This is a genomic window from Flavobacterium sp. RSSB_23, assembly GCF_051547145.1.
Lineage (GTDB): Bacteria > Bacteroidota > Bacteroidia > Flavobacteriales > Flavobacteriaceae > Flavobacterium.
In genome coordinates this window covers 57672-115342 of sequence record NZ_JBPTTO010000003.1, presented here as the reverse complement: position 1 = coordinate 115342, position 57671 = coordinate 57672, and the positions used below count along the sequence as shown (strand labels likewise).

General features: G+C 33.7%; 51 protein-coding genes and 2 tRNA genes (2 of these 53 cut by a window edge). 39 read left to right on the top strand and 14 right to left on the bottom strand.

Annotation, left to right across the window (positions count from 1 at the left end):
* Both ACSVH9_RS07260 and ACSVH9_RS07255 read left to right on the top strand, forming a co-directional pair.
* A protein-coding gene (locus ACSVH9_RS07260) for a sensor histidine kinase (protein ID WP_438063133.1) crosses the window boundary here: on the top strand, positions 1 to 149 show its 3' end. It extends 520 nt beyond the left edge of the window; only the last 149 of its 669 coding nucleotides appear in the window; its start codon lies beyond the left edge, outside the window; it ends in the stop codon at positions 147 to 149.
* The gene (locus ACSVH9_RS07255) at positions 133 to 777 is read left to right on the top strand and encodes a response regulator (RefSeq protein ID WP_438063132.1); all 645 of its coding nucleotides are present in this window, start codon (positions 133 to 135) and stop codon (positions 775 to 777) included. Before ACSVH9_RS07260 ends, ACSVH9_RS07255 begins: the two co-directional genes overlap by 17 nt.
* A 134-nt stretch (positions 778 to 911) precedes the next feature.
* Here the strand turns inward: ACSVH9_RS07255 and ACSVH9_RS07250 are convergent, their stop codons facing one another.
* Positions 912 to 1463 carry a fasciclin domain-containing protein gene (locus tag ACSVH9_RS07250; protein WP_438063131.1) on the bottom strand — a complete coding sequence of 184 codons (552 nt, stop codon included), beginning with the start codon at positions 1461 to 1463 and terminating at the stop codon, positions 912 to 914.
* A gap of 154 nt (positions 1464 to 1617) precedes the next feature.
* The gene (rpsA, locus tag ACSVH9_RS07245) at positions 1618 to 3393 is read right to left on the bottom strand and encodes a 30S ribosomal protein S1 (protein ID WP_159685152.1); all 1776 of its coding nucleotides are present in this window, start codon (positions 3391 to 3393) and stop codon (positions 1618 to 1620) included.
* Between the two features lie 399 nt (positions 3394 to 3792).
* Between rpsA and ACSVH9_RS07240 the strand changes: the two genes are divergently transcribed.
* Complete coding sequence (locus ACSVH9_RS07240) at positions 3793 to 4050, top strand: hypothetical protein (protein ID WP_438063130.1); 258 nt, start codon at positions 3793 to 3795, stop codon at positions 4048 to 4050.
* Between the two features lie 86 nt (positions 4051 to 4136).
* On the opposite strand, the gene ACSVH9_RS07235 is transcribed toward ACSVH9_RS07240, so the two are convergent.
* Positions 4137 to 4967, bottom strand: a complete 831-nt coding sequence (locus ACSVH9_RS07235) for a M57 family metalloprotease (RefSeq protein ID WP_438063129.1) — start codon at positions 4965 to 4967, stop codon at positions 4137 to 4139.
* A gap of 539 nt (positions 4968 to 5506) precedes the next feature.
* Between ACSVH9_RS07235 and ACSVH9_RS07230 the strand changes: the two genes are divergently transcribed.
* The 8 genes from ACSVH9_RS07230 (at position 5507) to ACSVH9_RS07195 (ending at position 13299) form a co-directional block, all read left to right on the top strand.
* On the top strand, positions 5507 to 8221 hold the full coding sequence (locus ACSVH9_RS07230) for a S8 family serine peptidase (RefSeq protein ID WP_438063128.1): 2715 nt from the start codon (positions 5507 to 5509) through the stop codon (positions 8219 to 8221).
* 272 nt (positions 8222 to 8493) lie between these two features.
* Positions 8494 to 9366, top strand: a complete 873-nt coding sequence (locus tag ACSVH9_RS07225) for a DUF808 domain-containing protein (RefSeq protein ID WP_438063127.1) — start codon at positions 8494 to 8496, stop codon at positions 9364 to 9366.
* A 93-nt stretch (positions 9367 to 9459) separates the two neighbouring features.
* A complete protein-coding gene (locus ACSVH9_RS07220) occupies positions 9460 to 9879 on the top strand; it encodes a DUF1801 domain-containing protein (RefSeq protein ID WP_438063126.1) in 420 nt (139 codons plus the stop codon).
* 117 nt (positions 9880 to 9996) lie between these two features.
* Positions 9997 to 10848, top strand: coding sequence for an HAEPLYID family protein (locus ACSVH9_RS07215; RefSeq protein WP_438063125.1), 852 nt, complete (start codon positions 9997 to 9999; stop codon positions 10846 to 10848).
* 11 nt (positions 10849 to 10859) lie between these two features.
* A complete protein-coding gene (locus tag ACSVH9_RS07210; RefSeq protein ID WP_438063124.1) occupies positions 10860 to 11228 on the top strand; it encodes a glyoxalase in 369 nt (122 codons plus the stop codon).
* Between the two features lie 100 nt (positions 11229 to 11328).
* Positions 11329 to 11829 (top strand): type II RES/Xre toxin-antitoxin system antitoxin, encoded by a 501-nt coding sequence (parS, locus tag ACSVH9_RS07205; RefSeq protein WP_438063123.1) that lies wholly within the window; start codon positions 11329 to 11331, stop codon positions 11827 to 11829.
* A gap of 2 nt (positions 11830 to 11831) precedes the next feature.
* Positions 11832 to 12302 (top strand): RES family NAD+ phosphorylase, encoded by a 471-nt coding sequence (locus ACSVH9_RS07200; RefSeq protein ID WP_438063122.1) that lies wholly within the window; start codon positions 11832 to 11834, stop codon positions 12300 to 12302.
* 109 nt (positions 12303 to 12411) lie between these two features.
* Positions 12412 to 13299, top strand: a complete 888-nt coding sequence (locus tag ACSVH9_RS07195; RefSeq protein ID WP_024980785.1) for a carbon-nitrogen hydrolase — start codon at positions 12412 to 12414, stop codon at positions 13297 to 13299.
* A 92-nt stretch (positions 13300 to 13391) separates the two neighbouring features.
* On the opposite strand, the gene ACSVH9_RS07190 is transcribed toward ACSVH9_RS07195, so the two are convergent.
* A complete protein-coding gene (locus ACSVH9_RS07190; RefSeq protein ID WP_438063121.1) occupies positions 13392 to 14918 on the bottom strand; it encodes a choice-of-anchor I family protein in 1527 nt (508 codons plus the stop codon).
* Positions 14919 to 15103: 185 nt separating this feature from the next.
* Here ACSVH9_RS07190 and ACSVH9_RS07185 point away from each other — a divergent pair, with 185 nt between their 5' ends.
* Positions 15104 to 16144 (top strand): agmatine deiminase family protein, encoded by a 1041-nt coding sequence (locus tag ACSVH9_RS07185; protein ID WP_438063120.1) that lies wholly within the window; start codon positions 15104 to 15106, stop codon positions 16142 to 16144.
* Positions 16145 to 16218: 74 nt separating this feature from the next.
* Here ACSVH9_RS07185 and ACSVH9_RS07180 read toward each other — a convergent pair whose 3' ends face one another.
* On the bottom strand, positions 16219 to 18480 hold the full coding sequence (locus tag ACSVH9_RS07180) for a M1 family metallopeptidase (RefSeq protein ID WP_438063119.1): 2262 nt from the start codon (positions 18478 to 18480) through the stop codon (positions 16219 to 16221).
* 165 nt (positions 18481 to 18645) lie between these two features.
* On the opposite strand from ACSVH9_RS07180, the gene ACSVH9_RS07175 reads away from it, so the two are divergent.
* The 4 genes from ACSVH9_RS07175 to ACSVH9_RS07160 all read left to right on the top strand — a co-directional run bounded on the left by ACSVH9_RS07175 (position 18646) and on the right by ACSVH9_RS07160 (position 22931).
* Positions 18646 to 19500, top strand: coding sequence for an aldose 1-epimerase family protein (locus ACSVH9_RS07175; protein WP_438063118.1), 855 nt, complete (start codon positions 18646 to 18648; stop codon positions 19498 to 19500).
* 10 nt (positions 19501 to 19510) lie between these two features.
* The gene (locus ACSVH9_RS07170) at positions 19511 to 20059 is read left to right on the top strand and encodes a GNAT family N-acetyltransferase (protein ID WP_438063117.1); all 549 of its coding nucleotides are present in this window, start codon (positions 19511 to 19513) and stop codon (positions 20057 to 20059) included.
* Positions 20060 to 20062: 3 nt separating this feature from the next.
* Positions 20063 to 22261: a TonB-dependent receptor plug domain-containing protein gene (locus tag ACSVH9_RS07165; protein ID WP_438063116.1), complete on the top strand. Its 2199-nt coding sequence runs from the start codon at positions 20063 to 20065 to the stop codon at positions 22259 to 22261.
* 112 nt (positions 22262 to 22373) lie between these two features.
* Positions 22374 to 22931 (top strand): DUF3575 domain-containing protein, encoded by a 558-nt coding sequence (locus ACSVH9_RS07160; RefSeq protein WP_438063304.1) that lies wholly within the window; start codon positions 22374 to 22376, stop codon positions 22929 to 22931.
* Here the strand turns inward: ACSVH9_RS07160 and ACSVH9_RS07155 are convergent.
* On the bottom strand, positions 22928 to 23149 hold the full coding sequence (locus ACSVH9_RS07155; RefSeq protein WP_438063115.1) for a VF530 family DNA-binding protein: 222 nt from the start codon (positions 23147 to 23149) through the stop codon (positions 22928 to 22930). The two genes, ACSVH9_RS07160 and ACSVH9_RS07155, sit on opposite strands and share 4 nt — an antisense overlap.
* A gap of 385 nt (positions 23150 to 23534) precedes the next feature.
* Here ACSVH9_RS07155 and smpB point away from each other — a divergent pair, with 385 nt between their 5' ends.
* The gene (gene smpB / locus ACSVH9_RS07150) at positions 23535 to 23987 is read left to right on the top strand and encodes an SsrA-binding protein SmpB (protein WP_159685110.1); all 453 of its coding nucleotides are present in this window, start codon (positions 23535 to 23537) and stop codon (positions 23985 to 23987) included.
* 62 nt (positions 23988 to 24049) lie between these two features.
* Positions 24050 to 24688 carry a hypothetical protein gene (locus ACSVH9_RS07145; RefSeq protein WP_438063114.1) on the top strand — a complete coding sequence of 213 codons (639 nt, stop codon included), beginning with the start codon at positions 24050 to 24052 and terminating at the stop codon, positions 24686 to 24688.
* A 54-nt stretch (positions 24689 to 24742) separates the two neighbouring features.
* Here ACSVH9_RS07145 and ACSVH9_RS07140 read toward each other — a convergent pair whose 3' ends face one another.
* Complete coding sequence (locus ACSVH9_RS07140; protein WP_438063113.1) at positions 24743 to 25384, bottom strand: protein-L-isoaspartate(D-aspartate) O-methyltransferase; 642 nt, start codon at positions 25382 to 25384, stop codon at positions 24743 to 24745.
* Between the two features lie 166 nt (positions 25385 to 25550).
* Between ACSVH9_RS07140 and ACSVH9_RS07135 the strand changes: the two genes are divergently transcribed.
* Positions 25551 to 26516 (top strand): Gfo/Idh/MocA family protein, encoded by a 966-nt coding sequence (locus ACSVH9_RS07135; protein ID WP_438063112.1) that lies wholly within the window; start codon positions 25551 to 25553, stop codon positions 26514 to 26516.
* 80 nt (positions 26517 to 26596) lie between these two features.
* Positions 26597 to 27484 carry a 3-hydroxyacyl-CoA dehydrogenase family protein gene (locus ACSVH9_RS07130; protein ID WP_438063111.1) on the top strand — a complete coding sequence of 296 codons (888 nt, stop codon included), beginning with the start codon at positions 26597 to 26599 and terminating at the stop codon, positions 27482 to 27484.
* A 76-nt stretch (positions 27485 to 27560) separates the two neighbouring features.
* Here the strand turns inward: ACSVH9_RS07130 and gpmI are convergent, their stop codons facing one another.
* The 3 genes from gpmI to ACSVH9_RS07115 all read right to left on the bottom strand — a co-directional run bounded on the left by gpmI (position 27561) and on the right by ACSVH9_RS07115 (position 34169).
* Positions 27561 to 29078, bottom strand: a complete 1518-nt coding sequence (gene gpmI / locus ACSVH9_RS07125; protein ID WP_438063110.1) for a 2,3-bisphosphoglycerate-independent phosphoglycerate mutase — start codon at positions 29076 to 29078, stop codon at positions 27561 to 27563.
* Between the two features lie 120 nt (positions 29079 to 29198).
* Positions 29199 to 31625: a DUF5916 domain-containing protein gene (locus ACSVH9_RS07120; protein ID WP_438063109.1), complete on the bottom strand. Its 2427-nt coding sequence runs from the start codon at positions 31623 to 31625 to the stop codon at positions 29199 to 29201.
* Between the two features lie 150 nt (positions 31626 to 31775).
* Positions 31776 to 34169: a DUF5916 domain-containing protein gene (locus ACSVH9_RS07115; RefSeq protein WP_438063108.1), complete on the bottom strand. Its 2394-nt coding sequence runs from the start codon at positions 34167 to 34169 to the stop codon at positions 31776 to 31778.
* A 200-nt stretch (positions 34170 to 34369) separates the two neighbouring features.
* On the opposite strand from ACSVH9_RS07115, the gene ACSVH9_RS07110 reads away from it, so the two are divergent.
* On the top strand, positions 34370 to 35101 hold the full coding sequence (locus tag ACSVH9_RS07110) for a murein L,D-transpeptidase catalytic domain family protein (RefSeq protein ID WP_438063107.1): 732 nt from the start codon (positions 34370 to 34372) through the stop codon (positions 35099 to 35101).
* Here the strand turns inward: ACSVH9_RS07110 and ACSVH9_RS07105 are convergent.
* Entirely contained in the window at positions 35090 to 36679 is a 1590-nt protein-coding gene (locus ACSVH9_RS07105) for a L,D-transpeptidase family protein (protein WP_438063106.1), read from the bottom strand. The two genes, ACSVH9_RS07110 and ACSVH9_RS07105, sit on opposite strands and share 12 nt — an antisense overlap.
* 439 nt (positions 36680 to 37118) lie before the next feature.
* Here ACSVH9_RS07105 and ACSVH9_RS07100 point away from each other — a divergent pair.
* A tRNA-Gly gene (locus ACSVH9_RS07100) sits at positions 37119 to 37191 on the top strand.
* A gap of 93 nt (positions 37192 to 37284) precedes the next feature.
* A tRNA-Gly gene (locus ACSVH9_RS07095) sits at positions 37285 to 37357 on the top strand.
* Between the two features lie 33 nt (positions 37358 to 37390).
* Here the strand turns inward: ACSVH9_RS07095 and pepE are convergent.
* Positions 37391 to 38098: a dipeptidase PepE gene (gene pepE, locus ACSVH9_RS07090; protein WP_438063105.1), complete on the bottom strand. Its 708-nt coding sequence runs from the start codon at positions 38096 to 38098 to the stop codon at positions 37391 to 37393.
* Between the two features lie 61 nt (positions 38099 to 38159).
* Here pepE and ACSVH9_RS07085 point away from each other — a divergent pair, with 61 nt between their 5' ends.
* The 6 genes from ACSVH9_RS07085 (at position 38160) to ACSVH9_RS07060 (ending at position 43949) form a co-directional block, all read left to right on the top strand.
* Positions 38160 to 38984, top strand: coding sequence for a carboxypeptidase-like regulatory domain-containing protein (locus ACSVH9_RS07085; RefSeq protein ID WP_438063104.1), 825 nt, complete (start codon positions 38160 to 38162; stop codon positions 38982 to 38984).
* Entirely contained in the window at positions 38974 to 39696 is a 723-nt protein-coding gene (locus ACSVH9_RS07080; protein WP_438063103.1) for a hypothetical protein, read from the top strand. Before ACSVH9_RS07085 ends, ACSVH9_RS07080 begins: the two co-directional genes overlap by 11 nt.
* Positions 39683 to 40411 carry a hypothetical protein gene (locus ACSVH9_RS07075; protein ID WP_438063102.1) on the top strand — a complete coding sequence of 243 codons (729 nt, stop codon included), beginning with the start codon at positions 39683 to 39685 and terminating at the stop codon, positions 40409 to 40411. The genes ACSVH9_RS07080 and ACSVH9_RS07075 overlap by 14 nt, the downstream gene beginning before the upstream one ends.
* Positions 40395 to 41144 (top strand): hypothetical protein, encoded by a 750-nt coding sequence (locus ACSVH9_RS07070; RefSeq protein ID WP_438063101.1) that lies wholly within the window; start codon positions 40395 to 40397, stop codon positions 41142 to 41144. Before ACSVH9_RS07075 ends, ACSVH9_RS07070 begins: the two co-directional genes overlap by 17 nt.
* Complete coding sequence (locus ACSVH9_RS07065; protein ID WP_300977264.1) at positions 41141 to 41644, top strand: DUF6702 family protein; 504 nt, start codon at positions 41141 to 41143, stop codon at positions 41642 to 41644. Before ACSVH9_RS07070 ends, ACSVH9_RS07065 begins: the two co-directional genes overlap by 4 nt.
* 61 nt (positions 41645 to 41705) lie before the next feature.
* Positions 41706 to 43949 carry a M1 family metallopeptidase gene (locus ACSVH9_RS07060; RefSeq protein ID WP_438063100.1) on the top strand — a complete coding sequence of 748 codons (2244 nt, stop codon included), beginning with the start codon at positions 41706 to 41708 and terminating at the stop codon, positions 43947 to 43949.
* 115 nt (positions 43950 to 44064) lie between these two features.
* Here the strand turns inward: ACSVH9_RS07060 and ACSVH9_RS07055 are convergent, their stop codons facing one another.
* Positions 44065 to 45219: an OmpA family protein gene (locus ACSVH9_RS07055; RefSeq protein WP_438063099.1), complete on the bottom strand. Its 1155-nt coding sequence runs from the start codon at positions 45217 to 45219 to the stop codon at positions 44065 to 44067.
* Positions 45220 to 45526: 307 nt separating this feature from the next.
* On the opposite strand from ACSVH9_RS07055, the gene ACSVH9_RS07050 reads away from it, so the two are divergent.
* From ACSVH9_RS07050 to ACSVH9_RS07015, 8 genes are all read left to right on the top strand, one after another.
* Complete coding sequence (locus ACSVH9_RS07050; protein WP_438063098.1) at positions 45527 to 46186, top strand: YggS family pyridoxal phosphate-dependent enzyme; 660 nt, start codon at positions 45527 to 45529, stop codon at positions 46184 to 46186.
* Between the two features lie 102 nt (positions 46187 to 46288).
* Positions 46289 to 47650, top strand: a complete 1362-nt coding sequence (locus tag ACSVH9_RS07045) for an exonuclease domain-containing protein (protein WP_438063097.1) — start codon at positions 46289 to 46291, stop codon at positions 47648 to 47650.
* Between the two features lie 152 nt (positions 47651 to 47802).
* Positions 47803 to 48738 (top strand): tRNA (adenosine(37)-N6)-dimethylallyltransferase MiaA, encoded by a 936-nt coding sequence (gene miaA, locus ACSVH9_RS07040; RefSeq protein WP_438063096.1) that lies wholly within the window; start codon positions 47803 to 47805, stop codon positions 48736 to 48738.
* 25 nt (positions 48739 to 48763) lie between these two features.
* Complete coding sequence (locus ACSVH9_RS07035; protein WP_438063095.1) at positions 48764 to 49690, top strand: geranylgeranylglycerol-phosphate geranylgeranyltransferase; 927 nt, start codon at positions 48764 to 48766, stop codon at positions 49688 to 49690.
* On the top strand, positions 49683 to 50264 hold the full coding sequence (locus ACSVH9_RS07030; protein ID WP_438063094.1) for a Maf-like protein: 582 nt from the start codon (positions 49683 to 49685) through the stop codon (positions 50262 to 50264). The genes ACSVH9_RS07035 and ACSVH9_RS07030 overlap by 8 nt, the downstream gene beginning before the upstream one ends.
* 10 nt (positions 50265 to 50274) lie before the next feature.
* A complete protein-coding gene (locus tag ACSVH9_RS07025; RefSeq protein ID WP_438063093.1) occupies positions 50275 to 50811 on the top strand; it encodes a mechanosensitive ion channel domain-containing protein in 537 nt (178 codons plus the stop codon).
* 32 nt (positions 50812 to 50843) lie between these two features.
* On the top strand, positions 50844 to 51335 hold the full coding sequence (locus ACSVH9_RS07020; RefSeq protein ID WP_438063092.1) for a hypothetical protein: 492 nt from the start codon (positions 50844 to 50846) through the stop codon (positions 51333 to 51335).
* Positions 51336 to 51383: 48 nt separating this feature from the next.
* The gene (locus ACSVH9_RS07015; RefSeq protein WP_438063091.1) at positions 51384 to 53216 is read left to right on the top strand and encodes a hypothetical protein; all 1833 of its coding nucleotides are present in this window, start codon (positions 51384 to 51386) and stop codon (positions 53214 to 53216) included.
* A 2-nt stretch (positions 53217 to 53218) separates the two neighbouring features.
* Here the strand turns inward: ACSVH9_RS07015 and ACSVH9_RS07010 are convergent, their stop codons facing one another.
* Positions 53219 to 54178 (bottom strand): alpha/beta hydrolase, encoded by a 960-nt coding sequence (locus ACSVH9_RS07010; protein WP_438063090.1) that lies wholly within the window; start codon positions 54176 to 54178, stop codon positions 53219 to 53221.
* Between the two features lie 166 nt (positions 54179 to 54344).
* Here ACSVH9_RS07010 and ACSVH9_RS07005 point away from each other — a divergent pair, with 166 nt between their 5' ends.
* Entirely contained in the window at positions 54345 to 56876 is a 2532-nt protein-coding gene (locus tag ACSVH9_RS07005) for a PIG-L family deacetylase (protein ID WP_438063089.1), read from the top strand.
* Positions 56877 to 56996: 120 nt separating this feature from the next.
* Positions 56997 to 57671, top strand: the 5' end (the start) of a protein-coding gene (locus ACSVH9_RS07000) for a sodium:solute symporter (RefSeq protein WP_438063088.1). 1053 nt of this gene lie beyond the right edge of the window; only the first 675 of its 1728 coding nucleotides appear in the window; it begins with the start codon at positions 56997 to 56999; its stop codon lies beyond the right edge, outside the window.

Genomic DNA, 57671 nt, shown 5'->3' with positions numbered 1-57671 from the left:
CCAATGAATTATCTACCGGTTCTGGATTGAACAACATGAAACTAAGAGCTCAGCTTATTGGTGCATCAATAGATATAAATTCTAACAATAAGGGCACCTCAATTAAGTTAATTTATCCTTTAAGCACAAACCATGAAGACTACCAATAAAATAATTATTGTAGATGATCATCTACTGTTTTCCCAGTCACTAAAACTATTAATAAACAGTTTTGAAGATTTTGAAGTGGTAAACAGCTTCGAAAATGGTAAAGAATTTATTAATCATCTTCAAGAAAACCCCGACACTGTAGTCGATTTGGTGCTTTTGGATGTGAATATGCCTATTTTAGACGGATTAAGCACCATAAAATGGATAAAGGAAAACCAACCCAACTTGAACGTTATAGCGCTCTCAGTAAACAATGACGATGAAACCATCATAAAAATGATTACCAATGGAGCCAAAGGATATTTGCTCAAAGACACTACACCAAAAATTTTTCATGAAGCAATCATTGCGGTAATTGAGAAAGGTTTTTATTTTACTGAGCTAGTCTCTTCAATCCTAATTAATCGAATTGATAGTGATAGTAAAAAAATCATCTTAAAAGAAAAAGAACTCATTTTCTTAAAACTAGCTTGTAGTGAAAAAACATATAAGGAAATTGCAGACGAAATGTGCCTTAGTCCAAAAACAATCGATGGCTACAGAGAATCCCTATTCGAAAAATTAGAAATCAAAACTAGAATTGGATTAGTATTGTATGCCATAAAAAATAAAATTGTTTTCATATAGAGGAAATCAAAAAATTTAGCGAAAAGTTTAAATACAAAATCCCAATTCATTTAAAACGAATTGGGATTTTTTTGCACTTTATTTGAATAAAGTACAACTAAACAAAACAACTAACTATAAAAAACTAAAAATTATTATTTGGGCAAAACTACAGTATCAACAACGTGTATAACCCCGTTTGACTGATTTACGTCAGCGATGGTTACTTTTGATTTGGTGCCATTTTCATCTGATAAGTACAGAGCACTACCTTCCATCCATGCAGTTAAGGTTCCGCCACTAACTGTTTTTAGCATTGCTTTTCCATTCCCCAATTGAATCGCTTTGGCTATATCAGCAGCATTCATTTTGCCAGCAACTACATGGTAGGTTAAGATAGTTTGTAGCATTTTTAAATTTTCAGGTTTTACTAATGTTTCTACTGTGCCTTTGGGCAATTTATCAAAGGCTGCATTTGTTGGAGCAAAAACGGTAAAAGATCCTTTACTTTGCAAAGTTTCTACAAGACCTGCGGCTTTAACAGCTGCAACTAAAGTAGTATGGTCTTTAGAATTAACTGCATTTTCAACAATATTTTTGGATGGATACATTGGCGCTCCACCCACCATTACTGTCTTTTGAGCAAAAGAGGTAACAGAAACGGCTACTGTAAAAAATGCAACTGATAAAAAATTTCTAGTTTTCATAATATCTATATTTTAAGTTATATAGACATTTACGAAGTAAAGTAGAATATGGTTTTAAAAGAAGCGTTTTTTTTGAAAAAAAATAAAACACTAGAAATAGGTCAAAAAAAAGCCTCGCTAATTGCGAGGCTTTGTTATTTAGAAAATCTAGAAATTATTTTTTCTCTGATTTTTCCATTTTAGCTTTCAATGCAGCTAATACATCATTGTTATCTCCTAAAGTTGCAGCTGGTGCATTAGTAGAAGCAGATGAAGTATTTTCAGTTGCAGCTTTCACATTTTTTTCTTCTTCTTCACGGAAGATAGCAGTATGAGAAGCAACTACTCTTTTGAATTCTTTGTTGAATTCAATTACTTTGAAATCTGCAGATTCGCCTTTTTTCAATTTCTTACCGTCTTCTTTTTCAAGGTGACGAGTAGGAATGAAAGCAACGATATCATCTCCAAATTCTACAGTAGCTCCTTTGTCAACGATTTCAGAAATTTCACCATTGTGGATAGTTCCTACAGCGAATGAATCTTCGTATTGATCCCAAGGATTAGCAGTAGTTTGTTTGTGACCTAAAGATAATTTACGTCCGTCAACATCTAATTCTAATACAACTACGTCTAATTTTTCACCAACATTTACAAATTCAGATGGGTGTTTGATTTTCTTAGTCCAAGATAAGTCAGAGATGTAGATTAATCCATCAATTCCTTCTTCTAATTCTACGAAAATACCAAAGTTTGTAAAGTTTCTAACGATACCTGTATGTTTGGAACCTACTGGGTATTTAGAAGTAATGTCAGTCCAAGGATCTTGAGTCAATTGTTTGATACCTAATGACATTTTACGGTCATCTCTATCCAAAGTTAAAATAACTCCTTCAACGATATCTCCTACTTTCACGAAATCTTGTGCAGAACGTAAGTGAGTAGACCATGACATTTCAGAAACGTGGATTAAACCTTCAACACCTTCAGCTACTTCAATAAAAGCACCGTAGTCAGCGATAACTACTACTTTACCTTTCACTTTGTCACCAACAGTTAAGTTAGCATCTAAAGCATCCCATGGGTGAGCGTTTAATTGTTTCAATCCTAATTGAATTCTTGTTTTCTCATCATCGAAATCAAGGATTACAACGTTTAATTTTTGGTCTAATTCAAGAACTTCACTTGGGTGGTTGATTCTACTCCAAGAAAGATCAGTAATGTGAATTAATCCATCAACACCACCTAAGTCAATAAACACACCATAAGAAGTAATGTTTTTAACAACACCTTCTAATACTTGTCCTTTTTGTAATTGACCGATGATTTCTTTTTTCTGTACTTCAATATCCGCTTCAATAAGCGCTTTGTGAGATACTACAACGTTTTTGAATTCGTGGTTGATTTTTACCACTTTGAATTCCATGTTTTTGTTTACATATACATCGTAATCTCTAATTGGTTTAACATCAATTTGAGATCCTGGTAAGAATGCTTCAATTCCGAAAACATCAACGATCATACCACCTTTAGTTCTGCATTTTACAAAACCAGTAACGATTTCACCTGTTTCATTTGCAGCAATAACTCTATCCCATGATTTAATAGTACGAGCTTTTCTGTGAGATAATACCAATTGACCAGTTTTGTCCTCACGGATGTCAATTAATACTTCTACTTTGTCTCCAACTTTTAAATTTGGGTTGTAACGGAATTCATTTAATGAAATAACACCTTCCGATTTAGCATTGATATCAACGATAACGTCTCTATCTGTAATTCTAACAACTACTCCTTCAACAACTTCTTCTTGATCTGTAGCGATGAAAGTTTTTGATACTAGTTCTTCGAATTCTAATAAGTTTTTCTCATCTACTGCATCGATACCTTCTTCGAAGTTATGCCAGTTAAAATTTGCTAAAAACTCTTCTTGTGATTTTAATTGTTCAGACATGCTGATAAAAAATTTGTATTCTGTTTTTCTTGAGTTTCTTAAAGCGAGAGAAAAAACAGAAGTTGTTTTACATAAATAGTTGATACCTAAAGGAAACTCTTATCCACCAAAAGGTGCGCAAAAGTAAAACATTTAATCAATATGGCAAAATATTTAACCTTAGATATTTAGTACAATTTAGAAAAGGATTTTAACATCGAGAAAGAAAGTAAAACATAAAAACTGCTTTATAAATTAATTTGCTCAAAAACTACAATAAAATCATAAAAATCAAACAATTACATATGCAAATTTAAAACAATCGGAAAACGAGCCACATTAAAAAATCACATTACCAGCAATTTTATAGTATTGATAAACTGATTTTATTTAGTTTTGCTTTAGGCAAAATTAGTAAACATGGACATCGTTAAATTCAAAATCACCCCAAAAACCATAAAAGTAGAAGTACGTAACTCCAACAATTACGTATTTAATTTTAATAGTGCGGTGGAAATCGATAAACAAGACCGAGACGTTTTATTAAAATTATACAATGCGCTAGACCTACTTTTCAAGAAAGAACCTACTAGTGAACCTAAAAATTACATTTCTCCTAATCAAACCAACATCTTAGATCAAATTAAGGAAGTTGGTGCTACTGATGAACAATTGTAATCTTATTTAGATATTCAAATAAAAAAAGGCTGTCTCAAGAATACGAGACAGCCTTTATTAATTTTGATAAAGCCCCCAATCAATCTCTAATATAAATAGTTAAGAGCAGTTATATCGTTACTGTTGAACGCACCTGTCTCGCTTCCGCTAAAACAAGCTCTCATATAAGATGTAGCATCATAACCAGAAGGAGTTCCAGGAATTAAGACGGCACCAACACCTGCTGTTCCTTCACTTTGATTAGATCCACAACTTTGGCGGCTAAACCAATCGGTATGACGCAAACCTATACAATGCCCGATTTCGTGTGCAGATACGTGTGCATTCACACCAGTAGAATAGCTATCCAATCCTGAATACAATGTTACAGTGTTAAAAGGCAACCCTCCAGAAGGGAAACCAGCTACACCACCTGCGGAACCTGTTTGTCTTCTTACCACAATATTAGCCCCAGTAGTACTTGAACTAAAAGTAAGTGTAAAAGTAAGTGACAACCCTAGACTGTTGTATCTATTAATTGCAGCTTGTAATCCACTACGCATTCTGCTAGATAAAGCACTAGTACCTGTACCTGTAAGACCAACAACTCTTATAGTTCTTGGTGCAGACACTAAATTATTCGTACGATACTGTTCTGTAGTTATCCCACCGTGTAGTTCCATTTTGTCCAATTGTTCTTTGGTCATAAGGATACATCCTTCAATCAAAAAGGCATCTTCGGTAGTACCATCTAATTTGGTGTTTTTAACCACTTTTACGTCTTTATTGTTCAGTGAAAGTGAGCTAATTTTTCCTAAAATTTCAGGGGTAATTTTAGTAGCTTCTTGGTTTAATGAATTAGTATCATCTTCTTTGTTGCAAGAGAATAGTGTCAATAGAATTAATGACACTGCGAAAATTGTTTTTAATTTTCTCATTTGTTAATTTTTTAGGTTAGTTAATAGGTTGATTTTGAGGGGGCTCTACCAAAATATTATACTCAAAACTAAATATTATTAGTATTATAAAACTGATAAAAACGAATAATTTAACAAAACATTATGATTTAGTTAAGTAAATGTTTATCAGTATTTTAGCAAAACATCAGTAAAATCAACAATTGAGAGTAAATAAATCAAAATCAAGCCATTAAACACCTAAAAAGAAATTATAAGGATACCATCCACTAAAAACATATTTTTATAAAACAGAAAAATAAAAAGTAAATCGAATAATCATTTTCTTCCATAAAATAAAATAACTCTAAGGAACTTGTAGCTGAGTATTGAAATAAAATTCAATAAGTATATTGTTACAAATATTTTAATAACTTTGGTTCAAACACAAATGATAACTAATTAATTAAGAATGCAATAAAATTCATTTAGTTCATTTTGTTTAGTTTAAAACGTAAGTCCCCAACTCTTACTTTTAGTTTTCATTAGATTTAATAAAAATGTAATATGTCCTAACATTTATGAAAACACGAATCACCTACCTACTACTCTTTTTAATTACAACTCTATGCTTTTCTCAAAATTTCGATAAATGGAAGCAGTACTTAGAAAAAAACAATGAAAAAAGAAGTGAAAATTATTATTTAACAACGCTACAAAATGCCTACCATCATAAATACAAAGTCGTAAAAAAACTAGACGATAGTTTTTGCATCATCGAAAACAAAGATTCAGCCACCGATAGATTATCTAAGGAAACGCTCCCAACAAATAATCTTTGGAAATTACCTGCTGAGTTTTCTAGGCACCATCAAGAGGAACAATATATTATTGCTACTGATGATATGCAATCATTATTGACCGATTTGAAATCTATTTCTCTTGTACCAATAGAGTTGATAAACAATAAATTAGTAAGCATAAGAAGCAATACTGATAAAATAATGCAAATTATAACTTTCAATAGTGTTGTATCTGTAAATCAAGAATCATTTCAACCTAAAGTAGAAAGTAAAATAGTAGATCAAAATTTCACTATCAACAATGTTACCAAAGCTAATACCTACTTCCCACTGATAACTGGTGACAACCAAATTGTATCTATCAAAGATGATTTCTTCGATTTGGCTGATATTGATTTATTGAACAAACATATTCCTTCAACTACGCAGTCCGCAACTGTATCAAGTCACGCAAGCGCAATGGCAACAATAGTTTCTGGTATAGGGAACAGCTCAGTTTTAGGAAAAGGAGTTGCTCCAAAGTCAAAAATACAATCCTCTGATTACTTAAAAATATTTCCTGATGATATCAATACTTTTAAAGGCTCGACCACACAGAATCATTCATATGGTACCTTCATTGAAAACTTTTATGGTTCCTTGGCCAATGCGTATGATGAGCAACTCTTTCTCAACCCCAATTTGACTCATTGCTTTTCATCAGGAAACAAAGGAATCGAAGGTTATAAATCTATTACTGGAAATTTTAAACAATCTAAAAATAGTATTGTCATAGGTTGTATAGACCAAAATGAAACAATCTTGTCCTTTTCTTCCAAAGGTCCAGCATACGACGGGCGAGTAAAACCTGAAGTAGTAGCCTATAGTACGCAAGGCACATCTAACGCTACAGCACTAGTAACTGGCGTAATAACGCTTATGAAGCAACATTATCAATCTGTAAACAATGTCGCTTTGACCAATGCACAAACTAAGGCTATTTTAATAAATAGTGCCAAAGATGTAGGAAATATTGGCCCTGACTTTAATTATGGTTACGGAAATGTTGACGCTTATAAAGCCTTAAAAACTATTAGTGATAATAGAATACTTAACGGAACTTCGACTTCAAATCAAACCAATTCACATACTTTAACAGTTCCTACTAACACCAAAAGCCTCAAAGTAACGATAGTTTGGAACGATTTACCTGCAGCAATCAACAGCAACATTAGTCTGATAAATGACCTTGATTTAGAACTTATTGCTCCAAACAACACAACTTATTTACCTTGGGTACTTAACCCTGAAGCCCCACAACAACCCGCAACAAGAGGAAAAGATAAAATCAACAACATAGAACAAATTGTTGTTGAAAATCCTACTGCGGGAACGTACACCATTCAAATCAGTAGTAAAACTCTTGCCTCAGTTTCTCAAGATTATAGCATTGCTTATGAATATGAAGCAAACAACCATTTTGAGTGGAATTATCCTTTGCAAAACGATAATTTCCCCTACGATGGAAGAACGATATCTCCTTTCAAATGGACTTCCTCATTTACGGGAACTACTGGGCAATTATCTATTAGTTACGACGACGGACAAACTTGGGAAATCATTGACAATACTATCGCTCTGGATAATAAACAATTTACATTTACTCCATCTGAGCAAAAATTTAGTAAAGCAAAATTAAAAATGAGAATCGCATCCGTCGATTACCTCTCTGAAACGTTTACTATTTCTTATGATTTAAACATTAATACCACTTTGGTTTGTGATGGTACAACCGAAATTACTTGGGAAAAACCTAAAAATGTAGTGGCTTTTAACCTTTATGAATTAATTGGGGATAAAATGCAATTCAAAACCCAAACCACCAATACTTCCTATACTTTTAGCAATGAAAAAACGTTTACTGTAACTCCTCTTTTCGGCAATAACGAAGGGATAAAAAGTGAAGCCACTTTACAATTTCCAGCAAATTCAAATTGTTACTTTGAATTCTCTTTTGCCGAAATTTTTGAAGAAGATAAAATCAAAATAAAAGCAAGTCTTTTCAGTTTGTACAACATTAAAAAAATTGAGCTTATAAAAGTTGTCAATAACACCGAAAATATCCTTGCAACAATTGATAATATTAACTCCAAAGAGTTCTTTTTTATAGATTCAATGCCAACCAAAGGAAATAATAAATACAGAATCAATATCGTTTTACAAACCAACAACAACATAAGTTCTTCTGTTCTTGACGCTAACTATCTCGGAAATGATTTCTTTTTTGTGTATCCAACTTTATTGAACAAAAATCAAGAACTAATCGTAGAAGCCAAAAAAGAAGACAACTCAATGTTTTATTTATACAACCTAAATGGTCAAAATACGATGACTTGCCCTTTACTTTCAAAAACCAATACTGTTAATTTAAAAATCAATTCGGTAGGTGTTTATGTTTATAAAATAGTAACAAGTTCAGGTGAAGCACAAACTGGAAAAATTGCCGTATTTTAGGTTTAAAAAATTGATTCATAATCAAAATTTGCCATATATAAGAACGGAAAATCAATGCTCTTCTTGGATTATAGTTTCTAGCTAGATAATTAATTCTATACTTTCCCATAACTTCTAAACAAAAAATAAAACGCTTCAAAAAAAAGTAAATTTTATCTAAAATCGAATGGAAATTCAATCAAAAATGTAGTAGTTTAGCTGAATTAAATGACAAAAACCGACAAATAAATTAGCTCTTTAGCTATAACTTTCACTAAACTAAATGATTATATATGGGATCAGGATTTTTTGCACTTTTAGATGATATTGCAGCAATAATGGATGATGTGGCAGCAATGAGTAAAATTGCTACCAAAAAAACAGCTGGAATTTTAGGAGACGACCTAGCTGTCAATGCCGAAAAAGCTTCAGGATTTGTTTCCTCACGTGAGCTACCAGTATTGTGGGCCATTACTAAAGGTTCGTTTTTAAACAAACTAATCATTCTTCCAGTAGCCTTTGTACTTAGTGCTTTTTCGCCTTTGGCCATTAAAGTAATTTTAGTTTTAGGAGGGCTTTATTTAGCTTATGAAGGTGCCGAAAAAATTTATGAATATTTCTTTCCGCATCATCATCACGAAGCTGAGATTTCATTAACCCAATCTTTTACCGAAGAAGAGATTCTTGCACAAGAAACAGGAAAAATAAAAGCAGCTATTGTTACAGATTTTATCCTCTCTGTTGAGATTGTAATCATTGCCTTAGGAACCGTTTTAGAGAAATCAATTACAACTCAAATTGCAGTAGTATCCATTGTTGCCATTATTGCTACTATCGGTGTATACGGCATTGTAGCTTTAATTGTTCGTATGGATGATATGGGATTCAAACTAATGCAATTAAGCAGTAAAGAAAATGGTTTTTTAACCAAAATTGGAAACTTTTTGGTTAACGCTTTACCTAAAGTCATTAAAAGTTTAGCCGTAATCGGAACTATCGCATTAATTATGGTGGCTGGTGGAATTTTTGCCCACCAAATCGACTATTTACATCACGTGCTACCACAAGTTCCTAGTTTCATCAAAGAGCCTTTATTTGGCTTAGTGTTTGGTGGTATTACACTACTTATCGTAACCATCATAAAGAAAATTTTGGGTAAAAATTAAACAACACCCCTATTTTCAATTAATTACAAGTTAGCTTTTGTTTTATTTACAAAATAAAAGCTAACTTTATTTTTTATATTAATCTTAAAGAAGATGGCACAAAAAACTACCGAAACAGATCAAAATGTAGCTGATTTTATTGAAAAATTTGCCGATTCAGAACAAAAGAAAAAAGACAGCCAAAAATTAGTTGAAATTATGCAGGCAGTTTCTGGATGTGAAGCTACAATGTGGGGAGCATCAATCATTGGATTTGGCAAATATCACTACAAATACGAAAGCGGACACGAAGGAAATGCACCGCTATTGGGTTTTTCTCCAAGAAAGTCAGCGATTTCGTTATATGTTTTTACTGGACTCGAAGAGCACGAATCACTTTTAACAAGTTTAGGGAAATTCAAAAGAGGAAAAGCGTGTTTGTATATAAATAAGCTCAGTGATATCGATTTGGATCAATTGCAAAAAATTATGAAAGCCAATATCGAATACTTAAAAACTCGGTTCGAGTCATAAATCAAGAATTAGAAAGAGCATTTCACGGAAATTAATAGATTATTATAATGATTAGCAAACTCCAACCAAACTTAGCGACCTCAATAAATTTTAAACTAGGAAAATAATTTTATTCTAATGAAAAAGCTTTTTATTGTTTTACTATCCATTCTATTTCCTTCAATGGTTTTCAGCCAAAATGAAAATAAAAAAGAAAAAGACAGCTTATACATTGAAGCAGTAGAAAACAAACTACATCCAGATAAAGTACTTCACGCCGAGCCCCTTTATATTGATTTAATTAGAGATTTAGGTGCCCGAAAAGGAGAAAAAGAATGGAACGTTGGATTTGAATTAAAAGACAACAATACATTTGATTCATACAATGGATTTGTAGAATACGAGTGGGCAGTCATTGATCGCTTAGGTTTAGAAATTGAAGTCCCATTCACTTTTTATTCTCCAAACAACAGCGGCGCTACCATTCCGAAAAATGCCATAGATGGATTAAAACTAGCTACACAATACTCGTTTTATGTTTCTGAAAAAAACAAAACCACACTAGCAATTGCCTACTTAAACGAATTCGAACTACCCGGTTTTTCAGATTATGGAAAATCGAAAGCCATAATTGGTAACATTTACAATCCTTTTTTTGTTGCTGCAAAACGATGGGGAAACAATTTTCATACTTTACTTTACACTGGGCCCGTGATAGAACACGAATTTGAAAACAATCATATCGAAACTACGTGGCAAATCAATACTAATTTCCATTATATGATTCCTGGTACTAGTAACTTTATTGGAATAGAATTGAATAAAGAGATTCATAATGGCGCTTTCGATATGGTCATAAGGCCTCAAATGCGTGTTGGAATAATTGATAATTTATTAATTGGAATTGTAACTGGAATCCCAATAAGCAAAGAAAACGAACGCTTTAGTACTTTCTTGCGACTAATTTATGAACCCAAAGGCATACATTAAAAACAAAAAAAATGCAATTCAAAACCAAATCCATCCGCCCATTTATAGGATCCAAAAACTTCGCGGAATCAAGACAGTTTTATAAAGAGCTAGGCTTTAATGAAAGTATTCTTTCTAGCAATATGAGTTATTTCAGTACCCAAAATTTTGGCTTCTACCTACAAGATGCTTATGTAAAAGACTGGATTGACAATACTATGGTTTTTATGGAAGTTGAAAATGTTGAAGAATTTTGGGAATCATTAGTAGCGTTACATCTGACTAAAAAGTATCCTACTGCCAAATTAGTCCCTATTCGCCATCTCGACTGGGGAAAGGAATGTTTTTTACACGATCCTTCTGGTATTCTTTGGCATTTTGGAGCATTTACTTTAAAGTAAATTTTAATTTATTTTTGAACTAAAAAAGCAAATATGTTGTATGTTTGTAGTATATATGCTTTTTATTGAAATCTTTAAAAAAACGCTAAACACAATTCAAATGGAAAATGAGAACATAAAAAAGAAGTCTTTTAATCCCCAAGAAAGTATTAGTCGAGCAAAAGAATATAAGATAACAAAACCAAAATGGCACATCCTTTCTGAAGGAAATGAATATATATGGACCTCAAAACTAGAACGAGTAAATATCATCAGAAAAGGCATTCCATATGAATCAATTGAAGGAATCAGCAAGAGAATTAATCTTCCAATAAAGGAAGTTTTGTACTTATTTGGTTTACCACAAACCACCTACAACAAAAAAAGAAGAGAAAAATCCTTACTCAATGGTAGAGATAGCGAAATTGTTTTATTACTTACCGAATTAGTTGATTTTGGAATAGAAGTATTTAATAATGAAGAAGATAAATTTCAAAGATGGCTAAAAAAACCCAACTACGCTTTAGGGGGTTTTACACCTGAAAGTTTATTAGATTCAACTACTGGTATTCAAGAAGTCAAAAATTGTTTGAATAGACTAGAACACGGAAGCTTTGCCTAATTATGAGAGTGTTCAGAATCGAAAGAGAAAAATACTTATCCACCACTTTAAAAGGCATTGGAGCGGCTTTAAGCGAGGGGTTTAGATGGAACAGTGCCAATACAAATTTAGTTTATACAGCTGAATCTAGAGCATTAGCTACTTTAGAAATAGCCGTACATCTTGACTTAACAAGTGATTTACCGACAGATCGTTTTTATGTTGAATTATTTATTCCCGATGAAATTGAAATATTTGATTTGCCCCTAGAAAGCCTTCCTGAAGGTTGGGATTCAAAACCACCTTTATTAGAAACGCAATACATTGGTGATGATTTTGTGTTACAAAAGGAAGCATTAGTATTACGAGTTCCTAGTAGTATCATTCCTCAAGAATATAACTATTTAATTAACCCACACCATCCAGAAATCAAAAAAATAAAAATTATAAGCACTGAAAAACTAGCCTTTGACCATCGCTTAAAAACAAAATAAATAGCATCTTCAATCAACCCTTATTTATACTGTGCAAATACAACTTTCATTTTACCTCATTAGAACTCTTTAGAAAAAATAACTACTTTTGCACTCTAAATTTTAAGTTATGCCTAATAAAAAATACAAAATAGCGGTTATTCAATTAAACCTCAACGATGTTGCTGAAAACAACTTAAAAAAATGTTTACACTGGGTTCGAGAAGCTGCAAAACAAGGTGCAGAGGTTATTTCGTTACCAGAATTATATAGCAGTCATTATTTTTGTCAAAGTGAAGACGTGGATAATTTTGCCTTGGCAGAACCATTGTACAGTACTTCATTTATTGCTTTTTCGGCATTAGCCAAAGAATTAGGCGTGGTAATCATTGTTCCTTTCTTCGAAAAGAGAATGGCGGGAATTTACCACAACAGTGCTTACATCATTGATACCGATGGAACCGAAGCTGGACTGTATCGCAAAATGCACATTCCAGACGATCCACATTTCTATGAAAAATTCTACTTTACGCCTGGCGACATTGGTTTCAAAGCTTTCCCAACTCAAAAAGGAAAAATTGGAACCTTAATTTGCTGGGATCAATGGTATCCAGAAGGCGCACGACTTACTGCTTTGCAAGGAGCTGAAGTGTTATTTTACCCAACCGCAATTGGATGGCATCCTTTAGAAAAAGAACAATATGGTGAAAACCAACACGGCGCTTGGATGAATGTAATGAAAGGTCACGCGGTAGCCAATGGTGTGTATGTAGCCGCAGCCAACCGTATTGGTTTGGAACAATACATCGAAGGAACTGCTGGAATTGAATTCTGGGGTTCGTCATTTATTGCAGGTCCACAAGGCGAAATTTTAGCACAAGCTTCACACGATAAAGAAGAAATACTAATCGCTGAAGTTGATTTGGATTTACAAGAAAACGTACGTCAGAATTGGCCGTTTTTCAGAGACAGACGAATCGATGCTTTTGGGGACATTACCAAAAGAGCAATAGACTAACTTCAAAAAAGTCGCTAAAAAATTAAGCGTCTGAAATTCTAAGAATATTTTAAACTTAGAATCTCAGACGCTTTTCTATTGAAAACCTTGAGTTAATTCAATTCAGGCTGGAAAATCTTAACGCTTCCATCCCCTTCACTACTTACGATAACCATACTTTTCTTGTTCGGACTTTTATCAGCTGGAATAAAAGTAAGTCCTTCAGGTGCATCTCCCGTTTTGATGGCTTGTAAAAACTTGGGAGCGGTTGGAGAAGTTACATCATAAATCATCAAAGCATCGGCTCTTTCTAGACCCACAAAAAGAATTTGCTTATTTCCCATTTTGGTTACATAAACCGCCTCAGGTTCTACTCCTTTATCATCACTTCTATTGTCATCATAAAGTCCCAATTCGTGTGCTTTTTTATCCAATTCATTTTTACTATCAAAAACTAAAGCACCGGTATTGCCATTCCAAATCGAAAATGAACGAGCACCAAAACTTACCAATTCATCAAAATCGCCATCGCCATCAGTATCTCCCATTTTTGTATTGATATTCAAACGTCCCAAAACACCATCCGCTTTCATAGCAGCAGCCGTTGGAAAAACCGTCGGGTCCAAAACTACAGAAGAATGATTGATTCTTCTAACATCTACAAAAGCACTGTATTCACGAGCGTCCCCTTCATTGGCTGTAACCAAATAAGGAATGGAATTACTCTCAAAATTGGCAATCGCATCTGGTTGAAACATCCCTTTCACCTTCCAAGTGGCAAAAGCAATAGCGCCATCTTTATCGCTTACATCTATAGCATTATCTGCCAAAGAATAGTCTTTATATCCTAATGGAAAAAGTTGTACATTCTTTTTGCCTACCAAATCAATTTTAGCGATTCCATTATTTTCTTGCAAAGTAACCCAAGCCGTTTTTGAATCCGAAGAAATCGTAACATATTCTGGTTCAATATCGTTAGCAAAATTATTGGAAACACTTGCTGTACGAAATCCTTTGGTTTTTAAATCAGATAATTGTGTGCTGAATTGAGCAAAATTTAAAGTAGTCACAGCATAATTCGCAGCAACATCAATAATCGAAACAGAACCTTCTGGATCCAATGAATACGTATCATTAGGTTCTCCTTCATTAGCAGTTACAATATATTTACCGTCTGGCGAAAAAGTAATCATATCTGGTAACGCTCCTACCGTAATTTCTTTAATCAAAGCATAAGTCGAAGTATTAAAAACAACCACTTTTCCTGCCTCTTGTTTATTTGATTTAGATTCTAAAGCTACAGCTAGTTTTCCTCCATAAACCGCAACGCTATTGGCAGCACCATTGTAGGTAGCCATATCAATACTTGTTAGGACAACAGGTTTTGTAGGATCAGTTAAATCAATTACATCAATTTTGTTGGTTGAGCTGTTGTTTACCGTAAAAAGCCTTTTGGTAGTTTCATCATAAGCGCTAATTTCTGCAGCGCCAGTTCCACCAATTGTTATAGTACCAATTTCTTTAAACGAAGCTGGGTTTTCATTATATCCCAATTCTGAGCTAGGATTTTCGTCATTGTCATTTTCACAACCCACTAATAAAAATAAGGCTGCAAATACTGCTAGAGTTTTCTTAATCATTGTTTTAAATTTAGTTTTTTCAAAAATAGCGCGACCTAAAGGCTCAAGCATTACCTAAATATTATATAATCTTTAACATAAAAAACAAACACAGCAAACCAAGCTTTATAAAATGTATGAACTTCAATTCTATTTTAATTCTTGGGAATGTTTATCTTTGCCCGAAGTAAAATTGGCATCTATTTATGACTACAACCTCAAGAAGATTTCCCGCAGAATGGGAAAAACAACAAGGAATCCTATTATGTTTTCCACATAACGGAAAAGACTGGCCTGGAAAATACGAAGCGGTACAATGGGCTTTCGTAGAATTCATCAAAAAAGTAGCCACCTACGAAACTGTTTTTTTGCTAGTTGCCGATGAAAAACAACAAGAGAAAGTCACTGAATTGCTAACAATGGCTACAGTAAATTTAGAGCAGATATCCTTCATCATTCATAAAACCAATAGAAGTTGGATGCGTGATTCTGGTCCAATCATTGTGAAGAATGGTAATCAAAGAGAAGCCTTGAATTTCAATTTTAACGGTTGGGCAAAATACAAAAACATCAATTTAGACAAACACGTACCGAGTAAAGTTGCTGAACATTTACAACTTCCCTTAACTCAAGTTACCTACAAAGGAAAACCCGTAATTGTAGAAGGTGGTGCTATTGATGTAAACGGACGTGGTACCTTGTTAACTTCAGAAGAATGCTTAATGCATCCTACGATTCAGGTGCGTAACGAAGGCTTTACCAAAGAAGATTATGAAGCCGTTTTTAAAGAGTACTTAGGCATTACCAATGTCATTTGGCTAGGTGATGGTATCGAAGGTGATGATACACACGGACACATCGATGATTTATGCCGATTTGTAAATGAGGACACTATTGTCACCATTATAGAGACTAATCCAGAAGACAGCAATTACAAACCTTTGCAAGACAACCTAAAACGTTTACAAAATGCGAAACTAGAAAACGGTCAAGCACCTGTAATTATTACTTTACCTATGCCGAAACGCATTGATTTTGATGGATTGCGTTTGCCAGCGAGTTATGCTAATTTTTTGATTTTAAATAACTGTGTTTTAGTACCTACTTTCAATGATGCAAATGACAGAGTAGCGTTGAATATTCTTTCAGAATGTTTTCCAGATAGAGAAATCATTGGCATTAGCGCCATCGATTTTATTTGGGGATTTGGAACTTTACATTGTTTGAGTCAACAAATTCCAGAGTAAATACAATTTTAAAGAACATAAAAAAACGACTGTTTGATGGTTTCTAACAGTCGTTTTCATTTAATGATAATTGATTATTTTTCTTTGGTAAAAGGAATCACTTGTCCATTTCCTGTAATCACCATATCAAATCCTGTTTTTGCATCATTGAACTTGAATTTTAATCCAGCCGCAGGAGCTTCAAACGTATTTGCTTCACCAGTTACCGGAGTCGCTGTAAAAGAAGGATATCCTGATATTCCAACATTCAAAGCACTGTTCTTTTCTGTCAAAGTTATTTTCAAAGGAGCATTGGCTGTAGCATAAACCCCTAAATAATCATCAAGAATCACATCTTTTTCTAATTTACCTGTAGCGGCTGTCCAAGTATTATTAGCAGTATTTGAATCTGGAAAAACATGATCTGGATCAATTACTACACTTTCTATTTCTTCTGTAGAATTGTGTTTAAATGACCAATCCTTATTACGTTGCCAAATTTCAACTGGTAATTTCACTCGAGTAACTTTGCCACTTTTGGTTTTAATATCAACAACTATCGGCATCGCCATTTTTTCAAAATTCTCAATAGTGATAATGATTCCTTTTTTGGGGTCATTTTTCACATATTTTACTGAGTTTACACCTTGATCCAAACGCCAGTTGTATTGGAACCAACCTCTCCAAAACCAACTCAAATCTTCGCCAGCAACATTCTCCATTGTTCTAAAAAAATCATCAGGAGTAGGATGTTTGAAAGCCCATCTTTCCACATACGTTTTAAAAGCCGTATCAAAACGCTCTGGTCCTAAAACTTGCTCTCTTAAAATCACTAAACCAGAACTTGGCTTAAAATAGGCCAACACCCCAATGTTTTTCTCTTTCATATTATCAGGAGAACTCATGATGGTCTCTAGTTTAGGGCTAGTCAACATTTCGCTAATTTGGTGCAAATCTGATGGTCCATCTTTGTATTCTCCTTTGTTAAAATCAACACCACTTAAGGAATTGATAAAAGTATTGAAACCTTCGTCCATCCAAGCGAATAAACGTTCGTTAGACCCAACAATCATTGGAAACCAAATGTGTCCAAACTCGTGGTCTGTCACTCCCCATAAATCTTTTCCTTTGGATTCCCATCCACAAAAAACAATCCCTGGATATTCCATTCCACCTTCATTTCCTGCAACATTGGTCGCTACTGGATAAGGATATTCTAACCAACGCTTAGAATAATTTTCAATAGAACCTTTTACGTATTCGGTAGAACGTCCCCAAGCCTCGTTGCCTGCAGATTCTACAGGATAAGCAGATAACGCCAATGCTTTTTTACCGCTAGGCAAATTCATTCTCGCTCCATCTAGGATAAACGCTGGAGAAGAAGCCCAAGAAACATCGCGGGAGTTTTTAATTTGATAATGCCAAGTTTTAGTAGCTGATGTATTGTTTTTTGCGGTAGCATTTACTTCATCCGCAGAACGAATCACAACAGTTTTATCGCTAACCAAGGCTGCTTTATATTGCTTTAATTGCTCTGCAGTATACACTTCAGCTGGATTCAACAACTCACCAGAACACACCACCATATGATTGGCTGGCGCAGTAATTTTAATATCAAAATTACCGTACTCCAAGTAAAATTCTGAAGCCCCTAAATAAGGATTCGTATTCCATCCGCGTACATCATCGTAAACACACATACGAGGATACCATTGTGCCATTGTGAAGATTTTTCCATTTTTGGTTTCCAAAACTCCCATACGGTCAGAACCTTCGTTTGGTGCAATAAAAGAAAACTCGATTTTCAATTTCACACTTCCTCCTTTGGCAGCAATAGCTTCAGGAAGAAAAACTTGCATACGAGTATCTGTAATAACAAATTTTACATCGGTTGCAGTTTTGGCTTTTCCAGAGATAGCTTTAACCGATTTAATTTTAAAACCCGCGTCAAAAATTTGTCCTTGACCACCATTTCTACTTCCTGTCAAAGGAACTAAAGCTGTTCCTCTAGAATCTTGTTTGAACAAATTCTGTTCTAAATTCAACCAAAGAAAGCCTAATTTATCTGGGCTGTTATTAGTATAAGTGATTTCATCTGTACCTATAACTTCATTGGTGGCGTCATTTAATTTAGCCGTTAACTGATAATCCGCACGGTTTTGCCAGTAAGCAGGTCCAGGTTCACCACTTGCTGAACGTGTAGAAGTTCCATTTTTGGTATAAAAATGCGGTGCAAACGCATCGTGATAATCGTACTTAGAAACTAGTTCTTTTGTTTCAGCTGGAGCAGGTTGCTGACCAAAAACGGAGAGTACTCCGAAAAAAATGCCCAAGCAAGAAAGCCACTTTGTCTTCATAATATCTATAATTTTTGTTAGTGTAGCTACAAATTAAATGAAAAAATAGTTATTTATAACATTACAAATAAAGAAATTAAGATAATTCTTAAGGTTTAATATATTCAGCTTCTCTGTTTATAGGAATATCAATATCTTTACCTTTCATTATAAAATAAAAAAATCGTGACCACAATTACCATAAAAAACGACCAAATAACGGCACAATTTAAAACACTTGGAGCCGAATTATTTTCTTTAAAAGATAAAAACAACAAGGAATTCATTTGGGAAGGTGACCCTAATTTTTGGGGAAAGCACTCCCCTATTTTGTTCCCAATAGTAGGTTCTTTAAAAAACAATACTTTTGAAAATAATGGCGACTCCTATTCGCTACCACGTCACGGCTTTGCTCGAGAATTGACCTTTGAAGTAATAGATAAAAAGGAAGACAGTGTTATTTTTTCATTACAATCCAATGAAGAAACGCTAAAAAAATATCCTTTCTCGTTTGAACTTCAATTGAGCTATACCCTAATTGGTTGTTCATTGCATTTAGGATACAAAGTCATCAATACATCGGATAGTGTACTCCCGTTTTCTATAGGAGGACATCCTGCGTTTGCTTTACCCAAAGCTTTTGAAAAATATAGTTTACAATTTGATGCTTCAAATTCACTAACCTATCATTTACTTGAGGAGGGGTTGATTTCAAATCAAACGAAAACTATCGAAATCCCAAATCAACAATTGAATTTGGAGTATCCGTTATTTGAAAATGATGCTTTAGTGTTCAAAAATATACCTTCAAAATCTGTAACAATTTTAGAAGAAAACCAACCCATACTCAAAGTAGACTATGCCGATTTTCCAGACCTTGGCGTTTGGACACCAGTAAATGCTCCTTTTATTTGTATTGAACCTTGGTTTGGTTATTCAGACACCCCAAATAATTCAGGAAAAATTATTGAAAAAGAAGGGATTCAATTGGTCGAGCCAAATTCTTTTTTTCAATCCAATTATACAATAACGCTTATTTAAATTTAGACAAATGCTAACCATCAACTTCTCACCTTTTCCAATTTTAGAAACTGAAAGACTCATCCTAAGAAGAGTGCTGCCTTCTGATGTTAAAGAAATGTTCGAATTGCGTTCCAATCCAGAAACTATGAAGTACATCCCAAGGCCTTTGTTAACGAATCACGAAGAAGCCTTAGCTCATATTCAAATGATGGAAGACAAAATTGAAACCAATGAAGGAATCAATTGGGCCATTACATTAAAAGGTGATGATACCATGCTAGGAGTTATTGGACACTATCACATCAAACCCGAACATTACAGAGCCGAGGTTGGCTATATGATTTTACCCGAATATCACGGAAAAGGAATTACTACAGAGGCCGTACAATGCGTTGTAGATTATGGCTTCAATACTATGCGATTACATTCTATTGAAGGAGTAATCGACCCTGAAAATGGAGCATCTGAAAAAGTTTTACAAAAATGTGGTTTCGTTAAAGAGGCACATTTTAAAGAAAATGAGTTTTATGATGGTAAATTTATAGATGCGGTGGTATATAGCATATTGAACAAGTAAAAAATGAAGCAAGTTATTATAGCCTTGTTTTGTCTATGCCCTTTTATGGGCTTTTCACAAGCAACAAAAGACAGCGTAAATGCTGTTGAATTAAACGAACTAGTGGTTAGTGCTAGACGTTTTGCACAACCTAAAATTAAAATGACACAGCAAATAGAAACGCTGTCCAAAAAACAAATCGAGTTTCAAAATTTTCAAACCAGCGCTGATGCACTTGCGAATTCTGGAACATTGGCGGTTCAAAAATCACAACAAGGTGGCGGTAGCCCAATCATTAGAGGTTTTGAATCCAGTAGAATTCTGTTACTTGTAGACGGAATCCGAATGAACAACCTTATTTATCGTGCTGGTCATTTGCAAAATATAATCACCGTTGACAAAAATATGCTCGAAAATATTGATGTGCTCTTCGGCCCTTCTTCTACCGTCTATGGAAGTGATGCAATAGGTGGAGCGATTTTTCTTCAAACCAAAAACGCCCGTTTACTTGACGAAAATGACAATAAAAAGTTTTCTGGAAACGTATTGTCTTCTTACAGCACTGTAAACGAAGGCAAATCTGGTCATTTTGATTTTAATTATGCTGGCAATCGATGGGCGAGTCTAACCTCTTTTTCTTATAATGAATTTGGAGATTTAAGAATGGGAAAAAACAAAAATGGAAATAATGCCTTTTTTGGAGAACGCCCTTTTTATGTAGTAACCAATAACGGAGTAGACACTCAAGTGGCTAACACAAATAAATATATTCAGAAATTCTCTGGCTATACGCAATATGATTTTATGCAAAAAGTAGTTTTTAAGCAAAACGAATCTACTAAACATCAATTGAATATTCAATATTCCACTACTTCTGATATTCCAAGATACGACCGTTTGACGGACACCAATGCAGCAGGCAAATTAAGGTCGTCCGTTTGGAATTACGGTCCACAAGACAGATTTTTATCAGCCTATAAACTAGTAAAAAAAGACATTTTTGGCTCCACAACCTTGAATTTGAACGCTAGTTATCAACGAGTAGAAGAAAGCAGGATTACCAGAAGCTTTGGCAGTGCCAATCAAACTTCAAGAATAGAAAAAGTAAACGTGTATGCCTTGACTTCTGATTTTAAAACTAAAATTGGTAATGGAGATTTGGTATACGGTGCCGACTTTTACTATGATGATTTACAATCGAAAGGGATTCGCAAAAACATCTTAACTGACGCCGAATCCGTTACAGATTCCCGTTATCCTGATGGAAAAAACAATACACTTAGAGCCGAAGCATTTGCTTATTTCAATAATGACATTACTGATTTAACAACATTCAATACTAGTTTTAGAGGTGGTTTTACTCAATTGAATAGTGAAACTGATACTAATTTTTTCAAACTTCCTTACACAACAGTAAAACAAGAAAATTTCACCTACAGTGGTGCCGTTGGAATTGTTCATAACCCTAGTAAGAATGTGAAATTAGTGTTCAATTTAGCCTCAGCTTTTCGAGTACCGAATATCGATGACTTGGCTAAAATTTTCGAATCCGTTCCTGGAAGAGTCATTGTTCCGAATCAAAATATAAAACCAGAACAATCTGTAACTGCTGATATGGGAATCACCTTTTGGGAAGGTAAACGCTTTCAACTAGAAAACACCTTCTTTTATACCCGATTGTATGACGCCATTGTAACTTCGCCTTACACACTTAACGGGCAAAATAGCTTGGTATATGAAGGACAATTAAGTCAAATCTACGCGAATCAAAATCAAGGAAAAGGGGAAATTGTAGGGCTTTCAACTTCTCTAAAATGGTATTTGTTTCCAAAATTGCTTTTGTATGGTAACTTCAATTACACCAACGGAAGAGTTGAAAATAACTCAGGTAGATTTCCTCTAGACCATATCGCTCCAACCTATGGAAAAGTAGGCTTGAGTTATGAAGCCGATAAGTGGATGGTGGATGCTTATGTTTTATACAATGGCAAAAAAAGACTAAAAGATTATTCTCCAAGTGGAGAAGACAATTTACAATATGCACCAGCCAACGGTATGCCTTCTTGGGAAACCTATAATTTGAAAGGTGCGCATAAATTAATAAACAACCTTACCCTCTTTTCTGGTATAGAAAACTTATTGGACATACAATACAGAACTTTTGCTTCTGGAATAAACGCTGGAGGGCGAAATTATTATTTGGGAGGAAAATATTCGTTTTAAATTTACAAACAGCAGATTTTGCTAATTCTATTATGAATTAGCAAAATTTGTTTTTTTAACATCAAATCCTATTTCAAATATTAGGCTTATCTTTACAGAAAAGAAGATGAAGATGAGAAAAACTATTGCAGTTGTTCTATTTGTATTAACATTAAATTCTTATAGTCAAACCTATATCAAATTTAATGGCGTGACAGCATTAGTTGGTGTTCCTAATATTGGAATTGAAACAAGCATCGGAGAAAAATTGACTTTTAGCTTTGATGTAATGGCTTCGTTCTGGAAATCATTTGATGGAAAACATCCAATGCAATTTTACACCTTTACACCAGAAGTTAGATACCATTTTAAAGAGAAATATAAGGGTTGGTATTTTGGTGGTCACATTGGTCCAGATGTTTATAAACTTCAAAAATGGAATTACTGGGACTCCAATAAATATGAAAATGGTTTTGGATATCGATTAGGAGGGACAATTGGTTATAACTTCAAAATTAATGAAAAAATAAACCTAGACGCTTTTGTCGGTGGTGGATGGCATCAAGGATTTTATAAAGGATATTACAATGATGGCACACCAGGCCGCTATGAAAATGCAAAAGATTGGAACAAAAGTGGAGAATGGCTGCCCTACAGAGGAGGCGTAATGATAACCTACAAATTGAATTAAAACTTAGTTAGGGAACGCAAGTATAACTCTTCTACTTGTTTTCTAGCCCAATCTGTTTTTCGTAAAAAAGTCAAACTTGATTTTACACTTGGGTTAGTTGTAAAACATTTAATTTTAATCAATTCACCTAAAGTATCAAATCCATAATAAGCAACTAATTGCTCTACTATCATTTGTAAAGTAATCCCGTGTAGAGGGTCTTTTGATTGTTGTTTCATAAGGCAAAAATACAATTAATGATTCAAAAAAGACATAAAAAAGGTGTTTACCATTTGTAAACACCTTTTCTCTTTTTAACTAATCTAAAAAATCATATTAATTCACACGCTCAATTTTATTAGAATTTACAATGACATCGGTACTAAGTATATCATTTGTAACATTAAACAGTATGCACTAACATCAATTCATAAACAAACTTCAAAAATCAAATTCAAAACAGTTTATCATTACAATGGGTAACTCTTACATAAAAATTGTTTTAAGTTGTATGTCAAAAATAGTAACTAATTCTATAGTAATGAATGATAAAAATCAGGTATTAAAAAAAGAACTAAAACTATATTTCCAATATTTTTATTTTTATCCTACATTTGCTGTCCTATGCTAAAATCAGTTAACATTCTCAACAAAAGAGCGCGCTTTGATTATGAAATAATCGAAACCTACACTGCTGGAATTGTACTTGTAGGTACCGAAATTAAATCTATTCGTTTAGGTAAAGCCAATATTACCGAAAGCTTTTGCGAATTCAGTAATAACGAATTATTTGCCATCAATACTTATATCGAAGAGTATGCTTTTGGAAACCAATTCAATCATAAAGCCAGAAGTGAACGCAAATTGTTATTAAACAAAAGAGAGTTAAAAACCTTAGCTCGAAGTGTACAAGCCAAAGGGCTTACTATTGTCCCCTTAAAGTTGTTTACCAATGAAAAAGGTATGGCAAAACTTCAAATTGGTCTTTGTAGAGGAAAGAAAAATTACGACAAAAGAGAATCTCTAAAAGAGCAAGACACTAAAAGAGATTTAGATAGAATAAAAAAAGCGTATTAATTTTCAACTTTTATTAAGTATAATCGTTATTTTTACTTTTCAAAACCAAAAAAATAACGATTATGAAATTGTATTTAACTTCCCTATTTTGTATTTTACTAGTTAGCTGTGGTAGCAATACTGCAATAGTAAACAGTTGGAATGACCCAGAAACAACAATCACTCAAGAACAATTCAAAAAAGTTCTAGTTGTAGCTTTAGTAAAAGACGAAGCCACTCGCAGAACAACTGAAAACAGAATTGCTTCAGCTAATCCTATCTTTAAAACTTCCTACCAATATTTAAACGGAACCAATTTACAGCTAACCAACGAACAAAAACTCAAAATCCTTAAAGATGAGAATTTTGACGGTGTTTTGACTATGCGTTTAGTTAGTACAGAAAAAGAAACCAATTATGTTCCTGGAACAAATACTTCCTTGTACTACGGAGGTTTTGGAGGAATGTATACTGGAATGTATGGTTATGGTTTTGGAAACTGGTACGGAATGTATTCCCCTAATTTTTATACACCTGGATATTACCAAGAGACAACCTACTATATGGTCGAAACCAACATATTTTCTCTAAATAAAAACAAGTTAATCTGGACTGGTACTACCAAATCTTCTTATATAACAGACATAGGCTTAACTGTGGATGAAATTATGAAAACACTATATAAGCAAATGATAAAAGACGGTTCTGTTACAAAAAAATAAACACTAAACAAGTTTAAAAAAGGGTTTTGAAACTATATTCAAAACCCTTTTTTTTTAATTTTTATCTTCTAACAAAGGAACAAATCGAAATTCTCCAAATTCGTGCTTTTCAAATTGTGTAGCATTTTTTCGAATCAATAAGGTCATTATTTGGACATCTTCCCCTAGAGGAATTACCAACCTTCCTCCTATCTTTAACTGAGCCATAAGCGGCTTTGGAATAATCGGAGCACCTGCAGTAACAATAATACTATCAAATGGTGCATGCAATGGCAATCCTTTATAACCATCTCCAAAAGACAAATGCTTAGGTCTTATCCCTAATTTTGGAAACAAAACAGAAGTCTTCTTGAACAATTCATTTTGACGTTCAACACTATATACTTTTGCTCCCATTGCATACAAAACAGCCGTTTGATATCCTGAACCCGTACCTATTTCTAATACTTTGTCATCTTTTTTAACTTCTAACAATTGAGATTGAAAAGCGACAGTGTACGGTTGTGAAATTGTTTGACCGGCACCAATAGGAAACGCTTTGTCTTGATAAGCATAATCTTCAAAACTTGAGTTTAAAAAAAGGTGTCTTGGTATCTTACTTATCGCATCTAAAACGTTCTTATCAGTTATTCCTTTTTGTTGCAAAAGGCTTACTAATTGATTCCGAAGTCCTTGATGTTTGGCAGTATCTTTCAAATCTAAAACTAATTATTTTGGTAAAAATAAACTAAAAATTCAAATTCCAAATGAAAAAGAAAATCAAATAAAAAATAGCATTTTTTAATAAAAAGAGGCTTTAATTTGGAATTGTAAAAATTGGATTTTCTCATTAAATTGCTATTTTTGTAGAAAGAACATTCTTATGCTAAAAATTGGAGTATTGGGTGCAGGTCACCTAGGAAAAATACATTTGCGTTTGTTGCAACAATCTGACAAATTTGAATTAGTAGGTTTTTATGATGAAAATCTTGAAAATGGCCAAAAAATTGAAAAAGAATTTGGCTATAAACAATTCAAAACTATCGCTACTCTAATTCATGCTGTTGATGTCATTGATATTGTTACACCAACGCTTTCTCATTTTAAATGTGCCAAAGTTGCCATTAAATCTGGAAAGCACGTCTTTATAGAAAAACCTATCTCTAATACTGTTGATGAAGCGCTTGAAATTATCGCTTTAGCCAATGAAAACAATGTCAAAGGACAAGTAGGTCACGTAGAACGATTCAATCCTGCATTTATCGCTACCAAAAACATGATTGAAAACCCTATGTTTATTGAAGCCCATCGACTAGCCGAGTTCAATCCACGTGGGACAGATGTTCCTGTTGTACTCGATTTAATGATACACGATATCGATGCTATTTTAAGTGTGGTGCAATCCAAAGTAAAAAATGTAAGCGCTAGTGGTGTATCTGTTATTAGCGAAACTCCAGATATTGCCAATGCAAGAATTGAATTTGAAAACGGTTGTGTAGCTAATTTAACAGCTAGCCGAATTTCAATGAAAAACATGCGTAAATCAAGATTTTTTCAAAAAGACGCGTATATCTCTGTTGACTTTTTAGAAAAAAGATGCGAAGTAGTTAAAATGAAAGATGCTCCAGAAGTTCCTGGCGATTTCGATATGATTTTACAAAATGCAGAAGGTGTAAAAAAACAAATCTATTTTTCTAATCCAGAGGTAGAACAAAACAATGCTATCTTAGACGAATTAAACTCTTTCGCAGACGCTATTAACAACAATACTACCCCAGTTGTTACCTTAGAGCAAGCAACAGAAGCGCTTAGAGTAGCGTATCAAATTATTGATTGTTTTAAAAAATAACCCTATATATAAAATTAAAAAAAAATAAAGCTTAAAGTTTTTTGCTATAACTTTGAGCTTTTATATTTAAACAAAATCTTATGAAAACAATAGCTGTTATAGGTTCAGGTACTATGGGTAACGGAATCGCCCACACCTTTGCACAAAGCGGATTTACAGTAAAATTAATTGATGTTTCTGAAAAAGCATTAGATAAAGGAATGGCAACCATTGCAGCCAATTTGGACCGAATGGTAAGCAAAGGCACCATTACAGAAGAAGACAAAGCCAAAACTATTACCAATATCATTACGTATACGGATATCAAAGACGGAGTAGTTGGTGTAGATTTAGTGGTTGAAGCCGCTATAGAAAACGTAGATTTAAAACTGAATATCTTCAAACAATTAAATGAAGTTTGTTCTCACAATACCATTTTAGCGACCAATACCTCATCAATTTCAATCACACAAATTGGAGCTGTAGTAAGTCATCCAGAGCGCGTTATCGGTATGCATTTTATGAATCCGGTGCCAATCATGAAATTAGTTGAAATCATTAGAGGGTACAATACTTCTGATGAGGTTACCGAAATTATCATGAAATTATCTGAAAAACTAGGAAAAGTACCTGTTGAGGTAAACGATTATCCTGGTTTCGTGGCGAACCGAATTTTGATGCCTATGCTAAATGAAGCAATAGAAACATTGTACAATAAAGTAGCAGGCGTTTACGAAATAGATACGGTAATGAAACTTGGAATGGGACATCCAATGGGACCGTTACAATTAGCAGATTTTATTGGTTTGGATGTGTGTTTAGCCATTTTAAATGTAATGTACGAAGGATTCAAAAATCCAAAGTATGCTCCTTGCCCATTATTGGTCAATATGGTACGTGCTGGAAAATTAGGAGTAAAATCAGGAGAAGGATTCTATGACTACAGTGAGAGCAAAAAAGCTGAAAAAATTTCAAAAATGTTTTTGTAATTTTTTATTCCCTAAAAATAACAAACCCCAAAATCAAATGATTTTGGGGTTTGTTATTTTTATATAAGATTTTAGACTACAATAACGAATGACTTGTCATCACAGCAGGTTTTTCAATTCCCATCAATTCTAAAATTGTTGGAGCAATATCACCTAACACACCATCATTAATTTTTTTCAATTCTTTGTCAACTAGAATAATTGGCACTGGATTCGTAGTGTGCGCTGTATTTGGACTACCATCAGGATTAATCATCGTTTCGCAATTTCCATGGTCCGCAATTACGATAGTGGTATAATCATTTGCCAAAGCCGCTTCAATTACCTCTTTCACACAAGCATCTACTGCTTCACAAGCTTGAATAGCAGCACTCATTACTCCTGTATGACCAACCATATCACCATTTGCGAAATTCAAACAAACAAAATCAACTTCACCTTTATTCAATTCAGGAACCAATGCATCTTTCAATTCATATGCGCTCATTTCAGGTTTCAAATCATAAGTGGCTACTTTTGGAGAATTCCTCAAGATACGAGTTTCGCCCTCAAATGGAGTTTCTCTACCACCAGAGAAAAAGAACGTTACGTGTGGATACTTTTCTGTTTCTGCAATACGAATTTGTTTTTTATTCGCTTTTTCTAAAACTTCACCAAGTGTCTCAGTAATATTATCTTTGTTATAAACTACTTTTACATTTTCGTAAGTTTCATCGTAATTCGTCAATGTAACATAATACAAAGGCAATTTGTGCATGTTTTGCTCATGAAAATCTTTTTGAGAAAGAGCTTCTGTTAACTCTCGGCCTCTATCAGTTCTGAAGTTAAAAAAGATTACCACGTCATCAGCCTGAATAGTTGCCAAAGGTTGATTAGTAGCATCAACCACTACTAACGGATCAATAAACTCATCTGTAACATTTTTTGCGTAACTTTCTTCAATAGACGCAACAGCATCTTGAGTAGGCTTTCCTGTACCGTTAACTACTAAATCGTAAGCTAATTTTACGCGTTCCCATCTTTTATCACGATCCATAGCATAATATCTACCAACAACAGATGCTAATTTAGCAGTAGTGGGTGCTATGAAATTTTCTAAATCTTGGATGTATTGTTTTCCTGATTTTGGATCCACATCACGACCATCGGTAAAGGCGTGTACAAATACATTTTCCAAACCGTATTCTTGAGAAGCCGTAATCAATCCGCGTAAATGCGAAGTATGTGAATGCACTCCTCCATCAGAAACTAGGCCTAAAAAGTGTACTTTTTTGTTGTTTTCTTTGGCATAAGTAAAAGCATCAATTAGAACAGGCTCTTTTGCTAAAGTATTATTAGCTACCGCCAAATTAATTTTAGCCAAATCTTGATACACGATTCTTCCCGCACCAAGGTTCATATGACCTACCTCACTATTACCCATCTGACCTTCTGGTAAACCAACGTTTAAACCATCAGTTCTTAACTGTGCACTTGGATAGTTGTCGTATAGACTATTTATAAAAGGAACATTTGCATTGTCTATTGCAGATACTTTAGGATCAGGAGATTTTCCCCATCCATCAAGAATCATAAGTATAACTTTCTTATTCATGATAATTTTTTTATCAAAGATAAAGAATTTTCAAAAGCCGAAAAAGGTTTCAAAACATACCTAAAAATTTCAATCGTTGTAGGGGATAAATAATCACAAATAAGTAGTTAAAAATTGAATTTAGCTTTTAATAAATTGATTTTTTATTTCATTGTAATCAATGAAATAACGTACACTAACTGACAACGTATGTTGCAACTTTTCATTGGTCAAAAGTCTACTTATATTATCTCCGTAATCTTTATTAATATCACGTTCAAAATTTGCAGAACTGTTGCGATATAAAAATGAAACTTGGCTTCCAGGAGCAAACCACCAAGAATACGACAAGTCCATATTCCAAGAATAAAAACTTGAATTTTTGTTTTGATTGTATCCCAAATAATCTACCAAACGCCCTTTATCAGTTAAGGAAAGAATGTTTTTATTTTCCGCATAAGACCAATATTGGCGAAGTGACAAGTTAAAATTCATTTGACTGTTGATTGAATACTTCCCAGAAACAATGTGAGCATAGGTAATTACATTTCTATTAGCAAATAAAATGACATTGTTACCTGCTGAATCAAAAACATTACCTAAAACATCAATAAACCCTTTATTATTATTACGTCTCGAATAACTAAAATCATAAACCATCGCTAGTTTATCATTAAAACGGTATCTTGGACTAAGAGTAATCCCAATAAAATCTCTCCCAGGTTCATCTGCTCTTGAATATTCTGGATTGACATCAAAAGCAAATTTGTAGTTATAATTACGAGAATAATAAGCCCAAAAACTGTAACTCGTGGGTGCAATAACAAATCTTCCAGCTTGACGTGGTTCATAATAATCATAACGTTCAAATGGATTGAAATTAATTCCAAAGCCATAAGAATTATTCTTCAACGTTTCAATATTGGTGTTGATGTTGATATTGCTTCCCTGAACTTGCCCCGTTTCTTTGTTAAATTGAATGAAGTTATTATAGTTTACTCTAAAACCATTAAAACGTTTGGTTGGGTTTAGAATTCGATAATTGGCATTTCCATAAAAACTGTAATAATTCGTCTCAAAATTGATTCCCAAATCATTGTTATCAAAATCTTTGGTATACATATCTGCTCCTAAACTATAGCGATAGTTCCCAGAGGTTTCTGCAAAATTCAATTGAGTCGCAATACCCGTTTTAATTTTATCTTCATTAACATAACTGTATTTAAAATCACCTGACAAGTTGTAAGTATTCGCTTTGGTATTCAAATCCCAAACCAAAGCAGAAACATTTCCGTCTCTAAAACTACCGTTTCTGGTCACATTAGTATTTACAAAGGCAATTGAAGAATTTTTTCTAAAACGCTGGTCCAAAACCAATACATTATAATTCGCTAAAGGTTCAACCACTTCTTTTCGTGAATCTCCAGTTACAGTATTTGTAATGGTTGCTGTAGTCTTTTCAGTAACCGCATTCAAGACCCCGATACCAAGTCCACCTTTGGTTCTTCCTGAAACTTTTAAAGCATTAATCAAATTTACACTTGCAGGATTATCTGTAATTATTTCATTTGTGCCAGTAGTAGGATAATTAGTTGGTGCACCACCAATTCGTCGAGAATACAACAAATTTCCTTTGCTAAACAAGTCGGTTCCTTCAGTGAAGAAAGGTCTATTTTCATTGAATTGTTGTTCAAATGGACCTAAATTTAAAATTACATCATCATATTTGGTTTGACCAAAATCTGGAATCAAAATGGCATCAAGCGTAAACGCATCGTTAATTCCGTACTTCAAATCTAAGCCTCCTTTTAAAGTACCTTTCGTTTTTTGTTGGTCATTGGCATTCAAATAAAACGATGAATAAGGTAAAAAGAACAAACGTGTTGGGGTTTCTATATTTGCTATACCCGTTAAAACCCCATTTTGTTGCGTGAAGGTTCCTAATTTTGAGTCAATAAAATTCCAAGAGTACTTTTGACGGTCTCTTCGTATTTCTCTAAAAAAGTTAACGCCCCAAGTTTGCACTTTTTCAGGAGAAAAACGCAAAGCAGCATACGGAATTCGCATTTCAACTACCCAACCAAAATCAGTAATCACGGCTTTGCTATCCCAAACCGCATCCCAAGAATAATCTTCTCCATTGGAATCTGTTGCCAAACAATCGGCTTGTCCGTCGGCGGCATTGACAAAGAATTGAAAATTTTGTTGCCCGTCATTGTAACCGTTTATGAAAATTCCAAAAAAGTCAGCCGTACCAAAATCATCTCTTTTTGAGATTTCCTTTAAAATCTTATTGGGCTCATTATCATACATCTTTGCAGCAATGTAAATAGCCGTATTATCATAAAGTACTTTTACTTCAGTTCTTCTTTCGGGTAGTACAGGCTTTCCATTATCGGGTTGAAACATCACAAAATCAGTAGCAGAGGCTACTTGTTCCCAAGATTGTTCATTTATTTTACCGTCAACTACTATAGGAGTTGTTATAAACTTTGTTTCGAGGTTTTTCTTTTGGCTATATACAAAAAAAGTAAAAAGAAGTCCACTGATAAGAAGAAAAAATCTCATAGAATCTGATTGATTGATGATGAATGCGTCTGAATTTCTTTAATAGACTTACTAAATTAAAGTTTGTTACAGTTTTACAAACTAATTTTCATTTCATCATTTCAAAACAAATCTTGATTATTCAAAAAATTATTATTTTGGCTACAAAAACTAAAAACTATTCTTTATGGTATTGTAGTCAATAAAATAACGAATACTTACAGACAGATTAGTGGTCAAATTGTTATTTAAAACATTTTTGAAATTGGTCGAAAAATTCTTTTCAACGGCATCTGTTCTATCTAAAGCAAAATTTCTATATAAAAAAGACAATTGACTACCAGGTGCAAACCACCAAGTATAGGACAAATCAAAGTTCCAAGAATTAAAATTTCGATTTTTGTTTTCGTTGTATAAAGTATTGAGAGCTAACTTTCCGTCATCTTGTAATGTTAGAAATTCATGGTTTTTAGCATAAGACCAATAGTAACGTGCTGTTAAATTAATCGTCATTTTTTCGTTTATCGCATACTTACCCGTAAAATCATGTTGAATGTATTCTCTGTTACGTTCGGCAAAAATAATTCCATCAGTTGTTGTGTCTACCCAACCCCTATCATTTTTTTTATTCAAATAATCGATAGCATAGGCCAAAGACAACTTATCATTAAAGCGATATTTTGGACTCGCATAAAAACCATAATTATACCTTCCTTCTTCATCAAATTTAGCTCCTGAAATGGTTAAATCAAATGTAAAAGGATGATTTCTGTTCATTTCAATTCCAAAATAAGACGATACTCTTTTGGGAATAAAAACATAACGATTGTACTCTCTAGGTTCGTAAAAATCATAGGTTACCAATGGATTAGCCACAAAAGCAAACTCAAAATAATCATTATTTAAAGTAGTTCCTTTTAAAACAGTCTTATACCAAGCCTCCTGAAGTTTTCCAAATGTATTTTGAATCTCGGCATTGAATTCTTGTTCTACTTTAAAAGTATTGAAAACTTTGGTTGGATTGACAATTCTATAACTTCCATTTGCTAAAAAACCATGGTAATTGGTATAAAAAATAATACCCAAATCATTGATATCATAATTTTCAGAAATGTATTTACCTGAAAACAAATAGCGGTATTTTCCGCTAGTTTTAGCAAAATTTATTGCGGTTTTATAACCGTTATAATCCTGAACATCATTGATAGTACTGTACTTAAAATCTCCATATAAATTATACGAATTTGCTTTGGTACTTAAGTCGAATAAAAGCCCAGAAACATTGGCATCTCTAAAACCTCCATTTCGTGTAGTATTCGTGTTGATAAAGGTTACCGATGAGTTTTGATTAAAACGTTGGTCAAAAACTAAAACATTATAATTGGTAAGAGGTTCAATTACTTCTTTTCGTTGAGAATTGGTGATAGTATCTCTAATGGTTGCAAATGTTTTTTCGGTAACAGCATTCAAAAAACCAACACCCAACCCTTTTTGTGTTCTACCAGAGACTTTTACTGCATTAATTAAGTCAACTGAATTAGGATAATTAGTGATTTCTTCATCTTTATTAAGATTAACCTCCGTTGTAGGAGCCAGTCCAATTCTTCTGGAATAAAACAAATTCCCTTTTGTAAACAAATCGGTTCCTTCAGTAAAGAAAGGGCGGTTTTCTTGAAATTGTTGTTCAAAAGGTTCAAGAATCAGAATGGCATTATCAAATTTGGTTTGACCAAAATCCGGAACTAAAATAGCGTCTAAAGTAAACGAATCATTGATACCGTATTTCAAATCCAAACCGGCTTTAAAAGTCGTTTCAGAACCAATGTCATTTCTCTGATTGTATATAGAAGAATAAGGAATTAAAAAAAGACGCGTTGGTGTATCAATATTAGAAATACCCTCTAATATTCCAGCTTGAGGAATCACTGCTCCAATTTTAGTGTCCACTAAATTCCAAGTATATTTTTGAACATCCCTTTTGATTTCTCGCATGAAATTAATTCCCCAAGTTTGCTTTTCTTGATTTGAAAAACGCAAGGCTGCATAGGGTATTTTCATTTCAACAGTCCAACCAAAATCCGTCAGAACGACTTTACTATCCCAAATCGCATCCCATGAAAAATCCTCAAAATCTTCTGTAGCAAGACAATCCATTTGAACTCCAGCAGCACTAACAAAAAATCTAAAATCTTGTTGCCCATCATTAAATCCATTAATAAAAACAGAAAAATGGTCCGAAACTCCAAAAACATCTCTATTGGTTATTTCTCTTTGAATTTTGGTAGGTTCATTATCATACATTGAAGCTGCAATATAAACTGCATTGTTATCATAAATAATTTTAATCTCTGTTTTCTTATCGGCACTTATTGGCTTCCCATTATCTGGTTCAAACATCACGAAATCAGTCGCTACGTCAGCGTTAATCCAAGCTTTCTCGTTAAATTTCCCATCAATAGTTATGTTTTCCGTAGTAGATTTCGTCACTAAAACTTTTTTTTGTGACCAAACCGTATTTTTGAAAATAATCAATAAAACAAGTAAAAACAAGTACTTTTTTTTCATTTTGGGGTGCTTATATACAGTAAAAATATAAAATTTAACATATAAACAAGCTAATGTTAACTTTATTTCATAATATTCACAAGAAAAAATAAATCGACTAAGTGTTAAATTTTATCGATGAAATACACATGCTAAAGATTTAAAACGTATTTATTGTATATTTGCAAACCAAAAACAAGTGATTAATCAAAAGACAATCAATGATTTATAGCGCTTTCCTTACTATTGCTTTATTCTTTTTGAGTTCCTTTTCAATTAACAACTCAGTATCTGAAGAAAATAAAAATCGTAAAAACAAATTTGAACATGCAACTAACTTAAAATCCAAAGCTGATTTAATAGTTGAGTCCGTGTATAACAATTTAAATGCTAATCAATTTATCCTTCCTCAATTTGATAGCTTTTCAGAAGCATTAAAGGGCTATTATAAACTAAAAGAAAAAGGATTGGTTAAAAAAGAAATTTTAACCTTAGTTGATTTTAGTTTGTCATCAAATACAAAAAGACTTTGGGTAATTGATTTAGCAACAAATACAGTATTATTTCAATCATTAGTAGCACATGGAAGAAATACTGGGGAAGAGTTTGCAACGAATTTTTCAAATAAAACATCTTCTTTCCAAAGTAGCCTTGGCTTTTATGTAACGGGAGAAGTATACAAAGGAAAACACGGATTGTCTCTTAAATTAGATGGTTTAGAAAAAGGGATAAATTGTAATGCACGTTCTAGAGCAGTGGTTATTCACGGTGCTGATTATGTTTCTGAATCTTTTATCAGGCAACACAAAAGATTAGGCAGAAGTCAAGGATGTCCAGCATTACCAAATGATTTAACTTTACCAATCATTAATACTATTAAGGAGCAATCGATTTTGTTTATTTATCATCCTTCAAGAAAATCTGAAGAGATAATAGAAAAATTAAGTTCTTAGCTTTTCATATAAAGCAGCATCATAATCATAAATATCTTTTCTGAATTGGAGCTTACCTTTTAAACTCCAAGCTGTCCAATACCATATATAAAGATTGTATTTTTTCTCAATTTTTACATAATGTGTTTTTCTTGTGGCAACAACAGAATCAATTTTTTCTTTGGACCAACTTTCAGAATGATTCAAAAAATACCCTGCTAATTCAAGCGGTTTTTCTACTCTAATACAGCCCGAACTCAACGAACGATTGTTCAAACCAAATAAGTTACGATGATTCGTATCGTGCAAATAAATGCTATGATGATTGGGAAATAAAATTTTCATTTCTCCAAGCGTATTATTAGGGCCAGGCTCTTGGACATATCTGTAATTATGAGGTCTAGAGGCATTCCAATTCTCTGGAGAAACTACATTATTACTCGCATCATAGATTTTAATATTCTTATTTGAAAGATAATTACGATTTCTTTTCATAGCCGGAACTACATCTTCTTTCAAAATAGTTGGAGGTATGGTCCAAGTAGGATTTAGCACAACTGTTTTTAAATACGAATTCAATATTGGTGTTTTTCTTTTATTCGTACCAACTACAACTTTCTGAGTAATTGTAGTATCGTTATTTTCAACTACAATTAATTTATAATCCGGAATATTAACAACTATATAATCTTCATCTGGAACCATCTGAAACCATCTCCAACGCTCAAGATTAGCCAAAATTTGCTTCTTCCTACTGGATTTAGAAAAATTTAATGCCTCAATTGTTCCTGCTCCAATTACACCATCTGGAGCCAGTCCGTGTCTCACTTGAAAGCATTTCATTGCAGCAACAGTTTTAGAATCATAAATTGCCGTCAAACTATCTGAACTATTCAAATCATTCCAAAATAATAATCTTTTTTTTATGCTTATAATTTTAGGATTGGTATCATTGGCAACTATTTTATCTGCAAATGTGATAGAAGAAAAATCAGAATCAGAAAACTCCTCAATCAACTCTAAAGCTTTTTTTAATTGATTGTAAACTTTTGAATTTGGCTTGCAACTATCAATTGTTACTACAAAATCTTTTTTAGCAAATGATTCAGCGAGTAATTCGTTTACATCAAAAGGTGCTCTCTCAATATCCCAATTATTGTATATTTTTTTTGGGTCTAACTTTCCTAGTTTTAAATGAGTCAAAAACAATTGAGTATTTAGAGTTAATACTAAATCATAGTTAATCAAATCCTTCTTTTTAAGAAGAGCGTGTTTGTTTTCTAGTGCTTCTAAAACTTTTATTTTATAATCATCAGGAAACAACCCTTCTTTATGTGAATCCTTTATGGCATTCAAAACGACTTTACGGAGCATATCTGATTGCCATACGGTTTTAAATCCCGTAGCTCTATAAAATTCAAGTAGTTTTTGATTTTCGAAAGATAAAACTATAGCGCTATCAATTTCAATAGCATTACCTTCTACCTTAATTCTTGGTATAATTACAGCTTTAGCTTTTATTGTTTTTACAGAAGTGTCTGTTTGTTTATTACAACTTAGCAACAATAAAAAAATAAGCAAAAGGTAAAATTGTTTCATATTAATTAATTTAAACACAACAGAACTAGAATCAAAAACATAATTCAAATCCCTAATTTCATTTTGATTTAAAATTGATATACTTTGAAATTATGACTATTTAAAATATGTGATTACTAAAACAACTTTCGGGTAAAATAAGTTATGCCTAAAAATCATTTCAAGTCAAAATGAAAAAAAAAGAGATTTCATCTATCATCACTTTCAAAATAACAACATACAATTGACTATTCTTGTCGCACTATTTGGGTGTATTGCTACAAAAGTAACTGCTAATTCATTGTTTTCTTCTATGTGCATCATTTTTTTTATAAAAAAATAAATGTATAACAATTTAGTTTTAAATTAATTATAAACAACTGCCTTTTTTGGGTGATTTTTTTTTGTTCTAAAATTTGCAAATAAGTGAAATGTTTATCTATATTTGCACCACAATAATGCGAAAGTAGCTCAGTTGGTAGAGCTCCAGCCTTCCAAGCTGGTTGTCGCGAGTTCGAGCCTCGTCTTTCGCTCTAAGTAGAATCTGATTCTATTAGTTCTTATAAAATTTTTAAATTTTAACTTGACACAAGTTTTAAATTTATTTATTTTTGAAAAAAATTAATGCGAAAGTAGCTCAGTTGGTAGAGCTCCAGCCTTCCAAGCTGGTTGTCGCGAGTTCGAGCCTCGTCTTTCGCTCTTTAAAAAGCCGAAACATTTGTTTCGGCTTTTTTATTTCAATCCACTCAAGTCAGAACCTGATTCTAGCTCAACAGGCTCTTGGTTTTGCAAAAACAAACGAGCCTTTAAATCTCCTTTTAAAGTAACAACATCTCCTTTTACCTCAAGCCAACTACCTTCTCGTAATCCTAAAACTGGTATTGCATTGAAAGCATGAAACTCTTTAATTCTAGTTTCACGTGTTTCCCCCATATGCTTAGAATCAGGAATAGGGTCTAAATAATGTGGATTAAGATTAAATGGAATAACGCCTAACGTCTGGAAACTTGGAGGATATACAATTGGCATATCATTAGTTGTCTGCATACTCAAGCCACAAATATTGCTTCCAGCACTTGTTCCTAAATATGGTGTGCCGTTTTTTACAGTTTCAGACAATAAATGCATCAAATCAAATTTGTACAACTGACTTACCAAAAGAAAAGTATTACCTCCTCCAGTAAAAATACCCTTAGCATCTTGAATCGCTTTTTTAGGATTTTCAAATTCATGAATTCCTTTTACTTCGATATCAATTTTAGCAAATGCTTGAGCTACTTTAAGAGTATATTCATCATGTGTTATACCACTTGGTCGTGCAAACGGAATAAACAAAATACTTTGGCATCCAGCAAAATGCAATTTTAAATCAGCCATTAAATACTCCAAATACCCACCACCGTGCAAAGTAGATGTACTAGCTATAATACAATTTCTCATTTTTCTTTTTTTTAAAGTGATAAAGGTATAAAAACCAATTTTTAATTAACAAATTTTTACCATGCCCTTAATAATTATTTGGCAGGATATTGAAATACTTTTACCACAATTCAATTTAAAAGTAAGAATGAAATTTTGGTTGACTTTATTTTTTCAATTAGCAATTTTAAACATTGCCAAGGGGCAGCAGCAAAAGGAAATAATGATATCAGGAACTGTGATTTTAAATAACAAAGGAATTGAAGGTGTTTTAATCAAAAATGAAAATTCAAACGAAACAACAAATTCTGATGCTGATGGGCATTTTACCATCAAATGTCAATTGGGAGATATTTTGCATTTTTCATCAATAAGTGTAGAAACAAAAAGAAAAAAAATTACTAAAACCGAGTATCAAAGCACTACGCTTTTGGTAACGCTAAGCTCAAAAACAATAGATTTAAACGAAGTGATTATCAATACCAATACAATAACAGCTGAAAAAATTGGCATCATTCCTGAAAATCAAAAAAAGTATACTCCAGCTGAAAGACGCTTAAAAACCGCAGGAGACTTTAAACCCATTCATCTTTTGAGTATCTTAGGTGGCACTTTACCATTAGACCCAATTATCAACAAAATAACAGGAAGAACGAAAAAACTAAAGAAAGAACTTGAAATTGAGAAAAAAGAACGTTTATTAGAACGGCTAAAAACACTTTATAAAGATGATTTTTATGTGATAAATTTAAAAATTCCAAAAACGTATATAGATTCGTTTAGATATTTTTGTATCGAAAATCAATATTTAGTTTCTTATTTAACTTCTGGAAACAAACAACTTTTAGAGCTGTCAATGAGTGAATTAGCGGTTACATTTAACAAAAAACTATCTAGTGAAGAATAATTTTACCCTTTTTATATTACTTTTTTGGACGTCAATCTTCGTGGGACAAACCATAACTGAGCGAACAATTCAGGGTAGAATTTCGGTAGAATCTAATTTTATTGATGGCGTAAACATCAGAAACGAAACTACTCTCCAAGCCACTACAAGCAGAATTGAAGGCTATTTCAGAATCCCAGCCAATGAAGGGGATATAATTGTTTTTAGTGCCGTCAATCTTGAATCCTTAACAAAAGTCATTACCAAAGCAGACCTTTCGAATAAAGAGCTAAAAATTGAAATGACTCTAAAAAGTATCGTTTTAAAAAACATAACCATCAATAGTCATCCTGAAATTACCGCAGAAAAACTAGGTATTCCAAGTGCTACCAAACATTTTACACCCGCCGAAAGAAAATTGCAAACAGCCACAAAAGGCAGCCTAGACGGAATTTTAAATGGCATATCTGGAAGAACAGCAATGCTCAAAAAAGAAGTTCAAGTAGAGAGAAAAGAAAAACTCCTTGAAAAAATAGAATACCTATTTGAAGAGGAATTTTATATACAAAAACTCAAAATCCCCAAAGATTACATCAAAGGGTTTCAACATTATTGTATCGAAGACCAAGCTTTTGTCAACTCGATGAAGACCAAAAACAAAACAATGAGTGAGTTTTTGATTATCAAACTAGCCGAACGCTACAACCAAATCATTTCAGATGAAAATAAATAAAACGAAAACGCTGTTTTTCTTTTTAGCGACTCAATGTATTTTAGGTCAAGCAAAAGAGGTAAAAACAATCCGAGGAAGAATTTTGGCCAATTCAGGTATTTTCACAGAAATTGAAGTAGTCAACTTAAATTCTGAAAAAAGCGCAAAAGTTAATGAAAATGGGGAATTTACTATTGAGGCAGAAATTAACGATGTTTTATTTTTTGCTTCCAAAAGTTTTGAAGCCTATCGAAAAGTGCTTCAAGCCAATGACTTTTGTGAAGACTTTATCAGCATTGAAATGATTCCAAAAGGCATCGAGTTAGACGAAGTAATTATCAATCAATATGCTACTATCAATGCTCGTGACCTTGGAATTATACCCAAAAACCAAAAATCGTATACCGTAGCTGAAAGAAGATTAAAAGCCAACTCAGGCGGCATAGGAGGATTAATCAATATGCTTTCTGGCAGGAAAGAAATGCTCAAAAAAGAACTAGAAGTAGAGAAAAAAGAAACCAATTTAGCAAAATTAAAACGCTTATTTACTAGTGATTTTTACACAAAATCATTTCATATTGCTGCTGACAAAATCAATACCTTTCAATATTATTGCATTGAAAACAAAAGCTTTGCGAAGTTAATAGAGACCAACAACAAAGCCCAAATGCTGGTGGCTATGCTTCAATTAGCCTCGACTTTTAATGAACTTAACAGCAATGAAGGAAAATTATAGACTAATCTTGTTCTTCTTTTTTGCTTTTGGAGTCGCTTTTTCGCAAGAAAAAAGCAATTTAAAAGGAAAAGTAGTCAATAGTATGGGAGCTGTTGTGAATGGTTCTGTTGTCAATTTGAGTTCCAAAACAAGAACAGCAATTTCAGAGCAAGGTTATTTTGAAATTTTGGCTCAGCCTAAAGACACTTTACTATTTGCTAGTTTGGCTTGCATGCCAAAAAAAGTAATTCTTAGCAGCAAAAATTTCGAACTTCCATTTTTAGAAATAGAACTTGAATTATTTGATAACGAGTTAAAAGAAGTTATTGTTTTGAATCAAAAAGAGATTCGACCTTTGAATCCCAATCTTCAAAACTATATCGATAGAAAATACTATGATGACTCTCAATCATCACCTACCAATCCTTTGATGCCACCAACAACAATTGCTAACGGAACTGACTTTGTTCGACTTTTTAAGGATGTCAAAAAGCTATTTAAAAAGAAAGCATTACAAAAAGACAGAGAAGAAAAACCCATCAATTATTATGTAGAAGTAATTAATAGCGTACACACTGACTTTTTTTCAAAAACATTACAACTCAAAGAAGAAGAAATAATTTTATTTCTTTCTTTTTGCGAAGCAGATAAAAACGCAATAGCGATTTTGACTCAAAACGATTCGTTTCAGTTGTATGATTTTTTGATTAGCAAGAACAAAGAATTTAAAAGTTTAACTACTTTTGGAAAATGAAAAAAACTGTTTTACTCTTCGGATTATTCTTCTTAACCATTAGCCTTTCGTCCTTTGAAATGCATAAATTTTATGTGGCTATATTTCAAGTTCAATTTGTACCTGAAAAGAAAAGGATACAAATCACTTCAAGAATTTTCTTAGATGATTTAAACAAAGCGTTAGAAAAAAAGTATCATAAAAAAACCTCAATTGGAATTGGTTCTGAGAAACCTGAAGAGCTGGTTTTGCTAAAAAAATACTTTTCAGAAAATTTAATTCTAAAAGTAAATGGACAATCCCAAACTTTAAATTACATATCAAGCGAGGTTGAAGAAGATGTTCTGGTTACTTACTTGACAATTAAAGAAATCGCAAAAATTCAAAACCTAAACATTCAGAATTCTTTATTGATGGATTGGAACTCAGACCAGCAAAACATTATGCATTTTACAGCAAATGGCACAAAAAATAGCCTAAACTTTAGCGATTCATCAAAGATACAAATGTTAAAGTACTAATAAAAAGAAAGTAGTTCCGTTAAAATTGCTATTTTCACTGACTTAAATTTCTATTTTATTTATGAAAAAAGCTACCCTACTCCTACTCTTTCCGGCAATGCTATTTGCCCAAGAAAAAACCACCCCAACACCACCAAAACAACAAGGTAAATACGATACCAATAAGTTCAGCCAAATGTATGATTTGTTGGCTACACCTAATATGTTTCGTACTGCAGCAGGAGCCCCTGGTCCAGCCTATTACCAACAACAAGCTGATTACAAAATAGACATCGAATTAGATGATAAAAATTCAAGATTAAGTGGTGCAGAAACCATTACTTATTACAATAATTCTCCAGACAAACTAGAATACCTTTGGTTACAAATGGACCAAAATCAAGCCGCAAAAAACTCTCAATCACCTCTTGCTGAGAGTGAACGAATTGAGACGACTATGGCTCCAAGTAGATTCGCTAATGAATATTTAAAACAAGGTTTAGATAGAGGATTTAAGCTAGAGTATGTAAAAGATGCGAAAGGCAATCCTATGACATACACTGTAAATCAAACAATGATGCGAATTGATTTACCAACACCAATGAAACCAGGAGAAAAAATCACTTTTTCTATAAAATGGTGGTACAATATCAACAATTACCAACAAGATGGAGGTCGTTCAGGCTATGAATTCTTTGAAAAAGATGGTAATAAATTGTATGTAATTGCTCAATTTTATCCAAGAATGGCAGTTTACAATGACGTTGAAGGATGGCAAAACCAACAATTTTGGGGAAGCGGAGAATTTGCATTGCCATTTGGAAATTTTGACGTAAACATTACTGTTCCCGCAGATCACGTGATGGAAGCAACAGGTGAATTATTGAACCCCGCAGAAGTTTTCACAGCAGAGCAAATGAAACGTTATGAGCTAGCTAAAAAGAGTTTTGACAATCCAGTAGTAATCGTAACACAAGCTGAAGCGGAAGCTGCTGAAAAAGGGTTCTCAACCAAAAAGAAAACTTGGAAATTTAGTGCCAAAAACGTAAGAGATTTTGGAATTGCCACTTCTAGAAAATTCATTTTTGATGCAATGGCAGTAAAACTTAGTGAAAAAACTGTAATGGCTACTTCAGTATATCCAAAAGAAGCCAATCCATTATGGGGAGAGACTTCAACTAGAACCGTTGCTCATACTTTAAAAAGTTATTCATCGCATACTTTTGATTATCCTTATCCAAAAGCAGTATCTGTTTCTGCAGAAGACCAAGGAATGGAATACCCAATGATTTGTTGGAATTTTGGTCGTCCAGACGCAAATGGAGTAACGAGTCCACAAGTAAAGAATGGAATGATTGGTGTAATCGTTCACGAGGTAGGACACAACTTCTTCCCAATGATTGTTAATTCTGACGAACGTCAGTGGACATGGATGGATGAAGGATTGAACTCTTTTATGGAATATATGGCGGAGCAAGAATTAGGTACTAATTTCCCATCCAGAAGAGGGCCAGCAAAAAATATTGTTCCTTACATGAGTGGAGACCAAAAATTCTTGGAGCCAATTATGAGTAACTCTGAAAGTATTATTCAGTTTGGAAATAATGCTTACGGAAAACCAGCAACGGCATTGAATATTTTGAGAGAAACAGTTATGGGACGCGAATTATTTGACCACGCATTCAAAACTTACGCGAACCGTTGGAAATTTAAACATCCAACTCCAGAAGACTTTTTCAGAACGATGGAAGACGCTTCTGCATTTGATTTAGACTGGTTTTGGAGAGGTTGGTTTTACTCAACTGACTTTGTTGACATAGGAATAAATGAAGTAAAGCAATATTATGTAACCGATACACCTACTACCGAATTAAAAAATGCAAAAGTTCGTAGAGGTCGTTTTGGTGAAGAAAAAGGACCTTTTGTTTACTTAGTTGAAGGAACCAACTCTGAATTAAAAGAAACTGATAAAAAAGCATTAAAAGTAGAGGAGTTCAAGTTACTAGCTGACTATGTAAACGAAAAACTAACTGCAGAAGAAAAAGCAAGTTTAAATGCTCCTAAATTCTTTTATGAAGTAGAATTCAACAAGCCAGGTGGTTTAATTATGCCAATTTTAGTAGAAATCACTTATGAGGATGGTACTACTGAAAACTTTAAATATCCTGCACAAATTTGGAGAAAAAACAATGACACTGCCAAAAAAGTATACGCTACTTCAAAAGCAATCAAAAAAATCCAAATCGACCCAAAATTAGAAACTGCAGACATTGATGTTACCAACAACAGTTGGCCAAAAGCAGAAGTAAAATCAAAATTTGATTAAGTAAACATAGTATATTTAAATGAAACAAGCCCGAATCCATCGGGCTTGCTTTATTTTAACCTATTTCAGAAAAAAATTAAGAGAAGTAATAGCATTCGTTAAAAATTAACACCTACTATTTCTTAATTTTCACCACCACTCTTCTACTCTTCGCTCTACCTTCTTCTTTACTATTGTCTCCAATAGGATATTTTTCACCATAACCAACAGCCGAAAGCCTACTAGCAGAAATACCATTTGCGACTAAATAATCTACACTTCCTTTTGCGCGTTTTTCAGATAGTTTCTGATTATAATCCTCTTCTCCTAAAGTACTAGTATGTCCCTCGATAAACACATTAACATCAGGATGGTTTTTTAGAAAAACAACTACTTTATCTAAATCCTTTTTATCGGTTTCATTCAAATCAGCTGAATCTCTAGTGTAATATAAAATTATTTCTGGACAACCATAATTTCCAGTTATCCCAGGAGTTTTAGGACACATATCTGCTTCATCATCAATACCGTCACCATCGGTATCAGGAACAGGGCAACCTTGGTATTTTGCCAACCCTTTCTCATTAGGACATTTGTCTTTACTATCAACTATACCGTCACCATCAGCATCTTTTTCAGGTTCTGGTGCAACTGCTACTGCTACTGGCTCCGGTTCACTAGCTCTACTAACTTTATGACCAAAAAGCTTGAACTTAAGTCCTAAATGAAAAGAACTGTTTTTGTAAGGTTCATTTTGAATAGCAGTATTACCATCATCAAAACGAAACATATCCACAAAACCATAACTATATTTGCCATAGATTGTTAATCTAGAATGTGGAGCAAATTCAATTCCACCAGTAACTGCAGTAGACCATTCTTTAAAATCCTCTTTATCAAAATTGTTAAAACTATCGCTTGAATTGGCCAAATAATTAAATTCTGGACCAGCCATAATCGCAAACTTATCACCAAGGCTAGCTTTAAGAAATAGAGGAACAGAAATAAATCCTAATTTGCTTGTTACATTAGTCCCATCGTTGTCTTTGGGAGTATAATCCCTGTGAGAATAGAGCACCTGAGGTTCCAAAGACAAAACATTTCCTAAGGGAAAATTAACCCAAACTCCAGCATCGAAACCAAACTTGTACTTGTAATCGACATTGTCATTAGTAAACTTGCTAAAATTAGCACCACCTAATAATCCTCCAGATACGGTATATGCATTTTGTGAAAAAAGGCAACAACCTGTTAGGAGAAACACAATTGCAAAAATTAAATTCTTTTTCATAATTAATGGTTTAAGTTAAAACATAGAAAATTAAATCTTAGAATAAAATTCAAGTCAAATTTAATTAAAAAAATATCACAACAATCTATTTAACAGACTTTTACATAAAAAAATTAAAAGAAAGAAAATTAAACTAGCCGCAAAATAAGCGGTCAAAAGAATACCATAATCGTTAAATAAAAGATAAAATTTAATCCTTCATAAAAGAAGACAAGCCTCAATGAATGAAAACAAGTATTAATTTAATAAGTTTGCTTTGTGTTCCTCAGTTCAGGAAACTTTGTAAAAAAGAATTAATACAAACGCAATGGCAATAGCTGAAAATTTACTAAAAATAAAAAACTCCCTTCCTGAAAACGTTACGCTTGTTGCCGTTTCAAAAACAAAACCCGTAACCGATTTAATGGAAGCCTACACAGCGGGGCAACGCATTTTTGGAGAAAATAAAATCCAAGAAATGGTCGACAAATGGGAACAAATGCCCAAGGATATTGAATGGCATATGATTGGCCACGTTCAAACCAATAAAGTAAAATATATGGCTCCATTTGTACAATTGATTCATGGAGTCGACAGTCTAAAACTATTAGAAGAAATCAATAAACAAGCTCAAAAAAACAACCGAGTTATTGATTGTTTATTACAAATGTATATCGCCGAAGAAGAATCAAAATTTGGTCTAGATGAAGTAGAATTACAAAATTTGTTGAACTCCTCCACTTTTAATCAGATGAAGAATATTAGAATAGTTGGATTAATGGGAATGGCGACATTTACAGATAATCAAAACCAAATCAAAAAAGAGTTTACCCATTTGAAATCTATTTTTGATACCCTACAAAAACTGAAAAGCGAAAACTGCGAACTAAAAACTATTTCTATGGGAATGTCGGGCGATTATCCATTAGCTATAGCATGCGGCAGCACTATGGTTAGAATTGGAAGCAGTATCTTTGGTGGTAGATAAGCCCCCTAACCCCAAAAGGGGGAAAAAATAATAATTGTAATTATGACGAAAATAATTTTAGATATTAACCAAATATATTCCCCCATTGGGGGCTAGGGGGCTATGTACGCAATACTTGACATAGAAACCACAGGAGGACAATTTAACGAAGAAGGAATCACCGAGATTGCTATTTATAAATTTGACGGTCACGAAATCGTAGACCAATTTATAAGTCTTGTCAATCCCGAAATTCCAATTCAACCGTTCGTGGTTAAGCTTACAGGCATCAATAATGCTATGCTGCGCTCTGCTCCAAAATTTTTTGAAGTGGCCAAACGCATCATAGAAATTACTACAGATTGCGTTTTGGTGGCGCACAATGCCAGTTTTGACTACAGAATCTTAAGAACAGAATTTCGAAGATTAGGGTATGATTTCAATCTAAAAACACTTTGTACCGTTGAATTGTCTCAAAAACTATTACCTGAACAACCTTCGCATAGTTTAGGAAAATTAGTCCGAGCATTAGGAATCCCAATGGCCGATAGACATCGTGCGAGCGGCGACGCTATGGCTACCGTAAAACTTTTTAAGTTATTACTCGAAAAAGATGTCGAAAAAACAATCATAAAAGAACTTATAAAAACCGAAATCGAGAAAGGAATCGCTCCAAAACTCTTGGATATTGTACAAAGTATGCCTTCTAGAACTGGAATTTATTACATCCATAACGACAAAGGCAACTTAATTTATATTGGCAAAAGCCGAAACATAAAAAAGAGAATCAACCAACATTTTACTGGAAAATCCAATAAGTGTAAAAAAATTCAAACCGAAGTTTTTGCCGTAACTTATGAAGAAACTGGAAGCGAATTGATTGCCCTGCTCAAAGAAAGTGAAGAGATAAAAGTCAACAAACCCATATTGAATCGCGCACAACGCAAAAGTATTTTTCAATTGGCGCTTTATACAGAGAAGGACAAAAATGGCTATTTGAACCTAAAAATTCAAAAATATGATGGAAGAAAAAAAGAAATCACTTCATTTTCTTCTTTGCAGGAAGCCAAAAATACCTTGTTCAAGATTACAACTAAATACCATTTGTGTCAAAAATTAACTGGCTTGTATCAATCCAAAAAAGAATGTTTTCAATACGGAATAAAAGAATGTGACGGAGCTTGCATAGGAGAAATCACCCCTGAAGAATATAATCAAAGGGTACATCAATTCCTCAAAGAAAATGATTTTGAGACGCAAAATATGATTGTAATAGACAAAGGTCGCAACATCAGCGAGCGTTCCGCAGTGCTTATTGAAAACGGAATTTACAAAGGATATGCTTTTTATGATTTAAATTATCAGATTACAAATCCAGAAATATTAAAAAATATTTTAGTGCCCATGCAAAACAATCGAGATGCTAAAAATATAATCCAAAGTCAAATTCGAAAAAGTAAAACACTAAAGATTATCCACTTTTAATAAAGAGCTATTCCTGCTGTACATTGCAACTCCTCGCGATTAGAGTAGTTTTTCTAAGGCATAAAAGGAGCTTCCGTTGGTCGCTCTTTTCTACCAAGAAAAACAAACTCCAATCCCTCCGGGGTTTTCATTCCCATCAGGGCTAAAAAAAAATGAAACATTTAATCACCATCATAGGACCCACAGCTATTGGCAAAACCGCTTTGAGTATTCAACTTGCGCAGCACTACAATTGCGAAATTATTTCGTGCGACAGCAGGCAATTTTTCAAAGAAATGACCATAGGAACAGCCGTGCCTAGCAACGAAGAATTAAAAGCCGCCAAACATCATTTCATACAAAACAAATCCATATTTGAGAATTATACCGTTGGAGATTACGAAAAAGAAGCGCTTTCTAAAATCAACGAATTGTTTCAAACCAATGATTATGTGGTATTAATTGGAGGCTCAGGCTTATATGTAGATGCTGTTTTAAAAGGTTTTGATGCTTTTCCAGACATAGACCCAAACGTAAGAACGGCTATTCAATCTCATTATGAAACTGATGGAATAAGCTATTTACAAAAGCAACTTAAGGCTTTAGACCCTATTTATTATGAAAAAATAAGCAATGAAAATCCTCAAACACAACTCAATCCACAACGTATGATGCGCTTTGTAGAAGTTTGTGTAGGCACGGAAAAGCCTTATTCTTCATTTTTAAATCAACAAAAAAACAATAGAAATTTTAACCCAATTCTAATAGGTATCGAGGCAGAAAGAGCAATCATCTACGACAGAATCAATCTAAGAGTCGATATAATGATACAACAGGGCTTAGTAGAAGAAGCACTAAATTTATACCCTCACAAATCGTTAAACGCCTTGCAAACTGTAGGATATCGAGAACTGTTCAGTCATTTTGATGGCGAATGGGATTTACCTTTTGCTATCGAAGAAATAAAAAAGAACACCCGACGTTTTTCAAAAAGACAACTGACTTGGTTCAAAAGAAATGAGCATACCAAATGGTTTGATTTTAAAACGGCAACAGCAACTATAACTGACTATATTGATTCACAAATTCAGCAAACAATTACCCAATAACATTCGCACACCCTTTATTACCATTATGAAATATTTAAAAGTAATACGTTATCAAAACCTGATTTTATTAGCACTAATGCAATTAATATTGCGTTTTGGTTTTTTGAACGAACAAAATTGCAATTTAGCATTAACTAATTTCCAGTACATTTTATTAGTAGTAGCAACACTTTTGATTGCTGCAGGAGGCTATGTAATCAACGACATTTTTGACCAAGATACTGATGCCATCAACAAACCCGAAAAAGTAATTATAGGAAAAACTATAAAAGAAAGTGAAGCATACAATCTTTACGCTGGCCTTACAATAACTGGCGTATGCATTGGTTTTTATCTTTCAAATGTGATTGACAAACCTAATTTTGCAGCATTCTTCATATTAATTGCAGCAACTTTATATTTTTATGCAACTACATTAAAACAAATGCTACTACTCGGTAATTTAATAGTAGCTTTGATACTTGCTTCAAGCGTGATAATCATTGGAATTTTTGATATTTTCCCAGTGACCAATGCAGAAAATCAACGCCAAATGGGACAAATTTTTAGCATACTAATGGATTATGCCGCTTTTGCTTTCTTATTGCATCTGATTAGAGAAATGGTCAAAGATTTAGAAGACATTGAAGGAGATTACCATCAAGGAATGGGAACATTGGCTATTCGATTAGGAATTTCAAAAACAACCAAAGTAATTGCCCTGTTGAGCCTACTCCCTATCGGGTTATTTCTCAATTATATGTACCATTATTTTGTTTTAAACGATTTACAACTCATCACCATTTACAGTTTGGTTTTTATTATCGCTCCTTTTTTGTATTTTACTATCAAAATAGCAACGGCAACAAATAAATCCGAGTTTCATCACTTAAGTACCGTTCTAAAATGGATTGTCTTTTTTGGAATTTTTATGTTGCCTATTCTTAATTATACTATACAACAAAATGCTTAAATCAAAATTAGCCGCTTATTCAATTATATTAGCTTCTGGTTCTCCTAGAAGACAACAATTTTTTAAAGATTTGGATTTAGACTTCGAAATTCGTCTCAAAGATGTAGAAGAAGTTTTCCCCAACACATTAAAAGGTGAAGAAATAACAAATTACCTATCTATACTGAAGGCCAATGCGTTTGAGGGCGAATTACAAGATAACGACCTTCTGATTACTAGTGACACAATTGTTTGGCACAAAAATTGCCCATTAGGAAAGCCGAAAGATACACGAGAGGCCTTTGAAATCTTGAAGTCGTTATCAAATAACACCCACGAGGTCATCACTTCAGTATGTTTCAAAACAAAAAACAAAACAGAAGTCATTTCCGAAACCACAAAAGTCACTTTTAATGCCTTGAGTGACGAAGCCATTCAGTATTATTTAGACAAGTACCAACCTTTTGATAAGGCGGGAGCATACGGAATTCAAGAGTGGATTGGATTTATTGGGGTATCAAAAATAGAGGGGTCATATACTAACGTTATGGGAATGCCAACGGATAAAGTATTTGATTATCTAAATAAACTTTAAGCATAAAATTATGGACTTTTTTAATCAATATCTCAAAGAAGAAATTAGTACAGGAATACTTTTACTACTTGTTTTTTTAACTCGAACATTGATTGCTAAACTAATAAGGAAGTATGCAAAAAAGAGTGAAATCATTGAGAGGAGAACCAATTTAGTCATAAAATATATCAACATTCTAATCACTATTTTAGCTGTAATCACTTTAATATTAATTTGGGGAGTACAAGCCAAAGATATTTTTATCACTATTTCATCAGTGGCAACGGTTATTGGGGTGGCTATGTTTGCACAATGGTCTATTTTAAGCAACATCACATCGGGAATTATTTTGTTCTTTTCGTTTCCGTTCAAAATTGGTGATATTATTTTAATACACGACAAAGAATACCTCGTTGAGGGAGAAATTGAAGATATTGGTGCTTTTCACGTAACTATCCGGTCTAAAGAAGGTGAAATGGTTATTTATCCAAACAATTTGTTTTTTCAAAAAGGAATCTCAATTGTAAAAAAGACCTCCGTCGACAATAACAATGAATTTACAGATTAAATTACAGTGAATATTAACCAAATCTAAATACAATGAAAGCAATTAAATTATTTATTATCGGAATCTTACTTTTTGGAGCAACTGCTACCAAGGCTCAGGTTTCAATTAACGTTAATATTGGTTCACCACCGGCCTGGGGCCCTGTGGGTTATGACAACGTAGCTTATTATTTTTTACCTGATATCCAAATTTATTTTGATATTCGCAAAGCAGAATATATTTATTTTGGTAACGGACGATGGATTCGTTCACGCAGATTGCCTAGCTATTGCAGTAACTATGACTTATATCGCGGATATAAAGTACCTTTAACTGACTATAGAGGCAATACTCCTTATGTATATTACAATGCTCACAAAGTAAAGTATTACAAAGGATACAAAGGGAAACCTCAAAAAGCAAGAGGACATTACAAAGAGGAACATCGTTATGAAGAGCGTCAAGACAATCGTCGTGATGACCATAATGATAGAGGTCACGGAAAACATCAAGATAAAGGAAATCACGGAAGAGGAAGAGATTAACTTTTCTTCGTAATACTAGAACATATTACTTTAAAAACAGTACAAACTATGCATAAGACAAGACATTTTGCTTTACTAGTTGTACTGTTTTTTTTATATCAGTTGAGTTATTCGCAACAAGAAAAACAAAAGGCAGATAGTGCCAAAATTTACAAAAACATCCAACAATTTTCTCAAAAGAAAAAAGCAACTAGTTTTTTGCATCGCTTAATCTTTAGACCCATAAAACCAAAGCTTCCCAAAAAAAAGGTTGCCAAAATAAATTATAGTCCGTTTCAAGGCAAAATAATCAAAAGTATTACAATAACTACTCTTGACCCGTTTGGAAAAAGCGTACAAAATATCGACACAAATGCCTCTCGAAAGGTTCTAAATACTGCTGAGGAATGGGGCAATAAATTACATTTAAAATCCAAAGACTATACTATTCGCAAGGTATTACTCATCAATGAAAATGAACCACTAGATTCGGTAATGGTTAAAGAAAGTATGCGTTTGATTCGAACACAACGCTTTGTCAACAGTGTGGCAATACACATGGAAATTGTAGCCGAAAACCCCGACTATGTTGATGTTTTTATTCAAGTTTTGGATTCTTGGAGTTTAATTCCAAATGCTTCTTTTAGCAATACCGAAACAACCCTAAAACTAAGAGAGCGTAACTTTCTAGGCCAAGGTCACGAAATTCGGGGCGAATACACAAATCGTTACAAAGATGGTCAAAACGGTCATTTACTGCAATACACCGTAAATAACTTTCGTAAAACCTTCATTAAATTGCAAGCTACCAATGAAAAAGAAGTAACAAGTAATTACAATAGAAGTTTAGACGCTTCGAGATTATTTGTTTCCCCTTTGACCAAATGGGGCGGCGGTATACGCTACGAACAACGATTTAGACAGGATACTTTGGCTGATAAAAATGGTGTTTTTGCGCAACAGCGATTCAAATACAATACCGATGATTATTGGCTTGGCCACGCTTTTTCGTTAGATAACGACAATTCAGAAAGAAGCAAAATTACCAACTTGATAGTAGCAGGACGTTTCTTGAATATCAATTATTTAGAAAATCCATTAGTAGCTTATGACAGTATTGGATTTTATACTGACGAAAAACTACTACTCACGAGTGTAGGTATCAATGCTAGAAACTTCGTCCAAGAACGCTATTTGTTCAACAACGGGATTATTGAAGATGTTCCCATTGGAAAAACGTACAGTATCACAACAGGCTATCAAAGGAAGAATCATAAAGGACAGTTGTATTTAGGTACAAGAGCTTCGTTTGGAAATTACTACCGTTGGGGATTCTTTAGCTTGAATGCTGAATGGGGAGCGTTTTTTCAGAATTCCAAAACATCTCAATCTGCATTTACATTCCAAGCCAATTATTTTACCAAATTATACGAAATTGGGGATTGGAAAATCAGACAATTTTTAAAACAACGAGTTGTTTTAGGTAGTCACCGATTGGCATCTACTGGGGACCAAATCACCTTAAATGGTGAAAATGGAATTCCCGGATTCAACAATGCCTTGTATGGAACCAAAAAAATGGTTTTTAGTGCGCAAACGCAAAGTTATTCCCCTTGGAATCTCTGGGGCTTTCGTTTGAATCCTTTTTTTAATTATACCATTGGAGTTCTTGGAAATGATAAAAGAACAAACTTGAAGAATCAAACCTACTCTAGCATTGGATTGGGTTTTATCATCAATAATGACTATTTGGTATTTAGTTCTTTTCAGCTTTCTTTTGCTTACTATCCCACTACTTTTGGACCTGATGATAAAAATCTAAGAACGAATGCTTTTGAAACCAGTGATTTTGGTTTATTGGATTTTGAGTTGAACCAACCGAGAACCGTTAATTATAAATAAATTTACTTCCAAAGCGCTTTTAACCATTCAAATAAAGTAGCGTATACTTTTTCTCTAACTTGAATTGGTGACAAAATCAAATCGTGCATTCCTCCTTCTATCTCCACAATAGTACGCTTAGGAGCGAGAATTTTTTGGGCACCATTTTTTATATCGTCAACATTTAGAATAGCATCTCCATCAAAATAAGAAGCACTCCAATTTTTAGAGTAAATGGATTTTTTAGAATGCAAAATTAGAATTGGTTTTGCAATAGTAATTCCTCTTTTTATTATTAAATGCCCCTGATGTATGGCATTAATCCAACCTGCATTAATTGGTGGAACGGAATGAGGTTTCCAATTGAGATTGTATTCCCACTCCCCTTTTTGCTCTTTATGCAAACTGTATCCGTAGCATTCAGAAAATTTTCCTGGCACCAAAACATTTGGAAAAAACTTTCCTATGAATGCAACAAAAGGCATCAAAAGCATTTTTTGATACTGAGGCATATTCATATCATAAAAAGGACTATTGCAAAAAACAGCCTCAAATTTTTCTTTCCCAATACGTTCAGCTGCATATAAAGTAACCAATAAACCACCTGTAGAATGACCTGATAATAAAACCTGTTCATTACCTTCTTGTCGCATTATATCTAAAGCTTCATCCAAATCAGCAAAGTATTCTGTTAAACTTCGCATAGTATTACTTTTTTGATGTGGCAAAATAGAACGTCCGTATTTTCGTAAATCAAGCGCATAAAAATGAAAGCCATTTTCATTAAATTGTTGCGCCATCTCCGATTGAAAAAAGTAATCATTAAAACCGTGTACATACAAAACCGCTTTCGTGGTTGGTAAACTACATTGCTTTCTAATAACCGTAGCAACCACTTGACCTTCGTAATCATCGGGTTGATTAATAGTGGTATACTCGAATCCGTTTCCTAAGTAATCGGGTTGATATGTTATTGTTTTCATAGCACAAATAAAGCACAAATAAGAAGTAACCCTAAATTAGTAATATTATAAATAAAAACAGCAATGCGACCTATAAATTCATAAATAATCAGCATTAACAAAAATTAACAAAAATTACCAACTCTTAATTACTATTTTTGATTCGTATCAATAACAAAAAAATTCTATGCAGCAGTCTATAGTTAAAACGGCATTCCTTTTATTACTATCCACTACCCTAGCTTTTGCTCAAAAACCTACAAAACCCAACTCGGTTGAAATTTACAATCAAATTCAAAAACTCAATTTTCTGGGTTCCGTACTCTATGTCGCAGCACATCCAGATGACGAAAATACCCGATTGATTTCGTATTTAGCCAATGAAACCAAAGCCCGAACAGCCTATTTGTCGCTAACTCGAGGCGATGGAGGACAAAATCTAATTGGAGCACAATTGCGCGAACTGCTTGGAGTAATTCGTACTCAAGAACTTATAGAAGCACGAAAAATTGATGGCGGAGAACAACTTTTTTCTAGAGCCAATGATTTTGGTTTCTCCAAAAATCCAACTGAAACTTTAGCCATTTGGGACAAAGAAAAAGTCCTTGCCGATGTAGTTTGGGCGATTCGTAAATTCCAACCCGATGTAATCATCAACCGTTTTGACCATCGTTCACCAGGAACCACTCACGGCCATCACACCGCTTCTGCAATGTTGAGTGTGGAAAGTTTTAATTTAACCAACAATCCTTCTGTATATCCTGAGCAGCTTAAATACGTTCAACCTTGGCAAGCCAAACGCCAGTTTTTCAATACCTCTTGGTGGTTTTATGGCTCACAAGAAAAATTTAATGCCGCGGACAAAACCAACCTAATTGCAATGCAAACTGGGGTTTATTACCCAAACATTGGAAAATCCAATCAAGAAATTGCTGCTTTAAGCAGAAGTTCCCATCAATCACAAGGATTTGGAAGCACAGGAACTCGCGGTGAAGAAACAGAATATTTAGAATTTTTAAATGGCGAAAGAGTCCCTACAAACGGTTCTCTTTTTGACGGAATTGATACGAGCTGGAATCGTGTTAAAGGCGGAAAAGCCATTGGTGAACTCCTAAATTTGATTAGCAAAGAATTCAATCATAACAATCCTGCAGCTAGCATTCCAAAACTAGTCAAAGCCTACCAAATGATGTTGCAATTAGACGAAAATCATTGGTCAAAACAAAAAGCAGCCGAAACCAAAAAAATAATTGCAGCCTGCGCTGGTTTATACCTAGAAGCTGTTGCTCCAACGCAAGAAACGACGCCTGGAAGTAGTCTGAAATTAAAGATAGAAGCCATCAATCGCTCTACAATTCCGATGGTGTTAAAAAGTGTGACCACCTTGCCTAACCAAAACACAACGGTTCAGAATGCAGTTTTACAACCCAACAAATTGCTCAACTTTGCCCTTGATTTGCAACTGCCTGAAACTATAGCCTACACACAACCGTATTGGTTGGCTGAAGAAGCTACCGTGGGAATGTACACTGTAAGTAATCCTACTGAAATTGGATTACCCGAAAAAGAAAGAGATGCGAAAGTTGTGTTTACTGTAAGCATTGAAGGTGTTGAAATTCCCTTTGAACGAACAGTAGTTTACAAATACAATGACGATGTAAAAGGCGAAATGTACAATTTCTTGGATATAGTTCCTGAAGCCACATCAACGTTTACAGAAAAAGTTTTGTTGTTTACCAATGAAAAAAGCAAAACCGTTGGCGTGAAAGTCAAAGCTGGTAAAGATGCAATAAAAGGAATCGTTCAGTTGGATTTAGGAAAAGATTGGAAAATAAATCCCGCTTTTATCGAAGTGAGTTTGGATAAAAAAGGAAGCGAAAAAACCGTTTATTTTACAGTAACTCCACCTAAAAACAATCAAGAGATTGTAGCCAAAAGCATCGTGGTTATTGGTGACAAACAATTGAACAAAAGCCAAATCAATATCGATTTTAATCATATTACCAAGCAACAAATTCTTAAAAATGCCGAGGCCAAGTTCTTGCGCGTAGATTTGAAAACCAATAATGAAAAAATCGCCTACATTATGGGTGCGGGTGATGAAGTTCCTGCAAGTTTAGAGCAAATGGGCTATCAAGTCACTATTTTGAAACCCGAAGAGATTACCCCCGAGCGTTTGGCTACGTTTGATGTGGTGATGACTGGAGTTCGAGCCTACAATACCGTTCAGGCTTTGGCTAACAAACAAGCGCTTTTATTTGAATTTGTCAAAGAAGGCAAAACAATGATTGTTCAGTATAACACTACCGATGATTTAGTAACACCTAACCTTGCTCCTTATCCGCTAAAAGTTTCTCGTGACCGAGTAACGGAAGAAGATGCCGAAGTTCGTTTCTTGGCTCCTAATCATCCTATTTTGAATTACCCAAATAAGATTACGGCCAATGATTTCAAAGGGTGGAAACAAGAACAAGGATTGTATTATCCAAATACTTTTGATGCTGCCTTCACTCCTATCTTGTCTTCTAATGACAAAGGCGAAACTCCAAAAAACGGAGCTTTGTTAGTAGCACCTTACGGAAAAGGCAATTATATTTACACTGGATTAAGCTTTTTTAGAGAACTACCAGAAGGTGTTCTTGGTGCTTTTAAATTGATGGCCAATACCATTTCTGTAAAATCAGAGACCAAAATGCCTGCTCCAAAAATTAACAACTAAAGACCCGCTATGGAACCCAAGAAAGAAAAAATTTGGAAAAAGGACTACACCTATGTATTGGTGGCCAATATCGTCTACATATTGATTTTTTGTCTCATTATGAAATTATACGCCTAGCTTATGCAATTATTTGATTGGATTATTTTATTGACCACCCTTTTATTCATTGTCATTTATGGCGTTTGGAAAACCAAAGGAAGTAAAAACGTTGAAGATTTCATTTTGGGTAATAACGAAACGCCTTGGCACGTTGTTGGTCTTTCTGTGATGGCAACTCAAGCCAGTGCTATCACATTTTTATCCACTCCCGGGCAAGCGTATCACGATGGTATGGGTTTCGTACAGTTCTATTTTGGATTACCCATTGCAATGGTATTAATATGTGCTACCTTCATTCCTATTTATCACAAATACAAAGTCTATACAGCCTACGAATATTTAGAAAAAAGGTTTGATTTAAAAACTCGTTCCTTAGCAGCGGTTTTGTTCTTGGTCCAACGCGGATTAGGCACTGGCTTGACCATCTACGCACCCGCGATTATTTTATCGGCTATATTGGGTTGGAACTTGACCTATATGAATATTTTTATTGGTATTTCAGTGATTATTTATACTTTTTCTGGAGGTACCAAGGCTGTAAACGTGACGCAAAAACAACAGATGTTTGTAATAATGTCTGGAATGTTCATCACTTTTTTCTTAATCTTACACTACTTACCCAACGATATGACTTTTTCTAGTGCCTTGCACATCGCAGGAGCCAATGATAAAATGAACATTGTAGATTTCTCTTTT

What these genes read in the sequence shown, in the direction of transcription:
- ACSVH9_RS07220 (WP_438063126.1), top strand. Translation starts at nt 9,460, where the DNA reads ATGGCACAAAAAACTACCGAAACAGATCAAAATGTAGCTGATTTTATT.
- rpsA (WP_159685152.1), bottom strand. Translation starts at nt 3,393, where the DNA reads ATGTCTGAACAATTAAAATCACAAGAAGAGTTTTTAGCAAATTTTAAC.
- ACSVH9_RS07215 (WP_438063125.1), top strand. Translation starts at nt 9,997, where the DNA reads ATGAAAAAGCTTTTTATTGTTTTACTATCCATTCTATTTCCTTCAATG.
- ACSVH9_RS07035 (WP_438063095.1), top strand. Translation starts at nt 48,764, where the DNA reads ATGAAATATTTAAAAGTAATACGTTATCAAAACCTGATTTTATTAGCA.
- ACSVH9_RS07105 (WP_438063106.1), bottom strand. Translation starts at nt 36,679, where the DNA reads ATGAAACAATTTTACCTTTTGCTTATTTTTTTATTGTTGCTAAGTTGT.
- ACSVH9_RS07170 (WP_438063117.1), top strand. Translation starts at nt 19,511, where the DNA reads ATGCTAACCATCAACTTCTCACCTTTTCCAATTTTAGAAACTGAAAGA.
- ACSVH9_RS07025 (WP_438063093.1), top strand. Translation starts at nt 50,275, where the DNA reads ATGGACTTTTTTAATCAATATCTCAAAGAAGAAATTAGTACAGGAATA.
- ACSVH9_RS07015 (WP_438063091.1), top strand. Translation starts at nt 51,384, where the DNA reads ATGCATAAGACAAGACATTTTGCTTTACTAGTTGTACTGTTTTTTTTA.
- ACSVH9_RS07065 (WP_300977264.1), top strand. Translation starts at nt 41,141, where the DNA reads ATGAAAAAAACTGTTTTACTCTTCGGATTATTCTTCTTAACCATTAGC.
- ACSVH9_RS07235 (WP_438063129.1), bottom strand. Translation starts at nt 4,967, where the DNA reads ATGAGAAAATTAAAAACAATTTTCGCAGTGTCATTAATTCTATTGACA.
- ACSVH9_RS07135 (WP_438063112.1), top strand. Translation starts at nt 25,551, where the DNA reads ATGCTAAAAATTGGAGTATTGGGTGCAGGTCACCTAGGAAAAATACAT.
- ACSVH9_RS07250 (WP_438063131.1), bottom strand. Translation starts at nt 1,463, where the DNA reads ATGAAAACTAGAAATTTTTTATCAGTTGCATTTTTTACAGTAGCCGTT.
- ACSVH9_RS07075 (WP_438063102.1), top strand. Translation starts at nt 39,683, where the DNA reads ATGAAAATAAATAAAACGAAAACGCTGTTTTTCTTTTTAGCGACTCAA.
- ACSVH9_RS07120 (WP_438063109.1), bottom strand. Translation starts at nt 31,625, where the DNA reads ATGAGATTTTTTCTTCTTATCAGTGGACTTCTTTTTACTTTTTTTGTA.
- ACSVH9_RS07210 (WP_438063124.1), top strand. Translation starts at nt 10,860, where the DNA reads ATGCAATTCAAAACCAAATCCATCCGCCCATTTATAGGATCCAAAAAC.
- ACSVH9_RS07145 (WP_438063114.1), top strand. Translation starts at nt 24,050, where the DNA reads ATGAAATTGTATTTAACTTCCCTATTTTGTATTTTACTAGTTAGCTGT.
- ACSVH9_RS07115 (WP_438063108.1), bottom strand. Translation starts at nt 34,169, where the DNA reads ATGAAAAAAAAGTACTTGTTTTTACTTGTTTTATTGATTATTTTCAAA.
- ACSVH9_RS07190 (WP_438063121.1), bottom strand. Translation starts at nt 14,918, where the DNA reads ATGATTAAGAAAACTCTAGCAGTATTTGCAGCCTTATTTTTATTAGTG.
- pepE (WP_438063105.1), bottom strand. Translation starts at nt 38,098, where the DNA reads ATGAGAAATTGTATTATAGCTAGTACATCTACTTTGCACGGTGGTGGG.
- ACSVH9_RS07160 (WP_438063304.1), top strand. Translation starts at nt 22,374, where the DNA reads ATGAGAAAAACTATTGCAGTTGTTCTATTTGTATTAACATTAAATTCT.
- parS (WP_438063123.1), top strand. Translation starts at nt 11,329, where the DNA reads ATGGAAAATGAGAACATAAAAAAGAAGTCTTTTAATCCCCAAGAAAGT.
- ACSVH9_RS07045 (WP_438063097.1), top strand. Translation starts at nt 46,289, where the DNA reads ATGTACGCAATACTTGACATAGAAACCACAGGAGGACAATTTAACGAA.
- ACSVH9_RS07165 (WP_438063116.1), top strand. Translation starts at nt 20,063, where the DNA reads ATGAAGCAAGTTATTATAGCCTTGTTTTGTCTATGCCCTTTTATGGGC.
- ACSVH9_RS07240 (WP_438063130.1), top strand. Translation starts at nt 3,793, where the DNA reads ATGGACATCGTTAAATTCAAAATCACCCCAAAAACCATAAAAGTAGAA.
- ACSVH9_RS07050 (WP_438063098.1), top strand. Translation starts at nt 45,527, where the DNA reads ATGGCAATAGCTGAAAATTTACTAAAAATAAAAAACTCCCTTCCTGAA.
- ACSVH9_RS07180 (WP_438063119.1), bottom strand. Translation starts at nt 18,480, where the DNA reads ATGAAGACAAAGTGGCTTTCTTGCTTGGGCATTTTTTTCGGAGTACTC.
- ACSVH9_RS07230 (WP_438063128.1), top strand. Translation starts at nt 5,507, where the DNA reads ATGAAAACACGAATCACCTACCTACTACTCTTTTTAATTACAACTCTA.
- ACSVH9_RS07200 (WP_438063122.1), top strand. Translation starts at nt 11,832, where the DNA reads ATGAGAGTGTTCAGAATCGAAAGAGAAAAATACTTATCCACCACTTTA.
- ACSVH9_RS07085 (WP_438063104.1), top strand. Translation starts at nt 38,160, where the DNA reads ATGCCCTTAATAATTATTTGGCAGGATATTGAAATACTTTTACCACAA.
- ACSVH9_RS07020 (WP_438063092.1), top strand. Translation starts at nt 50,844, where the DNA reads ATGAAAGCAATTAAATTATTTATTATCGGAATCTTACTTTTTGGAGCA.
- smpB (WP_159685110.1), top strand. Translation starts at nt 23,535, where the DNA reads ATGCTAAAATCAGTTAACATTCTCAACAAAAGAGCGCGCTTTGATTAT.
- ACSVH9_RS07010 (WP_438063090.1), bottom strand. Translation starts at nt 54,178, where the DNA reads ATGAAAACAATAACATATCAACCCGATTACTTAGGAAACGGATTCGAG.
- ACSVH9_RS07060 (WP_438063100.1), top strand. Translation starts at nt 41,706, where the DNA reads ATGAAAAAAGCTACCCTACTCCTACTCTTTCCGGCAATGCTATTTGCC.
- ACSVH9_RS07005 (WP_438063089.1), top strand. Translation starts at nt 54,345, where the DNA reads ATGCAGCAGTCTATAGTTAAAACGGCATTCCTTTTATTACTATCCACT.
- ACSVH9_RS07225 (WP_438063127.1), top strand. Translation starts at nt 8,494, where the DNA reads ATGGGATCAGGATTTTTTGCACTTTTAGATGATATTGCAGCAATAATG.
- ACSVH9_RS07130 (WP_438063111.1), top strand. Translation starts at nt 26,597, where the DNA reads ATGAAAACAATAGCTGTTATAGGTTCAGGTACTATGGGTAACGGAATC.
- ACSVH9_RS07110 (WP_438063107.1), top strand. Translation starts at nt 34,370, where the DNA reads ATGATTTATAGCGCTTTCCTTACTATTGCTTTATTCTTTTTGAGTTCC.
- ACSVH9_RS07185 (WP_438063120.1), top strand. Translation starts at nt 15,104, where the DNA reads ATGACTACAACCTCAAGAAGATTTCCCGCAGAATGGGAAAAACAACAA.
- ACSVH9_RS07255 (WP_438063132.1), top strand. Translation starts at nt 133, where the DNA reads ATGAAGACTACCAATAAAATAATTATTGTAGATGATCATCTACTGTTT.
- ACSVH9_RS07055 (WP_438063099.1), bottom strand. Translation starts at nt 45,219, where the DNA reads ATGAAAAAGAATTTAATTTTTGCAATTGTGTTTCTCCTAACAGGTTGT.
- ACSVH9_RS07155 (WP_438063115.1), bottom strand. Translation starts at nt 23,149, where the DNA reads ATGAAACAACAATCAAAAGACCCTCTACACGGGATTACTTTACAAATG.
- ACSVH9_RS07030 (WP_438063094.1), top strand. Translation starts at nt 49,683, where the DNA reads ATGCTTAAATCAAAATTAGCCGCTTATTCAATTATATTAGCTTCTGGT.
- ACSVH9_RS07070 (WP_438063101.1), top strand. Translation starts at nt 40,395, where the DNA reads ATGAAGGAAAATTATAGACTAATCTTGTTCTTCTTTTTTGCTTTTGGA.
- miaA (WP_438063096.1), top strand. Translation starts at nt 47,803, where the DNA reads ATGAAACATTTAATCACCATCATAGGACCCACAGCTATTGGCAAAACC.
- ACSVH9_RS07195 (WP_024980785.1), top strand. Translation starts at nt 12,412, where the DNA reads ATGCCTAATAAAAAATACAAAATAGCGGTTATTCAATTAAACCTCAAC.
- gpmI (WP_438063110.1), bottom strand. Translation starts at nt 29,078, where the DNA reads ATGAATAAGAAAGTTATACTTATGATTCTTGATGGATGGGGAAAATCT.